This window comes from Maritalea sp. S77 (assembly GCF_049801075.1).
In the GTDB taxonomy this organism is placed as follows: Bacteria; Pseudomonadota; Alphaproteobacteria; order Rhizobiales; family Devosiaceae; genus Maritalea.
In genome coordinates this window covers 341,433-398,264 of record NZ_JBNAGG010000002.1, presented here as the reverse complement: position 1 = coordinate 398,264, position 56,832 = coordinate 341,433, and the positions used below count along the sequence as shown (strand labels likewise).

Annotated in this window: 56 protein-coding genes, 1 tRNA gene and 1 other RNA gene (2 of these 58 running past the window's edge); 17 read left to right on the top strand and 41 right to left on the bottom strand. The window is 52.3% G+C overall.

Translation table 11 applies throughout. The features are described from left to right. The 14 genes from murB to ACP15Y_RS09620 form a co-directional block, all read right to left on the bottom strand. Positions 1–48: the start of a UDP-N-acetylmuramate dehydrogenase gene (murB, locus tag ACP15Y_RS09685; protein WP_424982865.1), read on the bottom strand. The gene continues 930 nt to the left of window position 1, outside the view; the window shows 48 of its 978 coding nt (coding positions 1–48); the start codon lies at positions 46–48; the stop codon falls past the left edge of the window. 2 nt (positions 49–50) lie between these two features. After that, the gene (gene murC, locus ACP15Y_RS09680; protein WP_424982864.1) at positions 51–1,463 is read right to left on the bottom strand and encodes a UDP-N-acetylmuramate--L-alanine ligase; all 1,413 of its coding nucleotides are present in this window, start codon (positions 1,461–1,463) and stop codon (positions 51–53) included. A gap of 12 nt (positions 1,464–1,475) precedes the next feature. Then, entirely contained in the window at positions 1,476–2,567 is a 1,092-nt protein-coding gene (gene murG / locus ACP15Y_RS09675) for an undecaprenyldiphospho-muramoylpentapeptide beta-N-acetylglucosaminyltransferase (protein WP_424982863.1), read from the bottom strand. Then, on the bottom strand, positions 2,564–3,736 hold the full coding sequence (locus ACP15Y_RS09670; protein ID WP_424983089.1) for an FtsW/RodA/SpoVE family cell cycle protein: 1,173 nt from the start codon (positions 3,734–3,736) through the stop codon (positions 2,564–2,566). The genes murG and ACP15Y_RS09670 overlap by 4 nt, the downstream gene beginning before the upstream one ends. A 113-nt stretch (positions 3,737–3,849) precedes the next feature. Next, a complete protein-coding gene (gene mraY / locus ACP15Y_RS09665; RefSeq protein WP_424982862.1) occupies positions 3,850–4,935 on the bottom strand; it encodes a phospho-N-acetylmuramoyl-pentapeptide-transferase in 1,086 nt (361 codons plus the stop codon). Between the two features lie 29 nt (positions 4,936–4,964). Continuing rightward, the gene (locus tag ACP15Y_RS09660; protein WP_424982861.1) at positions 4,965–6,374 is read right to left on the bottom strand and encodes a UDP-N-acetylmuramoyl-tripeptide--D-alanyl-D-alanine ligase; all 1,410 of its coding nucleotides are present in this window, start codon (positions 6,372–6,374) and stop codon (positions 4,965–4,967) included. After that, entirely contained in the window at positions 6,371–7,816 is a 1,446-nt protein-coding gene (locus ACP15Y_RS09655) for a UDP-N-acetylmuramoyl-L-alanyl-D-glutamate--2,6-diaminopimelate ligase (RefSeq protein ID WP_424982860.1), read from the bottom strand. The genes ACP15Y_RS09660 and ACP15Y_RS09655 overlap by 4 nt, the downstream gene beginning before the upstream one ends. Next, positions 7,813–9,531: a peptidoglycan D,D-transpeptidase FtsI family protein gene (locus ACP15Y_RS09650; protein ID WP_424982859.1), complete on the bottom strand. Its 1,719-nt coding sequence runs from the start codon at positions 9,529–9,531 to the stop codon at positions 7,813–7,815. The genes ACP15Y_RS09655 and ACP15Y_RS09650 overlap by 4 nt, the downstream gene beginning before the upstream one ends. Next, positions 9,528–9,923: a cell division protein FtsL gene (ftsL, locus tag ACP15Y_RS09645; RefSeq protein ID WP_424982858.1), complete on the bottom strand. Its 396-nt coding sequence runs from the start codon at positions 9,921–9,923 to the stop codon at positions 9,528–9,530. The genes ACP15Y_RS09650 and ftsL overlap by 4 nt, the downstream gene beginning before the upstream one ends. Further along, entirely contained in the window at positions 9,923–10,942 is a 1,020-nt protein-coding gene (gene rsmH / locus ACP15Y_RS09640; protein ID WP_424982857.1) for a 16S rRNA (cytosine(1402)-N(4))-methyltransferase RsmH, read from the bottom strand. The genes ftsL and rsmH overlap by 1 nt, the downstream gene beginning before the upstream one ends. 136 nt (positions 10,943–11,078) lie before the next feature. Then, an RNA gene (gene rnpB, locus ACP15Y_RS09635) (RNase P RNA component class A) lies at positions 11,079–11,455 on the bottom strand. A 39-nt stretch (positions 11,456–11,494) separates the two neighbouring features. Beyond that, a complete protein-coding gene (locus tag ACP15Y_RS09630) occupies positions 11,495–12,211 on the bottom strand; it encodes a TerB family tellurite resistance protein (protein ID WP_424982856.1) in 717 nt (238 codons plus the stop codon). A gap of 72 nt (positions 12,212–12,283) precedes the next feature. Next, positions 12,284–13,207 (bottom strand): methylenetetrahydrofolate reductase [NAD(P)H], encoded by a 924-nt coding sequence (gene metF / locus ACP15Y_RS09625; RefSeq protein ID WP_424982855.1) that lies wholly within the window; start codon positions 13,205–13,207, stop codon positions 12,284–12,286. 7 nt (positions 13,208–13,214) lie between these two features. Further along, a complete protein-coding gene (locus ACP15Y_RS09620) occupies positions 13,215–14,171 on the bottom strand; it encodes an ArsR/SmtB family transcription factor (protein ID WP_424982854.1) in 957 nt (318 codons plus the stop codon). A gap of 147 nt (positions 14,172–14,318) precedes the next feature. Here ACP15Y_RS09620 and ACP15Y_RS09615 point away from each other — a divergent pair, with 147 nt between their 5' ends. After that, entirely contained in the window at positions 14,319–14,630 is a 312-nt protein-coding gene (locus ACP15Y_RS09615) for an ArsR/SmtB family transcription factor (RefSeq protein WP_424982853.1), read from the top strand. Positions 14,631–14,691: 61 nt separating this feature from the next. On the opposite strand, the gene ACP15Y_RS09610 is transcribed toward ACP15Y_RS09615, so the two are convergent. Together ACP15Y_RS09610 and ACP15Y_RS09605 are read right to left on the bottom strand one after the other, a co-directional pair. Continuing rightward, positions 14,692–15,810, bottom strand: coding sequence for a DUF2336 domain-containing protein (locus tag ACP15Y_RS09610; protein ID WP_424982852.1), 1,119 nt, complete (start codon positions 15,808–15,810; stop codon positions 14,692–14,694). A 183-nt stretch (positions 15,811–15,993) separates the two neighbouring features. Beyond that, positions 15,994–17,433 (bottom strand): catalase, encoded by a 1,440-nt coding sequence (locus ACP15Y_RS09605; protein WP_424982851.1) that lies wholly within the window; start codon positions 17,431–17,433, stop codon positions 15,994–15,996. Between the two features lie 99 nt (positions 17,434–17,532). Here ACP15Y_RS09605 and ACP15Y_RS09600 point away from each other — a divergent pair, with 99 nt between their 5' ends. After that, positions 17,533–18,474, top strand: coding sequence for a LysR substrate-binding domain-containing protein (locus tag ACP15Y_RS09600; protein ID WP_424982850.1), 942 nt, complete (start codon positions 17,533–17,535; stop codon positions 18,472–18,474). On the opposite strand, the gene ACP15Y_RS09595 is transcribed toward ACP15Y_RS09600, so the two are convergent. From ACP15Y_RS09595 to ACP15Y_RS09585, 3 genes are all read right to left on the bottom strand, one after another. Further along, the gene (locus ACP15Y_RS09595; protein ID WP_424982849.1) at positions 18,425–19,012 is read right to left on the bottom strand and encodes an MOSC domain-containing protein; all 588 of its coding nucleotides are present in this window, start codon (positions 19,010–19,012) and stop codon (positions 18,425–18,427) included. The genes ACP15Y_RS09600 and ACP15Y_RS09595 overlap by 50 nt on opposite strands. Then, complete coding sequence (gene rarD / locus ACP15Y_RS09590) at positions 19,009–19,932, bottom strand: EamA family transporter RarD (protein WP_424982848.1); 924 nt, start codon at positions 19,930–19,932, stop codon at positions 19,009–19,011. Before rarD ends, ACP15Y_RS09595 begins: the two co-directional genes overlap by 4 nt. A 102-nt stretch (positions 19,933–20,034) precedes the next feature. Next, positions 20,035–20,838, bottom strand: a complete 804-nt coding sequence (locus ACP15Y_RS09585) for an alpha/beta fold hydrolase (RefSeq protein WP_424982847.1) — start codon at positions 20,836–20,838, stop codon at positions 20,035–20,037. Between the two features lie 107 nt (positions 20,839–20,945). Here ACP15Y_RS09585 and ACP15Y_RS09580 point away from each other — a divergent pair, with 107 nt between their 5' ends. Continuing rightward, complete coding sequence (locus tag ACP15Y_RS09580) at positions 20,946–21,395, top strand: host attachment protein (RefSeq protein ID WP_424982846.1); 450 nt, start codon at positions 20,946–20,948, stop codon at positions 21,393–21,395. A gap of 63 nt (positions 21,396–21,458) precedes the next feature. Here the strand turns inward: ACP15Y_RS09580 and ettA are convergent, their stop codons facing one another. Both ettA and ACP15Y_RS09570 read right to left on the bottom strand, forming a co-directional pair. After that, positions 21,459–23,114: an energy-dependent translational throttle protein EttA gene (gene ettA, locus ACP15Y_RS09575; RefSeq protein WP_424982845.1), complete on the bottom strand. Its 1,656-nt coding sequence runs from the start codon at positions 23,112–23,114 to the stop codon at positions 21,459–21,461. Positions 23,115–23,219: 105 nt separating this feature from the next. Further along, positions 23,220–23,663 carry an Lrp/AsnC family transcriptional regulator gene (locus ACP15Y_RS09570; protein ID WP_424982844.1) on the bottom strand — a complete coding sequence of 148 codons (444 nt, stop codon included), beginning with the start codon at positions 23,661–23,663 and terminating at the stop codon, positions 23,220–23,222. 146 nt (positions 23,664–23,809) lie between these two features. Between ACP15Y_RS09570 and ald the strand changes: the two genes are divergently transcribed. Both ald and ACP15Y_RS09560 read left to right on the top strand, forming a co-directional pair. Next, entirely contained in the window at positions 23,810–24,925 is a 1,116-nt protein-coding gene (ald, locus tag ACP15Y_RS09565; protein WP_424982843.1) for an alanine dehydrogenase, read from the top strand. A 236-nt stretch (positions 24,926–25,161) separates the two neighbouring features. Continuing rightward, complete coding sequence (locus ACP15Y_RS09560) at positions 25,162–26,037, top strand: LysR family transcriptional regulator (RefSeq protein ID WP_424982842.1); 876 nt, start codon at positions 25,162–25,164, stop codon at positions 26,035–26,037. A gap of 63 nt (positions 26,038–26,100) precedes the next feature. Here the strand turns inward: ACP15Y_RS09560 and ACP15Y_RS09555 are convergent, their stop codons facing one another. Further along, positions 26,101–26,796 carry a nitroreductase family protein gene (locus ACP15Y_RS09555; protein ID WP_424982841.1) on the bottom strand — a complete coding sequence of 232 codons (696 nt, stop codon included), beginning with the start codon at positions 26,794–26,796 and terminating at the stop codon, positions 26,101–26,103. 105 nt (positions 26,797–26,901) lie between these two features. Beyond that, on the bottom strand, positions 26,902–27,570 hold the full coding sequence (locus tag ACP15Y_RS09550; RefSeq protein ID WP_424982840.1) for a GntR family transcriptional regulator: 669 nt from the start codon (positions 27,568–27,570) through the stop codon (positions 26,902–26,904). Between the two features lie 180 nt (positions 27,571–27,750). Here ACP15Y_RS09550 and ACP15Y_RS09545 point away from each other — a divergent pair, with 180 nt between their 5' ends. After that, positions 27,751–28,359 carry a carboxymuconolactone decarboxylase family protein gene (locus ACP15Y_RS09545; RefSeq protein WP_424982839.1) on the top strand — a complete coding sequence of 203 codons (609 nt, stop codon included), beginning with the start codon at positions 27,751–27,753 and terminating at the stop codon, positions 28,357–28,359. A 152-nt stretch (positions 28,360–28,511) separates the two neighbouring features. Here the strand turns inward: ACP15Y_RS09545 and fdhD are convergent, their stop codons facing one another. From fdhD to ACP15Y_RS09500, 9 genes are all read right to left on the bottom strand, one after another. Beyond that, positions 28,512–29,294 (bottom strand): formate dehydrogenase accessory sulfurtransferase FdhD, encoded by a 783-nt coding sequence (gene fdhD / locus ACP15Y_RS09540; protein WP_424982838.1) that lies wholly within the window; start codon positions 29,292–29,294, stop codon positions 28,512–28,514. Further along, positions 29,294–32,143 (bottom strand): formate dehydrogenase subunit alpha, encoded by a 2,850-nt coding sequence (gene fdhF / locus ACP15Y_RS09535; RefSeq protein WP_424982837.1) that lies wholly within the window; start codon positions 32,141–32,143, stop codon positions 29,294–29,296. The genes fdhD and fdhF overlap by 1 nt, the downstream gene beginning before the upstream one ends. 9 nt (positions 32,144–32,152) lie before the next feature. Continuing rightward, on the bottom strand, positions 32,153–33,706 hold the full coding sequence (locus tag ACP15Y_RS09530; protein WP_424982836.1) for a formate dehydrogenase beta subunit: 1,554 nt from the start codon (positions 33,704–33,706) through the stop codon (positions 32,153–32,155). A 1-nt stretch (position 33,707) separates the two neighbouring features. After that, positions 33,708–34,151, bottom strand: coding sequence for an NAD(P)H-dependent oxidoreductase subunit E (locus ACP15Y_RS09525; RefSeq protein ID WP_424982835.1), 444 nt, complete (start codon positions 34,149–34,151; stop codon positions 33,708–33,710). Between the two features lie 183 nt (positions 34,152–34,334). After that, on the bottom strand, positions 34,335–35,723 hold the full coding sequence (locus ACP15Y_RS09520; protein WP_424982834.1) for an MATE family efflux transporter: 1,389 nt from the start codon (positions 35,721–35,723) through the stop codon (positions 34,335–34,337). Positions 35,724–36,197: 474 nt separating this feature from the next. After that, on the bottom strand, positions 36,198–37,850 hold the full coding sequence (locus tag ACP15Y_RS09515) for an electron transfer flavoprotein-ubiquinone oxidoreductase (RefSeq protein ID WP_424982833.1): 1,653 nt from the start codon (positions 37,848–37,850) through the stop codon (positions 36,198–36,200). A 148-nt stretch (positions 37,851–37,998) separates the two neighbouring features. Next, the gene (locus ACP15Y_RS09510) at positions 37,999–38,346 is read right to left on the bottom strand and encodes a RidA family protein (protein ID WP_027834478.1); all 348 of its coding nucleotides are present in this window, start codon (positions 38,344–38,346) and stop codon (positions 37,999–38,001) included. A gap of 12 nt (positions 38,347–38,358) precedes the next feature. After that, positions 38,359–39,474, bottom strand: a complete 1,116-nt coding sequence (locus tag ACP15Y_RS09505; RefSeq protein ID WP_424982832.1) for an NAD(P)/FAD-dependent oxidoreductase — start codon at positions 39,472–39,474, stop codon at positions 38,359–38,361. 104 nt (positions 39,475–39,578) lie between these two features. Continuing rightward, positions 39,579–41,384 carry a gamma-glutamyltransferase family protein gene (locus tag ACP15Y_RS09500; protein WP_424982831.1) on the bottom strand — a complete coding sequence of 602 codons (1,806 nt, stop codon included), beginning with the start codon at positions 41,382–41,384 and terminating at the stop codon, positions 39,579–39,581. A gap of 216 nt (positions 41,385–41,600) precedes the next feature. Between ACP15Y_RS09500 and ACP15Y_RS09495 the strand changes: the two genes are divergently transcribed. Further along, entirely contained in the window at positions 41,601–42,311 is a 711-nt protein-coding gene (locus ACP15Y_RS09495; RefSeq protein WP_133571499.1) for a FadR/GntR family transcriptional regulator, read from the top strand. Between the two features lie 452 nt (positions 42,312–42,763). Here ACP15Y_RS09495 and ACP15Y_RS09490 read toward each other — a convergent pair whose 3' ends face one another. The 3 genes from ACP15Y_RS09490 to ACP15Y_RS09480 all read right to left on the bottom strand — a co-directional run bounded on the left by ACP15Y_RS09490 (position 42,764) and on the right by ACP15Y_RS09480 (position 47,157). Continuing rightward, positions 42,764–43,450, bottom strand: a complete 687-nt coding sequence (locus tag ACP15Y_RS09490) for a D-lyxose/D-mannose family sugar isomerase (RefSeq protein ID WP_424983088.1) — start codon at positions 43,448–43,450, stop codon at positions 42,764–42,766. An 87-nt stretch (positions 43,451–43,537) separates the two neighbouring features. Then, positions 43,538–45,925, bottom strand: coding sequence for a 1-deoxy-D-xylulose-5-phosphate synthase N-terminal domain-containing protein (locus ACP15Y_RS09485; RefSeq protein ID WP_424982830.1), 2,388 nt, complete (start codon positions 45,923–45,925; stop codon positions 43,538–43,540). 23 nt (positions 45,926–45,948) lie between these two features. Then, positions 45,949–47,157, bottom strand: a complete 1,209-nt coding sequence (locus tag ACP15Y_RS09480) for a methionine gamma-lyase (RefSeq protein ID WP_424982829.1) — start codon at positions 47,155–47,157, stop codon at positions 45,949–45,951. A gap of 141 nt (positions 47,158–47,298) precedes the next feature. On the opposite strand from ACP15Y_RS09480, the gene ACP15Y_RS09475 reads away from it, so the two are divergent. After that, the gene (locus ACP15Y_RS09475; protein WP_424982828.1) at positions 47,299–47,754 is read left to right on the top strand and encodes an Lrp/AsnC family transcriptional regulator; all 456 of its coding nucleotides are present in this window, start codon (positions 47,299–47,301) and stop codon (positions 47,752–47,754) included. A gap of 14 nt (positions 47,755–47,768) precedes the next feature. Here the strand turns inward: ACP15Y_RS09475 and ACP15Y_RS09470 are convergent, their stop codons facing one another. Continuing rightward, entirely contained in the window at positions 47,769–48,113 is a 345-nt protein-coding gene (locus ACP15Y_RS09470; RefSeq protein ID WP_424982827.1) for a hypothetical protein, read from the bottom strand. A gap of 148 nt (positions 48,114–48,261) precedes the next feature. Between ACP15Y_RS09470 and ACP15Y_RS09465 the strand changes: the two genes are divergently transcribed. The 6 genes from ACP15Y_RS09465 (at position 48,262) to ACP15Y_RS09440 (ending at position 52,121) form a co-directional block, all read left to right on the top strand. After that, positions 48,262–48,462, top strand: coding sequence for a heavy-metal-associated domain-containing protein (locus ACP15Y_RS09465; protein WP_424982825.1), 201 nt, complete (start codon positions 48,262–48,264; stop codon positions 48,460–48,462). Between the two features lie 14 nt (positions 48,463–48,476). Next, the gene (locus ACP15Y_RS09460; protein ID WP_424982824.1) at positions 48,477–49,256 is read left to right on the top strand and encodes a helix-turn-helix transcriptional regulator; all 780 of its coding nucleotides are present in this window, start codon (positions 48,477–48,479) and stop codon (positions 49,254–49,256) included. Positions 49,257–49,338: 82 nt separating this feature from the next. Then, positions 49,339–49,728 carry a VOC family protein gene (locus ACP15Y_RS09455; RefSeq protein ID WP_424982823.1) on the top strand — a complete coding sequence of 130 codons (390 nt, stop codon included), beginning with the start codon at positions 49,339–49,341 and terminating at the stop codon, positions 49,726–49,728. A 1-nt stretch (position 49,729) separates the two neighbouring features. Continuing rightward, complete coding sequence (locus ACP15Y_RS09450) at positions 49,730–50,044, top strand: DUF1801 domain-containing protein (protein WP_424982821.1); 315 nt, start codon at positions 49,730–49,732, stop codon at positions 50,042–50,044. Between the two features lie 68 nt (positions 50,045–50,112). Then, positions 50,113–51,291, top strand: coding sequence for an MFS transporter (locus ACP15Y_RS09445; protein WP_424982820.1), 1,179 nt, complete (start codon positions 50,113–50,115; stop codon positions 51,289–51,291). Next, positions 51,291–52,121, top strand: a complete 831-nt coding sequence (locus tag ACP15Y_RS09440) for a GNAT family N-acetyltransferase (protein WP_424982819.1) — start codon at positions 51,291–51,293, stop codon at positions 52,119–52,121. The genes ACP15Y_RS09445 and ACP15Y_RS09440 overlap by 1 nt, the downstream gene beginning before the upstream one ends. Here ACP15Y_RS09440 and ACP15Y_RS09435 read toward each other — a convergent pair. Together ACP15Y_RS09435 and ACP15Y_RS09430 are read right to left on the bottom strand one after the other, a co-directional pair. Beyond that, positions 52,118–52,741 (bottom strand): YdeI/OmpD-associated family protein, encoded by a 624-nt coding sequence (locus tag ACP15Y_RS09435; RefSeq protein WP_424982817.1) that lies wholly within the window; start codon positions 52,739–52,741, stop codon positions 52,118–52,120. The two genes, ACP15Y_RS09440 and ACP15Y_RS09435, sit on opposite strands and share 4 nt — an antisense overlap. A gap of 233 nt (positions 52,742–52,974) precedes the next feature. Next, positions 52,975–53,051: transfer RNA gene (locus ACP15Y_RS09430), tRNA-Ile, on the bottom strand. Positions 53,052–53,324: 273 nt separating this feature from the next. Between ACP15Y_RS09430 and ACP15Y_RS09425 the strand changes: the two genes are divergently transcribed. The 3 genes from ACP15Y_RS09425 to ACP15Y_RS09415 all read left to right on the top strand — a co-directional run bounded on the left by ACP15Y_RS09425 (position 53,325) and on the right by ACP15Y_RS09415 (position 54,989). Then, the gene (locus tag ACP15Y_RS09425; protein WP_424982816.1) at positions 53,325–53,657 is read left to right on the top strand and encodes an ArsR/SmtB family transcription factor; all 333 of its coding nucleotides are present in this window, start codon (positions 53,325–53,327) and stop codon (positions 53,655–53,657) included. Between the two features lie 88 nt (positions 53,658–53,745). Then, a complete protein-coding gene (locus ACP15Y_RS09420; RefSeq protein WP_424982814.1) occupies positions 53,746–54,162 on the top strand; it encodes a c-type cytochrome in 417 nt (138 codons plus the stop codon). Between the two features lie 74 nt (positions 54,163–54,236). Then, a complete protein-coding gene (locus ACP15Y_RS09415; RefSeq protein WP_424982812.1) occupies positions 54,237–54,989 on the top strand; it encodes an SIMPL domain-containing protein in 753 nt (250 codons plus the stop codon). A 55-nt stretch (positions 54,990–55,044) separates the two neighbouring features. Here ACP15Y_RS09415 and ACP15Y_RS09410 read toward each other — a convergent pair whose 3' ends face one another. The 3 genes in view from ACP15Y_RS09410 to ACP15Y_RS09400 are tightly spaced (at most 13 nt apart) and all read right to left on the bottom strand, a layout consistent with a single transcriptional unit that may run on beyond the window. After that, positions 55,045–55,869 carry a sulfite exporter TauE/SafE family protein gene (locus ACP15Y_RS09410; protein WP_424982810.1) on the bottom strand — a complete coding sequence of 275 codons (825 nt, stop codon included), beginning with the start codon at positions 55,867–55,869 and terminating at the stop codon, positions 55,045–55,047. 13 nt (positions 55,870–55,882) lie between these two features. Beyond that, positions 55,883–56,356: an ankyrin repeat domain-containing protein gene (locus ACP15Y_RS09405; RefSeq protein WP_424982809.1), complete on the bottom strand. Its 474-nt coding sequence runs from the start codon at positions 56,354–56,356 to the stop codon at positions 55,883–55,885. A 4-nt stretch (positions 56,357–56,360) separates the two neighbouring features. Beyond that, positions 56,361–56,832 carry the end of a RimK family alpha-L-glutamate ligase gene (locus ACP15Y_RS09400; protein WP_424982808.1) on the bottom strand. Its footprint extends 932 nt past the window's final position, so 472 of the gene's 1,404 nt are visible here — the last part of the coding sequence; the start codon falls outside the window, past its right edge — the gene reads right to left on this strand; the stop codon is at positions 56,361–56,363.

Here is a 56,832-nt window from a genome sequence, read left to right as displayed (position 1 = left end):
GTCATTTGTCCATTCGCCAAGTTGGGGCAATAAATCAGGAAAGCTCATAATTACTTCTCACCAATGTAAGTGTTGAGTTCATCGGGCAGGTTTGCTGCCCACTGAGTGATGTTGCCTGCCCCCAGACACACCACATAGTCATCCGGCTTCACGCGCTCAGAAAGCACTTTTGCCAAATGTTCCGGACCTTCCAAAATGCGGGCATCACGATGGCCTTTCGCCCGCATACGCTCAACAAGCGTTTCATTGGAAACCCCGTCTCGCGGCTCTTCCCCGGCTGCAAAAACTGGTGCCACAAGCACCGTATTTGCATCGTTGAAACAACCTGCGAATTCTTCAAACAAATCATCAAGCCGCGAATAGCGGTGCGGCTGCATCACGGCGATCACGTCGCCTTTGGCCGCACTACGAGCAGCGGTCAAAACTGACGATATCTCCACCGGATGGTGTGCATAATCATCAATGATCCGCACATCGTTCACCACGCCTGTGGTGGTGAAGCGGCGCTTCACGCCGGAAAAGCCCATTAGGCCCTTGCGAATTGCATCAGGCGACACGCCCAAACGGTTAGAAACAGCAATCGCCGCAGTTGCATTCAGCGCGTTGTAGATGCCGGGCATCGGCAATTCCAACCCATCAATTTGGGTTTCGCCCCCTTGAATACGATGCCGGATGGTCACATCAAAAACATTGTGACCATTTTCAACGCGCACATTTTTCAACAAAACGTCAGATTGTGGGTTCTGACCATAAGTAATCACGCGACGGTCTGTAATTTCACCCACCAGCTCCTGCACCACAGGATGGTCCATACACATCACAGCAAAGCCGTAAAATGGCACATTTTCCACGAAGGTGATGAAGGCTTTTTTGACTTCTTCAAACGAACCATAGTGGTCCAAATGTTCGGGGTCGACATTGGTCACCACCGCCACGTCGGCTGGTAGCTTCACAAACGTGCCATCGCTCTCATCAGCTTCAACAACCATCCATTCGCCATCACCCAATCGTGCATTGGTGCCATAAGCATTGATGATCCCGCCATTGATCACAGTCGGGTCCATATTGCCCGCCTCCAGCAGCGTGGAAACCAATGATGTAGTGGTCGTTTTGCCGTGCGTGCCGCCAATGGCAATGGCGTTCTTAAAGCGCATAATTTCGGCCAACATTTCGGCTCGCCGTACAATCGGCAAAGCGCGCGCCCGCGCTTCCATCAATTCTGGATTGTCGCGCTGAATGGCGGAGGAAATCACCACAACGGCGGCATCTTTTAGGTTTTCAGCCCGCTGGCCAATCTCCACCTCAATGCCTTTTTTCTGCAAACGCGTCACGTTTGGGTTCTGGTTCAAATCCGAACCGCGCACCTTATAACCTTGGTTGTGCAGCACTTCGGCAATGCCGCTCATCCCGATCCCACCAATGCCAACAAAGTGCACCGGACCAATATCTTGTGGCATCTTCATCAATGCTCTCCTTTATACCGCTTTGGCGGTCTGTTCTGTGAGATCGGCCAAACGCTGAACCGCATCTGGCATCCCGACCTGTTTGGCATTTTGCGCCATTTGCTGCAAATGCGCTGGGTCGGCCAATAATTCTGTAATCTTTGTGGCAAGCGAATGCGGTGAAAGTGCGGCTTGTTCCATGACCACGCCACCGCCCGCAGCTTCCATGCGCTTGGCGTTATTCAACTGGTCCTGATCAATCGAGCCGGGCAACGGCACATAGATGCCAGGGCGCCCAATCGCGCCCATCTCAGCCACAGTCAACGCACCTGCGCGCGAGATCACCAAATGGCTGTTGGAAATCAATCGCGGCAGATCCTTGAAAAACGGAGCAGCTTCTACACTCACACGTGCCTGCGCATAAACTTCGGCCATGCGCTGCAAATCTTCTTCGCGGCACTGCTGCACCAATTTCAGGCGCGAGCGCAGCTCCACCGGCAATGCGGCGATCGCGCCGGGCAAAACGTTGGAAAATACCTGCGCGCCCTGCGATCCACCAAAAACAACCATCCGCACATCATGCTCAGGACCAAGCGGCGGATAAGGCTTGTCGGCCACCTGATGCACCATATCGCGCACCGGATTACCCGTGAGCACAATTTTGCTGGCATAAGGTTCAGCATATTTTGTGTTCTCAAAACCAAGCGCCAATTTCTCGCAAAAACGGACCAATGCCCGATTGGCACGGCCAAGCACTGAATTTGCTTCGTGCAAGATGCCGGGTATCCCCAACATAGAGGCAGCCAAAAATGGCGGAAATGTTGGATAGCCACCAAAGCCAACAATTGCATCAGGCTTGATGCGCTTAAGGGCTTTTCGGGATTTGCGCACGCCATTCAAAATCTTAAAACCAGCTTTGATGGCTTTAACTGGGTGGCGCAAATTTGGTGTGGCCGCTGGTACAATGATGGTTTCTACAGCTGGAAAATCGCCGCCAAAATTTTTGGCGCGCGCATCGGTCATCAAATAGATTGTATGGCCGCGTCTTAAAAGCTCTTCGGCCAGGGCTTGAGCGGGAAACAAATGTCCGCCCGTGCCACCAGCCACCATCACAAATTTGCTCATAATGCTTCTTGCCGAACCGTCAGCCGAGAAATCGGCAATCCCGACGGAATGGTCTCCTGTGGTTTTCTGCGGGTTAGGCCTATCAAAAGCCCCATGCCAAAGGCAACGGCAATCATTGATGTGCCCCCATAAGATACGAAAGGCAAAGTCATGCCCTTTGGCGGGATAAGATTCAAGTTCACTGCCAAATTAATTGCTGACTGGACGCCAAACTGAATGGCCAATGCACTCACCGCAAGCCGCGCAAACAAGTTTGTTTGCTGCTGCGCCAGCAAAAGCGAGCGCACAACAATAAACGCAATCAAGCTCACCAAACCGAGGCAGAACAAAATACCAAATTCGCCAGCTGCAGCAGAAAATACAAAGTCAGCGTGCGCATCAGGCAAAGAGCGTTTCGCCACGCCCTCACCTGGCCCAAGGCCAAACCAGCCCCCCTCAAGCAAAGATTGCAGGGCCTTCTCTACTTGGTAATTATCGCCAGTTTCAGGGTTGAAAAACGCATCAAACCGCCGCGTCACGTGCGGGAAGAAGAAATATGCCCCAGTGATCGCCGCAAGTGCCAAGCCACCGAGCAAGAAAATCAGCCACCAGCTAATGCCAGAAATAAACAGCAAACCGGCCCAGGTAAAAATCACCAAAGCGGTTTGGCCAATATCGGGCTGCAACAGCAAGATGCCGACAATAATCACCAACAACATGATGGTAAGTGAATGTCCCGGCACATCTTGCAAACGCATTTTTTCTGAAATCAACCATGCAGCCATAACCGCAAAGGCGGGCTTTACAAACTCAATCGGCTGAAAGGAAAAACCGCCAATCGCAATCCAACGTTGCGACCCTTTGGCTTCGTAACCCACCAACAAGGTACCCGCCAGCGCAATCAAACCGAACCCCAATACCAAAAGCGCAGCCTGCCGCGCCATCTTAGGCGTCAAAAAGCTGCCCATGACCATCACAATCGTCGCAGGCAACAAAAAGAAAATGTGCCGCACAATAAAGTGCCATTCGCTCAGCCCAAGACGCGACGCCACAGCAGGACTTGCCGCAAAGGACATGATCACCCCGGCCCCCATAAGGGCAAAAAAGGCGGCCAACAGCGGACGATCAACCGTCCACCACCACTCTGCGAGTGGGGTTTTACGCTCTCGTGAAAACTCGCGGGAAAACATCAAATGCCATCACCAAATCAGTTCAAACTCTTTAGGTGAATAAAATTACACCTAAAGTGGTTACCAACTCGCAACCATTTGCCGTTTGGTAAAGAAAATGATGATGTTTTTGCTTAACGAAGCTTTAATGAGCTGAGGCCAACCATCGCCAAAACAAACGCGATAATCCAAAAACGGATCACGATTTGGCTTTCGGTCCATCCCAAATGCTCGAAATGATGGTGAATAGGTGCCATCTTAAAAATACGCTTACCGGTGGTTTTAAACGAAATCACCTGCACGATCACAGAAACCGTTTCCAAAACAAACAGGCCGCCAATGATTGCCAACACGATCTCATGCTTAGTGGCCACCGCAATCGCGCCCAACATGCCACCCAAGGCCAATGAACCCGTGTCGCCCATAAAGATGGAAGCTGGCGGCGCGTTAAACCATAAAAAGCCCAAACCAGCGCCAATCAATGCCCCGCACAATACAGCCAATTCACCCGTACCCGGCACAAAATTGATCAGCAAATAGCCGGAGAAAATTTCGTTACCGACCAGATAGGCGATCAAGCCAAATGATCCAGCGGCAATCATCACAGGTACAATCGCCAAACCGTCCAAGCCATCAGTAAGGTTTACTGAGTTGCCCGCTGCAACGATAACGAAGCCGCCAAAAATAACGAAAAACCAGCCCAGATCGAGCATGAAATCTTTGACAAAGGGAAAAGCCAAAGAGGTTGAAAATGGGGATTCGCCCAATTGCGCAACGAAGAAGCAGGCAATGCCAGAAATCGCTGCTTCAAGCGCCAAACGTTGCCGCCCACCGAAGCCCGAATTGGTGGCTTTGCTGACCTTTAGATAATCATCGTAAAACCCAATTGCCCCAAACCCGACGGTCACACCCAAGACGATCCAAACATATGGATTGGTCAAATTAGCCCAAAGCAATGTGGAAGCGGTCAGCGACAGAAGGATCATCAAGCCGCCCATGGTGGGCGTGCCCTTTTTGGTGATCAAATGGCTGGCTGGCCCATCTTCTCGGATCGGTTGTCCGTGTCCTTGGCGCGTACGCAGCAAAGTGATGAGCTGCGGACCAAACAAAAACACGAAAAACAATGCCGTAATCGTCGCGCCGCCCGTGCGAAAGGTCAGATAGCGAAACACATTGAACGGCGCAAACACGTCGCCAAATTGCTGTAAGAAGTAGAACATGTTTCGGCTTTATCCTTCTCTCGCGCTTTTTACTTTTTCGGCGGCCACTTTTCGCGGCACGCCTCAACAAGCGCCCCCAGTCCAATCCCGTTCGACCCTTTGACCATAACTAAGTCACCGGGTGCAAGCCAATTTGCCAGTTTAGGTAAAAGCCCATCGCGGTTTTCCAACCATTCCACAGACAGTTGGTTCCCAAGCTCGTCGCGAAGATGTTTCATCAGCGGCCCCACCAAAAAGACTTTTTTGGGTGCCAATTGCAGCAACGGGCCAGCCAAAGCACGGTGCAAGTCTGCCGCGTGCGAACCCAGCTCCAACATTTCGCCCAATATGACGCAAGTGCGCCCCTTATGGTCATTGCGCGATAGCGTGTCCAATGCAGCCTGCATTGATGTGGGATTGGCGTTATAGCTCTCATCAACCAGCGTTGCATTGCCCATCTTAAAGCCAAGAGAAACCAAGTGGCCGCGCCCAGAAGGCGCCACATAATGGGTGAGCGCGTCAATCAATGCACGGCTTTCGAGACCGACAGCTTCGCCAACCAAATAGGCTGCTGCCGCATTCGGCAATGCATGTGCGCCCATTTGAGGCACACGCAAACGCCGCGTTTCGTCCTGCCAACTGAACATGCACGAAATATTGCCGCTGCTGAGCACGGGTTGATCCAAATAACAATCAGCGCTTTCCGAAAACCCGTAAGACGTGACGTCAGTTTTCCCCATGCCTGCCGCGCGTCCAGTCAGATAGGCAACATAGTCATGATCCGCACCCAAAAACACCTTGCCGCCCGATATTTGGCCCTCAAATATCTCTGCCTTCGCCGCGGCGATGCCATATAGATCTTTGAAATTTTCCAAATGCGCTGGCGCTATCTTGGTGATCACAGATATATGCGGCCGAACCATCTTGGCCAAAGGCCGGATTTCGCCCGCATGACTCATCCCCAGCTCAAATACACCGAAATCGGTATCAGCAGGCATTCGCGCCAACATTAGCGGCACGCCCCAATGATTATTGAATGATTTAATAGAATAGTGGGTTTTGCCAAATTGCTGCAGCGTGATGCGGATCGCTTCTTTGGTGGAGGTTTTGCCCACACTCCCCGTAACTGCGATCACCGTGCCTTGCATCCGCTTGCGGGCAGCAACGCCAAGGCGCCCCAATCCCTTCAAAGCATCATCGACAACGATCAAGCCCTTTAGATTTGGATTTTTGCGCGCATATCGTTCGCTGACCAAGGCTGCGCCCGCGCCTTGTTTCAGGGCTTGGCCAACAAAATCATGCCCATCAAAGCGGTCGCCTTTAATTGCAACAAATAGATCACCTTTTGTGATCGCGCGACTATCTATGGACACCCCGGAAATTTCGCCATCGGGATCAAGATCACGTGCCCGGCCGTTAGCCGCGCGACAAATCTCTTCAATGGTCCATAACGTACTCACTGTGATCCAACGGCCTTCAACACGACTTCATGGTCAGAAAAATCGTGTTTTTCTGTGCCAATGATTTGATAATCCTCATGGCCTTTGCCAGCCACAAGCAACACATCGCCCTCACCCATCATATCAAGGCCCATTTCAATGGCCTTGCGACGGTCGGGCACATCTTTACAATCCGGTGCGGCCTTCAGAACTTCATCGCGAATGGCCTGCGGATCTTCTGTGCGGGGATTATCATCGGTTAGAATGGCCACGTCGGCAAACTCGGTTGCCGCTTTGCCCATTGGTCCACGTTTTCCTTTATCGCGATCCCCACCGCACCCAAATACCACAATCAGCTTGCCGCTTACAAATGGGCGCAAGCTTTCCAATGCAGTTTGAAGCGCATCCGGCGTGTGCGAATAATCAACATAAACTGCGCCGCCCTTATGCTCCGCCACTTTTTCCAAGCGCCCTTTTGCACCTTCCAGCTTTTCCAGGCTTTCCAATGCATCATGCTTGTCGACACCTGTGGCAACAGCCATTGCAAAAGCCACCAACGCATTGCTGACCTGGAACTTACCAGCCAAAGGCAACAGAAATTCGACATCCTCACCAACCAAACGGCCTTTAACCCGCTGGGCATAGCCCTCTGGTTCGATGGAGAATACTTCAAAATAGGCGCCATTTTCGCCAACGGTTAAAACCGTGCCATTGCGCTCTAAACCAGCCATCATAAACGGCATGGCCTCATCATCATCCATATTGATGACGCAGGTGCCGCCTTCCGTCAGCAACTCACGGAACAAGCGCAACTTGGCATCGTGATAAGCATCCATGGTTTCGTGATAGTCCAAATGATCGCGCGACAAATTGGTAAACCCAACCACGCGAAACTTCATACCATCCAAACGGCGCTGATCAAGACCGTGGCTGGAGGCTTCAAGTGCGATATGATCAACGCCCTCTTTTTTTAAATTGTTCAATTCCTGATGCAATTGCATCGGACCGGGCGTCGTAAGTTCACCAACAATATTCTTTTCTTTGGTCGCGATGCCAAGCGTACCAACAGAAGCCGCATTGATGTGATTATCAATCCAGATTTGGCGCAAGAATGAAACGACCGATGTTTTGCCGTTGGTGCCCGTCACCGCGACAGGATAAGCAGGCTGCGGCTCATTCACACGACGCGCTGCGCGCGCAAATGCTGCGCGTACGTCATTGACCAGATAAATCGGCACGCCAGGGTTAAAATCCAGCCCGCGGTCGGTCACGATGGCAATCGCGCCAAGGCGCACCACATCTTTGGCAAACTCGTTGCCATGAAACTTTTCGCCCGGCAGGGCAAAAAAGGCATGGCCTTTCTCTACATTGCGGGAATCTGAGGTAATCCCTTCAACATCAAGATCCATAAATTCTTGGGCGCTTTCGGCACCGACCAAAAGCTTCTTAATGGAAAAACTCATATGTCCCCCAACTGGCGAAGTTCGGCTGGCACCAACCGAGCATCTATTTCCGGATCTTGGTTTGGCATAACCCCTAACATGGGCGCAACCTTTTCTATGATCCGACCCGTGACCTCACCCGCATTCCATGCGGCAGTTCGGCCACTCTTTTCATTTTCACGCTTTGGTTCATCCACCAAAATCACCATCGCATATTTAGGCGCATCCATCGGGAATGCAGAGGCAAAAACTGCCAAGCTCTTCTCGCTCGAATAACGCCCATCAACCACTTTTTCCGCCGTGCCGGTTTTGCCACCCACACGATAACCGTCCGGTGAAGCCTTGCGACCTGAGCCTTCCAGCGAGTTCAAGCGCATCAAATACCTAATATAGTTACTGGTTCGTTCACTCACGACCTGTTTGGACGAAGAAAGTGCCGTAATCTCGTCGCGGGGGAACAATGTCGGCTCAATAAAGTTGCCTCCGTTCACCAATGCGCTGATCGCCGTAACCAATTGCAATGGCGTGACGGAAAAGCCGTGACCGAATGAAGCCGTTGCTGCACTCACTTCAGAAAAACTATCTGCAATTTGCGCCGATGTTCGCTCAGGCAATTCAATGACAGGTGCACCTTCAAAGCCCATTTTACCCAAAAAGCGACGGTAGGAATCCTTACCAATCATTTGCATCATTTTGATGGTGCCAATGTTGGAGGAATATTTGTAAATCTCCGGCACAGAAAGCACTCGCTTTTTGCCGTGAAAATCGCCGATCGAATAGCGCCCGAACCGAACAGGTTTTGTTGCATCAAAACGATCTGTGATTTGCACCAATCCACTATCCAAAGTCGCAGCCATCGTCATGGTTTTGAACACAGAACCCAATTCGAACTTACCCGCCGTAATGCGGTTCAACCGCCCCTCTTCCAGCGCGGTGGCGGGCTCATTCGGGTCAAAATCAGGCAAGCTTGCGAGCGCCACGATTTCACCAGTCTGCACATTCATCATCACACCGGCCGCCGCAATAGCCTGATATCGCACCAACGCATCAGCCAACTGGTTGTGCATGATGTGCTGCACACGCAAATCGATGGAGAGATTTACTGGCTGCAAAGACCGATTGCGGGCCAAGCCCAGCTCTTGCAGCAAAGCAACATCTTTGCCGTCCAAATGCCGCTCAATGCCCGCAATGCCAACATTATCAACGTTCACCGCTCCCAAAATATGCGATGCCACCGCACCACCCGGATAAAACCGACGGCTTTCGGTGACGAAATCAACACCAGGAATACCCAAGCGCAAAATACGATCTTTTTGCTGTGGAGTCAGTTCACGTTGAAGCCAAACAAAACCCTCATCGCCGTCCAGCCGCTCCCGCAGCAGTTTGCGGTCCATGTTTGGTAGCTCCGCCGCCAACGCATCAACCGCTTCATCCACATCAACAATGCGGCGCGGCTCCGCAAACAAACTAGGCACTTGAATGTCCACAGCCAATTGGCGGCCATTGCGATCCAAAATTTCAGGGCGTGTTGCCGTCAACGCGGGGCGTTCATGTCCTGAATTATTTTCCGCAACCTCTGTATTGGCGATATTAATCAGCCGCGCACCGACAACACCAAACAATAAAAGAGCCACAATCAGCGACAGCCGAATGCGGCTTTGCGTCATGTGTCCACGCGCTTTGCGGGCCCCTTCGAGGGTAATGGTAGAGCTATGTGTGGTGGCATAGTCGCTCATGGACGGCGCTCCGGTGGTGTTATGTTTGGCAATTCTGAGAGTTCATTGGGGTCAACGCCAGCTTCCAAAGAAAGCAACAATGACTCCAACCCATCAGAATCCGGCCCTGCTGGCCGCATGGGAATGTCTTCAATCTTTTGATATTGCTCAGTTTTGATCGGCGCCAGCTCCAAAACAGCGGCGTGACGCTCCACAATAGGCTGCAAGCGACCGGGCTGGTTCAAATAGGCCCAATCAGCTTTTAGCGTACTCAACTCCTGCGTCTTCACAGCGATCTCATCTTCCAACACCGCGACCTGCACGCTCAAATCTTCCGCATGATATTTTTGCGCGTATACAAGGATAAGCGCGCAAAAGCTTGTGACCAATAGAGCGAGATTTATCCAACGCATCACGTCTTTGCCCCCAATTCTTGCTTTTTCGCCATGCCCGGCACACCCAATCCATCGATATTGAACGCACGCGCTGGCACACTGTTGCGTGTTGCGTAACGCAACGTCGCTGACCGCGCGCGCGGATTGCGGTTCAACTCTTCCTTAGAAGGTCGGATGGGTTTAGAAATTTGGTCCCAACATTGCGGCGCTTCATCGGCCATCGGCAAATGTCGAGATTGCTGCACTTGCGGCTTAAAGAAGCGCTTTACAATGCGGTCTTCCATCGAATGGAACGTGACGACCGCAAGCTGTCCGCCTTCAGACAGCAAGGCCTCAGCATCATAAAGGCCGTGCACCAACTGATTATATTCAGCATTCACCGCAATACGCAGCGCCTGAAACGTCTTCGTCGCGGGATGCGCTTTGCCTGGTTTGCCTTTGCCCAATGTCTTTTCAATCAAATCGGCCAATTGCTTGGTCGTCGTCAGTGGCGCTTCTTCGCGCGCACTCACAACGGCATTTGCCACCGCCCGCGCCCGTTTTTCTTCGCCAAAGCCGAAAATCAAGTCAGAGAGCTCACGCGCTTCTAATCCATTTAGCAAATCAGCTGCGGTGACCCCATCTTGCTCCATGCGCATATCTAGCGGTCCATCGCGCATAAAAGAAAAGCCGCGTTCGCCTTGATCAAGCTGCATTGAGCTCACGCCAATATCCAGCACAATGGCATCGATTTCACTGATCTCAGTAGCTTCCAGCAGCGCGGCCATTTGACCAAACTGACCAGCGAGAAACTGAAATTTATCGCCATACTCTGATTTCAACGCCTCAACAAACGGTGCAACAGATGGATCGCGATCAATGCCAATCACACGCGCCCCAGCCTCAAGAAAATAGCGACTATACCCGCCCGCACCAAAAGTGCCGTCCACGACGACTTTCCCTTCCAGCGGGCCAATACCTTCGATAACTTCTTGAATTAGAACAGGAATATGCGGTTGATCTGACGACATATCTTGTGCGTCCTGATGTTGAACCATCAGTGATGATACTCCTGTTGAACCAAATACGCAGCGCAACGCCAAGTGGGGCGCTTTCGACTTATCCGCAAAATATAGCTAACCGAGCCTTAAGATTAGGTTTCAAATTCGCGCATATTTGGATTTTTGAAATGAAAATGTCAGTTGGTCTATAAGCCGGATTCTGTAAGGCAGAAAAATCTGCGTGGCAGCCATTCATCTGAGCCATCTGTTGCCAGAGGGCTTGTGCAACCAACCCGGATGACTGATCTGGAAACCGATCCGCACAGGCAAGCCCGCACTATGCCATCCCTATTTGGTTTTGCTCCCGGTGGGGTTTACCATGCCGAACCTGTTACCAGCTTCGCGGTGCGCTCTTACCGCACCCTTTCACCCTTACCGCGATAAACGCGGCGGTTTGCTTTCTGTGGCACTTTCCCTAAGGTCGCCCTCGCCGGACGTTATCCGGCACCGTGTCTCCATGGAGTCCGGACTTTCCTCTCCTCAAAAAGGAGCGACTGCCCGACCAACTGACCCGCTTTCAATAGGGTCGCATGTGCGCCGGGTCAAGCATTATGCAGATTCTGTTGAATTCGCCTGTCGGCTTTCTAAAATTTGATCATATGCATGGTTGATGGCAGCCATCTTTTTGGAGGTCAATTGCACGAGCTCTGCAGGCACACCTTTCGCCATCAGGCGATCTGGATGGTGCTCGGCTACCAACTTGCGATATGCGCTCCGCAAACCATCATCATCGATGTCGCGATCGACACCCAAAACAAAGTATGGATCACTATCGCCCGCCACCATATGGCGCGCGCTCAATCGATCAAACTCATCCTCGGTCAGCCCGAAGATAACACCCACCGTTTCCAAATAGGCCAGTTCATCTTCGTGGATAAGCCCATCTGCCTCAGCGATGTGAAACAGCCCGTCCATCACGTGCTCTAAAGTTTCGGGACTGTCTTGGAACAAACGCGCCACCCGCCGGGCATAGGTTTCAAATCCGGCAACATCCTGCTGCGCCAGATCAAAAACCCGCGCCACCTGCTCCTCGGCACCCGCGGGGATTTCCACATTCTCCCGAAAGGCACGAATTTCATCTGCGGTGACCACCCCATCCGCCGCCGCCATCTTGGCAGACAGCGCCACCAGTGACAGGGTAAATGCAGCCTCTTTGCCGCCCAACAACCATGTTTCAGGGTCAAGCAACGAGGCCAGCGAACCTGCCAGCCCCGTGCGTTCAGAAAACGAACCAATTTTTTGCGCTATTACCGTCCAAACAGACATTTTTCCCTCCGCAGCCAACTGGTTGCCAGATATAGGCGACATTATGTCCGATTCCAGACAATAAAACGAGAATTAGCCTCTTGAATTTTCAGGCCGTCGCCCCAATAGGCGGGCCAATGCATAGACCAAAGGCGACCGATTCATCGTATAAAAATGAAATTCAGTAACCCCACGGTCCACCAATTCAGTCACTTGCTCCGCCGCAACCGCTGCTGCCACAAGCGCATGCGTTTCCGGATCATCTTCCAATCCTTCAAATCGCTCTGCAACCCATTTTGGAATGGTGGCACCGCAACGTCCAGCAAAATTGGAGATTTGCGTGAAATTGTGGATCGGCTGTATCCCGGCCACAATCGGTGCTTCAATGCCCGCATTGCGCGCCCGATCAACAAAGCGCAAATAAAGCTCATTATCAAAGAACATCTGCGTGATCGCTCGGCTGGCGCCCGCATCAATCTTTCGCTTAAGATTTTCGAACTCCGCATACCAATCCGGACTTTGCGGGTGCTTTTCAGGATAGCACGCGACAGAAATGTCAAAATTGCCAATGGTCCGAATGCCAGCCACCAGGTCGGCGGCATTGCGATAGCCTTCCGGATGCGGCTGAAACGGTTGGCCAACGCCCTCTGGCGGATCGCCTCGCAAAGCAACAATGCGGGAAACCCCGGCATCCTTATAGCCGCGCACAACTTCATTCACTTCTTCTTTAGTGGCCCCAACGCAGGTCAAATGCGCGGCAGCCTTCACACCAGATTCCTTTTCAATCCGCGACACCATTTTGGTGGTGCGGCCACGTGTGGTGCCGCCTGCACCATAAGTCACCGACACAAAGCGCGGCGACAAAGGCGCAAGCCGTTCCAAAGTTTCCCAAAACCTCGCTTCCATCTTATCGGTTTTCGGGGGGAAAAACTCGAAAGACAAATCCAGCTTCGCCAATTCCTTTTCAGATTGGCGTGACAAGCGGTCTGGAGTCGAAAAAATAGGGGTATCACTCATAATAAATTCAATTCTTGCTATTGTCCGTTAAGTGCCAAATGCACACGGTTAGTCCATCGTCAGGTCCGGGATGTGGGATCTCCCGCGACTGCATCACATTAAGTCGCGCGCTACGCGCCCAGGCCTGCATTTGAACATGGGAAAGACCTAGGCGACGATGCGCCTGTTCTTCCCGCAGGAACTCCAATTTGTGGGGCATAAAATCCACCACCATGATGGCGCCGCCCGGCTTGAGCGAAAGTCGCGCATTTTGCAAGGCAATGCCCGGATCATCAAAATGGTGCAGCACTTGGTGCAACATCACGAAGTCGGCGCTGTCACGATATTCAGACAAATCACCAATATCGCCCAAACGCACCTGAACATTCTTCTGGTTTGAACGTTCAAACTTGGTGCGTGCCACCGAAATCATCTCGCGGCTCGCATCCAGCCCGATGCCCTTTTGAAACTGATCTGCCAGCAGCTCCAACATCCGGCCCGTGCCAGTGCCCAAATCGAGGAATGTGTCGAAATACTTGCCATTCAACATGCTTTGAATGCTTTGCTCCACCGCCTCGTCCGGCGCGTGCAAGGTACGCAAGCGATCCCAGTCTTTTGCCACTTTGGCAAAAAATGTCGCAGCGCGTGCTTGATGGTCGCGGCGCACTGCGGCAAGCCGTTGCCGGTCAGCCACCAACAATTCATCGTGGTCGTCCAAGCGTCCCAGAATATGCTGCACAAGCGCGGCAGACTCCAATTCATCAGACAGTCGGAAAAATGCCCAAGCACCTTCTGCATGTCGCGTAATGAGACCCGATTCGGTCAATAATCGGAGGTGTCGCGACACCCGAGGCTGGCTTTGGTCCAAAATCTCGGTTAAATCCTTCACCGAGAGTTCACCTTCGGCCAAAAGCGCGAGCAGCCGCAACCGCGTGAACTCACCCGCAGACCTCAAGATTTCCACCATTTCGCGCAAATTCGTCACGTCACCCTCATGTGATATAAAGGTTTCTTTATATCCTAAATACAGAATTTGGCAATGAAATAGGTTAAAGCGGTGTGGGTAATTTTATTACCTCACCTGAAGGAAATCTTCAATTAAAACAACAATTAAATAAGAGTCGTTAAAAAGATGACAAACGAACGTCACAGTACGGCAAATAACTCGTCAAACGATCGTGATAAAATGTGCACGATTTTGAGTGCACTTGCGGACCCTGTAAGACTATCAATTGTGGAACAATTGGCGGAAAAGGGCGAACTGCCAGTGGGTGCGATTTCATCACCCCACACCATTACGGCACCAGCCATCTCTCGTCACTTGCGCGTATTGGAATCTGCAGGCGTCATTGAACGCCGCATCGACCGCCAATGGCGGATTTGCTCATTACAAAAACCCACCATCCAAAATGTCGTAAATTGGGCACAAAGCTTGATTGACTGACGGCGCCCACCCGGCATCAGACTATAAATTACGTCGCAATCGCAGCTCTCACGCCGCAGCTTTAGGCAACTCGCCTATTTTGCTGTGGCCGACGGAAACTATGGGCCCGCCACATTTCAAAAATTTCGCGGGCATCGTGGAACGATAGCGATTCATATCGAGCTGACGCTAATTGCAGATCATCTGCATTGAGTTTGTCGCGCCAAGGCACAATTGCAATCGCCTTGGCAAAGCTTTCTGGTGACATATCCAACGCACGCGCCGCCACGATGAATGCGCCGACATCTTGCCCGGCAAACCATTTCACCATCACTTCTGGCTGAATGCGCAGCATTAATGCAATCGCTGCTGCTGAATGGTGCGCATATGAAAAGCGACAGAAACGCTCCAGCGCCTTCATATCGAGTTGGCGACGATCGCTAAGCGCTCGCACCTGGCCCCACGCAACAGTCCACTCAGTTGCGTTAAAGCCCACGCGCTCCTTAATCTTGTTCACAACAACCTTTTTGGCTGCATCAACATTTGCACGGTCAATTTTCATGTGTGTGCGTGCCAGTGTAGAAAACACACGCTTGCTCGCATCATCGAGTGTTGAATAGATCGAACGCCAGTCCACATCATGACGATGCCCCATTGAACCCGCAATGCTCTCGTCTTTGGCAGCACGTTGAATAAGCGACGGACCAGCTTCAGGGCCGATCTCTGCCTTCTCATTTTCAACAAGCTTTTTAACGGTTTCATTTTCAGCATGATGACAAATTGAACTGCTCACACGGTCAGCTACCGATGAGCGACCAGCGATTGCTGAACGGTGACCTTCAGATTGAGACTCGATAATTTCAATCAAATCATCATCTGACAGCACGCTGGAGAATTCCAACAGCGGCGTTGCCACTTCAACTTCATCGTGCGCCAATTTGATGACAACGGTGCCCGGCGCACGCGACAGCGGCGCCAAAATTTGCGCAACATCAGCACGGGCTTCCGATTCCACAAGTTCAGCAAGTTGACACAACACTTCGTCATATTGCGCAATCTGCTCATCATCGCAGCGGTCCACCACATGGCTAAACAATGTTGCCATGTTCCGGATCAATTGCTCGCACTCAGCTTTGTTCGGGTCACTTGTGAGTGCCCGAAAGTTAGAGAACGCAGTCCCCTTGGAATGATCGAGTTCCATTGCTACCTCCTTAAGCGCTTCTGCGCCATTCAGTGCAATCTACATGAGGCTGCATAAAGTAAATGCTGGCGTTTCAGCTAAAATTTGCTGCAAACTTTATCGATCAGATTTAGGTTTCATTAACCATAAAAGCGCCACCTCTAATTGAGGCGACGCTCCAATTTATTCAATTCTGGGTTGCATTTAGCCCTTCAGAGCCGCCCGCACACCGTTGCCATAATCGGGGTGAACTTGGTCAAATAAGGCCAATTGTCGATCGACAATATCTTGAGGCACCCCATCCATCGCGTCGGCAATGTTAGAAAATAGCCGATCTTTCTGCGCTTGATCGAACAACTCAAACAGTGCACGTGGCTGTGAAAAATCATCATTGCCATCACGGTGATTGTGCCGATCCGCATCGCCGCTCAGTGGCAAAGCTGGTTCTTTATATTCCGGTGCTTCTTTCGCAGACTCATCAATTGAGTTCGGCTCATAATAAGCATCCACATGCCCGGTTTTCTGACCCATAAAGTTCATCTGTCCATCTTTATGATAGTGATGAACACCATTCTTTGGCTGATTTACCGGCAATGCTTCATAATGAGTGCCCAAGCGATAGCGGTGCGCATCTGCATAAGAGAAGATACGTGCTTGCAGCATCTTGTCTGGTGAGAAGCCAATGCCCGGCACCACATTTGATGGCGAGAAAGCAGCTTGCTCAATTTCAGCGAAATAGTTTTCCGCATTGCGATTCAACTCCATCACGCCAATATCAATCGGCGGGAAGTCCGCATGCGGCCACACCTTGGTCAAATCAAACGGATTGTGCTCAAAGCTCGCCGCTTGATCTTCCGTCATGATCTGCACTTGAACTTTCCAGCGCGGATAATGACCAGCTTCAATGGTGCCAAACAATGCCTCTTGATATGTTTCGCGGCTTTCGCCCACAACCTGTTTCGCCTCTTCATTGGTGAAGTGCGCATGGCCTTGTTCGGTTTTGAAGTGGAACTTCACCCAAACGCGCTCGCCGTTCTCATTCCATAAAGAATAAGTGTGCGACCCATAGCCATTCATGTGCATAGGTGCGGTCGGCAACCCGCGATCAGACATCAAAATCGTCACCTGGTGCAAGCTTTCAGGCGAAAGTGACCAGAAATCCCACATCGCTTTTGGCGACCGCAAATTGGTTTTCGGGTGCCGCTTTTGCGTGTGAATAAAGTCTGGGAATTTATATGGGTCACGCACAAAAAACACAGGCGTGTTGTTGCCCACCAAATCCCAGTTGCCTTCTTCTGTATAGAATTTCAGCGCAAAGCCACGCACGTCACGCTCAGCATCCGCTGCGCCCAACTCGCCAGCCACCGTCGAAAAACGCGCCAGCATTTGTGTTTCAGCACCCGGCTGCAACACTTTGGCCGAGGTGTATTTTGAAATGTCGCCAGTGATCTTTAGCGTACCAAAAGCACCCCACCCTTTCGCGTGCACAACCCGCTCTGGGATACGCTCACGGTTCTGGTGAGCCAGCTTTTCAATCAGTTGATAATCTTGCAACAGCAGCGGACCGCGTGGGCCAGCGCTCAATGAGTTTTGGTTATCCGAAATCGGCGCACCCGCCGTAGTGGTCAATGTTTTCTTGCTCATATCGCTCCCTTTCGTTCACTAAATTAAAGCTAATTGCGCAATGGCTAGAATTCAAATTGATTAAATTTTCAATTATGATAAGTTTTTCTTATGAGCGGAATGCCCCTTAAACAAATGCGCTACGCACTGGCGGTGCAAAAATATGGCCATTTCGGCAGCGCAGCCGAAAAGTGTCATGTGACCCAGCCTGCATTGTCTCAGCAAATTCAGACATTGGAAACGCAATGCGGCAAAAAAATATTTGAGCGGCTGGGCAAACGGGTGATCCCGACGCGCTTTGGCGAAGTGTTTTTGCTGGAGGCGGGCCGCATTGTCGCGCAAGTGGATGCATTGGAAGAAGCCGCGCACGAAGCCCGCTTTGGTCTCAGCGCGCCGATCCGCGGTGCCCTCATCCCCACCATTGCGCCCTATTTCCTGCCGCACCTGCTAACAACATTGGCCGAAAACTTCCCGACCCAGCTCTTCAATCTGGGTGAAATGCAAACCGAAATGCTGTTGACACAACTGGCCGATGGTGAATTGGATTTCGGCATTATCGGCACCAAACCGCCGCTTGAACGGTTCGAAGCGCAACCGCTGTTCGACGACCCATTTGTTTTGGCCGCTGCGCGGCACAAAAACATTCAAGACCCGGTCGATCTCAATTTGATGCAAAACGAAGAATTGCTGCTGCTTTCAGAGGGGCACTGCTTCCGCGACCAAGCAATTGAAGCGTGCAGCCTTAATCCCAATCCTCGCAATAAAGACCAAAGCTTTGCCGCGACCTCGCTCGCAACCATCGTTGAGTTGGTGGCCAAAGGGTTTGGCGTCACCTTGCTGCCAGCCATGTACCTTGCTCGCGAAATCCGCAGCGATGCTATTGCCTTGCATGAACTCAAATCGCCCGGCGCCCAACGCACAATTTCCATGGTGTGGCGACGCACCTCGGCGCAAAAACAGCAATTGCGTCAAATCGCAACCCTCGCCGCGGCGCTGGCCGAACCGTGCCTGACTATGCCTTCACGGGTTGATAAAGTTGCTGCGGCCACACCCGCACCTTAATCTCGTCGCCCTTGCGCACAAGTCCCGGGCGCTCCACCCAAGCCACAAGCCCACGCAACTCTGCTGCGGCTTTCACAAAGCCAAGCTCAATATCGTCACGACCATCATAATCAGCCTGCAACGCGGCCCCGGCAATTTTGCACGGTGCGTTATATCCATCAATCCGCAGCACTGCGCCAGATGGGAAAAAGAACTGCGTCCGCGATGGAATTTGTGAGAATTGCGGCAAGCCGCTGATCAACATGTTCGCGCCGATCCGCCCCGCATCAAAATGGTCGACATTCAGCCGTTCAGCAATAATCGCAACTTCTTCGACAGACAAAAGCGACACTTGGCGCTCATTGCGCATTTCAGTGCCGCGCTTATACCAAGGCTCGCGTCCGCCCGATTTGCGCGTCAATCCCGCATGGTGATCGCCGACAATCCCCTCATAAGTCAGTTCCAACTCCGGCACTGACGTTGAGATGAAATCATCCCCTGCCGCCAAAAACAAATCTGCAAGTTCTGCGGTGAATTTTTGGGCGGGGATCTGTGTCATGCAGGGACCTTTTTGCGTGCCCGCGCAGCCTCGCGCTGTCGGGTGAATGAATCATAGGTGAAGACCGCCAAGGATATCCAAATCAGCACAAAACTAAAGAGGCGTGCTTCATTTAGCGGCTCGCCCAACAGCCAAACCGCAAACACAAAATGCATGGATGGCGCGATATATTGGAAAATGCCAATCGTGGTCATCCGCAAGCGCTTCGCGCCAAATGAGAACAAGATCAACGGCCCTGCAGTCAAAGGCCCGCTCATAAACAGCAAGAACCAGATGAAAAGACCAGCTTCTGCTGTCGCCATTGGATAGGCAGGGCCCATATAGGCCAACAAAATAATGGCGAAAGGCATGATCATCAGCGTTTCAATCAACAAGCCCGGCGCTGCGCCCACATCCACGGTTTTGCGGAAATAGCCATAAAAGGCAAAACTGGCAGCCAAAGCCAAAGAAATCCACGGCACACCACCAAGGCCAATGGCCTGCACACCCACGGCAACGGCCGCAATAGCAATCGCTATGGTTTGAAACTTATTCTGACGCTCACCCAATAGCACCATGCCAATGGCCACATTCACCAATGGGGTGATGAAATAGCCAAAGCTAACCGAAAGCACATTTTCTGTGCCGGTAGCCCCAACAAAAATGGCCCAATTGATGGAAATGGCGACGGTAGACGCAGCCAACCACACCATAGATTTCCGAGATTTGAAAACGGCTTTAATCTCATCAAGCCGCTTCACCACCAGCAGGAAAATGGCCACCATCAAGGCCGACCACAACACCCGATGCGCCACCACAATATAAGGACTTACATCTCCCAATAGCCGGAAGAACAACGGAAACACGCCCCATGACGTATAGGCGGATAAGGCAGCAAGTGCGCCGAGTTGGGTTTGGCGAACGGAATCATCTGTGCTCATTATCGGGCCTTTCATCTTGATAAAGGCACGGATTACATCTTTTTGACTGGTTTGACCAATCAAACTGATAAATGAGGCCGATCACCTAAAACGATGGACTCGTCAAAGCGTGGCGAGATACGCACTCAGCAAATCATTGAACTGTTCAGGCTCTTCCAAATTGGGCAGATGGCCCGTCTGCTCAATCAATTTCGCCTCTGCCAGCGGCACATCCTGTGCAATCATAGCATTGAGCTTCTCGTGATAGGCAGAATCGCATGTTCCAGCGATCAACAGAAAGGGCATTTTGATTTCATGCAACCGAGAATAAGTCTCTGGCCGCGCCGCTTTTTGATTCAAGGGTGGATGTTTCAGCCGCAAACTATTCATATCCAAAAATAAATCACGCAATGCACCCTGCACCCGCCCTTCTTCTGCGCGTGCGCCATCCAGCCAAACCCGCGCCTCAAACTGGTTGAGCGCATCCAGATCATCCCCCGCTTCCAGCTTTTGATAATGCGCGTCAATTTCATTTTCCCGCACATCTAGCTCAATCATCGGCATCCCTGTAAAGGCAGAAGCAACAAGCACCAAGCCCGCCACCCGGTCTGGATGCGTAAGCGCAAACGCAGAGGCTAATCCGCCGCCCATCGAGCATCCCACCAGCACCGCGCGTTCAATGCGAAAATCATCAAGCACCGCCAACAAATCATCTATGTCCGAGCAAGGCACATCCTCAGAAACACTCTGCCCATATCCGCGCTGATCATAGGCGATGGCATGAACGCCCACATCCATGGCATCCAATTGGGGCTTCCACATGCGGTGATCCCCTACCCCAGCATGTAAAAACACAACCGGCGCCCCGTGCCCTTGCTCAACGCCAAAGATTTGCGTGCCATTTAGTTTGATCTTGAATTCTGCCATCGGAGCCCCCAATCCGCATCCAGATTTGCGATTTTAAGATGAAACACAAAAGGTGTATCATGCGTTCTACCTTGCGCACCTTAACGCTAAAAGGAAAGGGCAAAAGGATGAAACCGACAATCACTTGGTTATTGGTTGCCAACGGCACCGAAGCGAAAATCTTCGAAAACACCGGCCCGAACAAAGGGTTGACGGCGCTCTCAGATCACGGCAAACAACGTCAAGCGCTGAAAACCAGCGATATTGTCGCCAATGATCGCGGACGCACATTTTCTTCCGCAGGCGATGGGCGCAGCGCCATGGAGCAGCAAACTGATCCAGACGACGTGGAACATCAGCGCTTTTCAAAAGAAGTGGCTGAGCATCTCAATAAGGCCGCTCAAGAAAAGAAGTTCGACCGCCTGATCATCGCAGCACCGCCGCAAAGCCTTGGTGAAATGCGACAGCACTTCAACAAGCATTTGCAGGAAAAGCTAGAAGATGATGTGCCGAAAGATTTGACCAACATCCCAACGGCCGACCTGCCCGACTATTTCAAAAACATGGTCGTGTTTTAAGGGCAGACCAAACAAAAACGCCCCGCACTTGCGGGGCGTTTTTATTGACTCCACTTATCCGGCTTATCGGGTAAGCGGCTTATAAGTCACGCGTTTTGGGTTCACAGCGTCTGGACCCAAACGGCGAATTTTGTCTGCTTCATAATCAGCAAAGTTACCCTCAAACCATTCCACATGGCTGTCGCCTTCAAATGCGAGCATGTGTGTGGCCAACCGGTCAAGGAACATCCGGTCGTGAGAGATGATCACGGCGCAACCTGCAAACTCCTCCAGCGCTTCTTCAAGCGCAGCCAAAGTTTCCGTATCCAAATCGTTGGTCGGTTCGTCGAGCAGCAACACGTTCGCGCCAGATTTCAGCATTTTAGCCAAGTGCACGCGGTTGCGTTGACCGCCTGACAAATTGCCAACCTTTTGCTGCTGATCGCCACCGCGGAAATTAAAGGCAGAGGTATAAGCCCGGCTGTTCATCTCACGCTTGCCGAGTGTGATGATGTCGTTGCCTTCTGAAATCTCTTCCCAAACAGTTTTGTTGGCGTCCAAAGCATCCCGGCTCTGATCCACATAGCCGAGTTTAACCGTGTCACCAATGGTCACGCTGCCTTCATCTGGCTGCTCTTGCCCGGTCAACATTTTGAAAAGGGTAGACTTACCCGCGCCGTTCGGCCCGATCACGCCCACAATACCACCAGCTGGCAGGTTGAAGTTCAAATCATCAATCAACAAGCGATCTTCAAAGCCTTTTTTCAAGCCTTCAACATTGATCACCAAGTCACCCAAGCGTGGGCCAGGTGGCACAATGATTTGCGCTTTGTTGGACTGGGTCCGCGCTTCGTTGGCCTTCACCAACTCATCATAAGCTTTAATACGCGCTTTCGACTTGGCCTGACGCGCCTTAGGAGACGCGGCAATCCACTCTTGCTCGCTTTGCAACACGCGTTGACGCGCAGCATCTTCCGCAGCCTCTTGCTTAAAGCGCTTCGCTTTCTGGCCAAGATAAGCAGAATAATTGCCCTCATAAGGAATGCCACGACCACGGTCGAGTTCCAAAATCCAGCCTGTTACATTGTCCAAGAAATAACGGTCGTGGGTGATGATCAACACCGCACCTGGGAACTCACGCAAATGCTTTTCAAGCCATGCAGTGGTTTCCGCATCCAAGTGGTTGGTCGGTTCGTCGAGCAACAACAAATCAGGGGCGGCAAGCAGCAATTGGCAAAGCGCAACACGACGCTTCTCACCACCTGACAAATTTTCAACAGATGCATCGCCTGGCGGGCAACGCAGCGCTTCCATCGCCATTTCAACTTTTGAATCAAGATCCCAAAGATTTTCAGCATCAATTTGATCTTGCAGGGCAGCGCCCTCTTCAGCTGTTTCGTCAGAATAGTTCATCATCAACTCGTTATAGCGGTCGATAATGTCCTGCTTTTCTTTCACGCCGAGCATCACATTGCCGCGCACATCCAAGTTTGGATCAAGCTGCGGCTCCTGTGGCAAATAGCCAACTTTGGCTCCCTCGGCCACCCAAGCTTCGCCCTGAAACTCAGTGTCGATACCCGCCATAATTTTGAGAAGGGTAGATTTACCCGCCCCGTTTGGCCCCAAAACACCAATTTTGGCGTCGGGATAAAAGCTCAGATGAATGTTGTCCAACACCTTCTTGCCACCGGCATAAGTTTTGGACATGCCATGCATGTGATAAATAAATTGACGCGCCATATTGCGAACCTCAAATAATAAATGTCTTGCCCATGCGTTTAAGAGATTGCCGCCAAAGACGCAACCACAGAAGCAGGATTTTCGCGTGTTCTGCCCGGAAAGCGGCTATACAGGCAACCCAGTCATCGGCTTCACCACGCGGATCGCAAGGTTAGATTGTATTCTCGCCACATGCGGCAGACGCGACAAGCGGGTGCGGTGCAACCGTTCAAAATGCTCTGCATCTTCACACACAAGCCGCAACAAATAGTCTGACGCCCCGGCCACCAGCGAAGCTTCCAAAATTTCCGGCGCCGATCGCACGGCCTCCTCAAACTCGCTCAATGTGGCTTCGCTTTGATCCGTCAGGCTTACCTCCACATAGAAAAGCATGCCAAATCCCAAAATATCGGGATCAAGATGGGCATGATAACCAGAGATCAGCCCCCGCTCCTCCAAAAGCTTCACTCGACGATGACACGCTGAGGTTGAAAGCCCCACAAGGTCACCCAATTCCTGCATTGATATCCGGCAATCCGCCTGCAACGACCGAATAATTCGCTTATCCAACTGATCAAGGGAAAAAATACGAATACCTCCCGACTAATTCGTAAAATTTTTAACTAAGCTAATGGTTCAGACACAAAATTGCAATTTTTTCCGGCAGAATCTGAATTATACTTTCAGCGAATTTTCGAATGCGGAGGGAGTCTTCAATGAAAATCGGTGTACCCAAAGAAATCAAAAACCATGAATATCGCGTTGGTTTGACACCAGAGAGCGTGGCAGAATTGATCGCAAATGGCCATGAACTCTATGTCGAGACCAACGCGGGCGCTGGCATTGGCGCAGCCAATGATGTTTACGAACAAGCAGGCGCGAAAATCCTGAACACGGCGAAAGAAGTGTTCGACATTGCCGACATGATCGTCAAAGTCAAAGAGCCCCAAGCCAATGAGCGCGCAATGCTCAAGCCGGGCCAAATTCTCTACACTTATTTGCACCTGGCACCCGATCCAGAGCAAACCAAAGATTTGGTTGAAAGCGGCGCAGTGTGCATCGCTTATGAAACCGTAACAGACAATGCTGGTGGCTTGCCTTTGCTTAAGCCGATGAGCCAAGTTGCTGGTCGTATGTCGATCCAAGCCGGCGCTGCCGCATTGGAAAAAGCCCATGGTGGCCGTGGCGTTTTGATGGGCGGCGTGCCCGGCGTTGCTCCTGCTAAAGTGGTTGTAGTTGGCGGCGGCGTTGTTGGTTTCAATGCAGCGCAAATGGCCGTTGGTATGCACGCTGATGTGACCATTTTGGACCGCAACCCAGCACAGCTTGAGCGCTTGTCCAACCATTTCGAAGCCAGCGCCAAAGTGGTCTACTCCACAAAGGCTGCGCTTGAAGAATTGGTCAAAGAAGCCGATTTGGTTGTTGGCGCTGTTTTGGTGCCTGGCGCTGCCGCACCTAAATTGGTCAACCGTGAAATGCTGAAAACCATGCAGCCAGGCGCTGTGTTGGTTGACGTGGCGATTGACCAAGGCGGCTGCTTCGAAACATCAAAAGCAACCACCCACGCAGATCCAACCTACATCATTGATGATGTGGTGCATTATTGCGTGGCAAACATGCCTGGTGCTGTGGCCCGCACTTCAACCTACGCGTTGAACAATGCGACCTTGCATCACGCCGTGCAAATCGCCAACAAAGGCTGGAAGCAAGCATTGAAAGATGATGCGCACCTGAAAAATGGCCTTAATGTCTGCGATGGCAAAGTGACGTGTGCCCCAGTGGCGCACGATCTTGGCTATGACTATGTGAGCGCCGACACATTCTTGAACTAAGAATTTACACGTCGCGAAATCTCAAGGCCGCACGGATTATTCTGTGCGGCTTTTTATTTGATTGATCCAGCAAAGGCATTGTTTCGTAATTCTGAACAAAGCCGCTAAATTTGGCGAATTGGACACAAGATCAATTTTACGACCCTGTAAGTTAGACCAAATGGTCAATTGACGCTGTTCAATTTTTTGAGCTTAATTTAGTTATACTGAGGCAATTTGTTTGAAAGGGTAATATAATGGATATGCTCAACGCTATGCAGACTTTTGTCGCCGTTGCTGAAAATCACGGGATTACCGCTGCCTCAGAAAAACTGGGCTGTTCCAAAGCCATCGTGTCGCGCACCCTAAGCCTTTTGGAAGAACGGCTGGACGTGCGCCTGCTTAACCGTACCACGCGCCGCGTATCGCTCACCGAAGCCGGCAACGAATATTTGGAACATTGTCGCAATATCCTTGAACAAAATGCAGAGATTGAAAGTCGCTTTGCTGAAAAGAGCCTCGAACCGCAAGGGCGTTTGCGCATCGCCGTGCCAGTAACCTTTGGCTCGCAATATGTAGCGCCATTGCTGCCAAAATTCTTAGAACGTCATAGTAAAGTCCAAGTCGATTTGCACATGTCAGATCGCTATGTGGACATCATCGAAGAAGGCATGGACCTTGCCATCCGCATTGGCGCCACTGGCTCAGACTCGCTCATTGTACGCAAGTTTGCCGAAACCAGCCATCATTTGGCAGCCTCACCCGAACTCATTGAAAAAATGGGTGGCAAACCAAAAGACGTGACCGAGCTGAAAAATTGGCCATCCATCACCTATTCTTTGCGGCAGAATGCACCATCGTGGCAAAATTTCCGCGTCGCGCCGGATACCATTCGCGCCAACACCAACAATGGCGACACCATCGTGACCTTGGCAGAAAAAAGCGTCGGCTATTGCTATTTGCCCACCTTCATTCTCAACAAATCAATTGAACAAGGTACGCTTGTGACCATGCTGGAGGATGAAGCGTCTGACACGACACCGCTTTATGTGCTTTATCCACACCGACGTCGCCTGCCACTCAAAACCCGGGTCTTTATCGACTTTATGGTCGAGAATTTTTCTGATCTCTAAATGAAAAAGGTCAGCCGTCCAGAGCTGACCTTTCTTCGCTTAATGGCTGATCAAGCCAAACCTTTATTCATAAAAGGTCGCGATCTCTTCGAGAGGCTTTTTCTCAGTTGCATGACGGGGAATTTTGGCGTTTTCATCTGGATACCCCACCACCAGCAAAATATAGGGCTTGTCCGATTTGGGACGGTCGCAAATCTCGTTGAGAAAACTCATGGGGTTTGGCGTATGGGTTAACGTCGCAAGTCCCGCCTTATGCAGCGCCACCAGCAAAAAGCCCGTGGCAATCGACACAGATTCAGGCACATAATAATTCTTATATTTATTGCCATCTGCCCCAATGCTGCGGCGTTCGCCAAAAATAGCGATCAACCAAGGTGCTTTTTCCAAGAAGGGTTTGGAGGCGTCGGTGCCAATAGGTTTCAGCGCCTTCAGCCATTCCTCCCCGGCCCGCCCTTCGTAAAAGGTCTTTTCTTCAATCTCTGCTTCTTCGCGAATGCGCCGCTTCATCCCCGCATCGCCAATCACAGCAAAATGCCATGGTTGATGGTTTGCCCCATTCGGCGCGGTACCCGCTGCCTTCAAACATGTTTCGATAATATCGCGCGGCACAGGCTTATCTGAAAATTCACGTACCGTATGGCGTTTTTTGATGTCCTCATAAAACGCTTCTGCCGCGGCGCGCATTTCGGCCTGCGGCACTTCCTTATAGTCAGGTAAATCAATCGGCTCAAAATCGCGCCCAAATTGTTGATCAACCATTTTCCCACCCCAGATTTTATTGTCTATCATTATTGTCCGACAATATCAGAAGTCGCACTGAAGTCAAGCGTGAACTACTGCTTACCACCCGCCTGCCGCGAGTGATTAGAGATTTTGTGCTGCCATATCTCGCTTAAAGTGACTGCTGGGCAGCGATTGCACCATTTCCTCAGCATTCAGAATATGTTGTCGCATCGCCGCTGCGGCCTTTGCACCGCGCCCCGCGACCATATGTTCAACAATCACACGATGGTCTTGATTGGTGCGGAACACGGATTGCTGATCCACCAACACGCGAAATTGCAGCCAATAAATTGAAGTCTCAAACTGCAAGATGACACTCTTGAGATATTCATTGTTCGCCATATCGGCGAGATAATGGTGGAACTCTGTATTGAGTTGCGAGAATTTGGTGAGATCACGCTCATTCTCAGCATCATCCATTAGCTGCTGCAAATCTTGAATAAAAGCAGGTGCTTCGGCAACTTTTGACGTGGCAAGTTCCACACCTAGACCTTCTAGGTTCGCCCGAAGCACATAGAGATCGTGCACTTGCTTGCGCGTAAATTGGCGCACACTTACGCCACGATGGCGTTCAGATGTCAAAAGACCCGCTGCGATGAGCCGTTGAAAACCTTCACGCACCGTCGAGCGGCTAACGCCAAGATTTTGCGTAAATTCGGCTTCAACCAAACGCATGCCAGGCGCCAGACGCCCGGTGCGTACAGCATCCGTAATCATCTGCACAACAGATTCTACGCTGGATTCTGACACCAATTCCCCCCAAATAAATTGCTCCCTATCGCGCACGCTAGAAAGATTGAGTTGGCTTTGCAACAAAATTGCATTGCAATTCGTCTATTTTCAAAAGAATTTTTCAGTGTAAATGCTGACAAATCTTCGTTATTGTCCGACAATATAGTCTAGCAAGGCGATTGCCAAGGGGGGAGAACTATGGCGTGGATCAAAACAATCCCATTTGAGGAAGCAACAGGGCGACTAAAGCAGCTCTATCAACGGGTCACAGGACCAAACAATAATGTCGACAACATCATGATGATGCACTCGCTGCGCCCCCATTCCATGGAAGGCCATATGGCGATCTACAAATATGTGCTGCACCATGCCAACAACACCATCCCCAAATGGTTTTTGGAAACGATCGGCACCTATGTCAGCTATCTGAACAATTGCAACTATTGCTTTGAACATCGCTTTGTTGGCCTAAAGCGCAACCTAAAAGACGATGAACGCGCTGACGCGATCAAAGCCGCCATCGAGCGTCACGACATCTCAAGCGCCCCACTTTCCCATCAGGAACTCGCCGCCCTCGCCTACGCGCAAAAGCTCAACAATCAGCCGGGAGAAGTGGTAGAAGCCGACGTCGCCGCCTTGCGCGACGCCGGATATGATGATGGCGAGATATTAGAAATCAACCAGGTCACCGCCTATTTCGGCTATGCCAACCGCACCGTGCTCGGCCTCGGCTGCTCCACCGATGGCGACATTATCGGCCTGTCGCCCAACAATTCCGCCGACCCGGATGATTGGAACCATAGTTAGAGCAAAGCCCAGCACACTCGCTTACGTCATCCTCGGGCTCGCCCCGAGGCTCCAAGCAGCAGCTACTCTAAGCGCACAACGCCGACGACTTGCGCGCAGATAGTCCCACCTAGCTTCCCGCCCACGCGGAAATGACGTGGAAGTGCGTGAGCCTAAAACCGCGCAATCCCACCCGGCGCCCGCGCAAAAAGGCGCAATCCGGCCTCTTCCGCCTTATCCAACGCCAACGCCGTCGGCGCAGAAATGGACAGCAGCGCCCCCACCCCATGCCGCGCCGTTTTCTCCACAATTTCAAAAGAACAGCGGCTGGACACCATTAAAAACCCGTCAGGAAAAGCCTCCCCTGCGAAAGCGGCCCGCGCCCTCGCACCCAAGAGCTTATCCACCGCATTATGACGTCCCACATCCTCGCGCATAGCAACGATGCCGCCCTCTAGCGACACCCACGCGGCCCCATGCACGGAATGGGTTTGCTGATTAAGCTTCTGATGCAACGAGAAAGCAGCCATGGCCTTCTCCATCGCCTCTTTGGTTGGCGTCACCTCCGCCACTTCCGGCAATTTCGCCAAAAACTGATCTACATTATCCAGCCCGCAAAGCCCGCAGCCGGACGCACCGACCAGATGCCGCCGTCGTTGGGTTAAATCCAGCCGCTCCAGCCGCGCCTGATCAATCTCCATATGCAGATCAATGCCCAGCACATTCGGCTCAGCCCGCACCGATTTGATCTCGGACGCATCGGACACAACCCGCTCGCTGATGGAAAAGCCATATGCAAAGTCGGTTAGATCCTGCGGGCTGGCCAGCATCACCGCATAATTACGCTGGTGATAGACCAGAGCCAACGGACATTCATTCGCCAATTGCCATTGATCACGCGCGCCACCAATGTCGATATCGACGGCCCGCGCCACCTCTTGCTCTTTGTCCGCCACTATTCAGCCGGCTCTTTCGGCGCATCCATCAATTGGCGCAGGCTCGGCGTTTCCAGCTCATATTGCTCTTGCCAGTCGGACTTGTGGTTGGCCGGCGCCACTTCCACCGCGGTCACCTTATACTCCGGGCAATTGGTGGCCCAATCGGAATTCTCCGTGGTAATCACATTCGCGCCCGTCTCCGGATGGTGGAAGGTGGTATAAACCACACCCGGTGCCATCCGCTCGGAAATCACAGCCCGGAGGCTGGTTTCGCCCTTGCGCGACCGTAACGACACCCAATGCCCATCACGAATACCGCGTGCTTCCGCATCACTCGGATGAATTTCCAACACATCCTCGCCCCACCAATCAATATTGGAGGTCCGGCGCGTCTGCGCCCCAACATTATATTGGCTCAAAATCCGACCGGTGGTCAGGATCAGCGGGAATTTGCGGTTGGTTTTCTCGGTGGTTGGCACATATTCGGTGACCACAAAGGCGCCTTTGCCGCGCACAAAACCATCCACATGCATGATCGGCGTACCGTCCGGCGCATCATCATTGCACGGCCATTGTACAGAGCCATCCCGATCCAGCCGCTCAAAGCTCACCCCGGCAAATGTCGGTGTCAGTGCCGCAATCTCATCCATGATCTCGCTGGCATCGGTGTAATTCATTTCAGCATAACCCATCTCATTAGCCAGCCGCTGGGTCACTTCCCATTCTTCAAGGCCAGTTGCAGATTTCATCACCGGACGCACCCGGTTGATCCGCCGCTCCGCATTGATAAACGTCCCGTCTTTTTCCAAAAAGCTGGTGCCCGGCAAGAAGACATGCGCAAACCGCGCAGTCTCATTGAGGAATAAATCCTGCACAATCAGCATATCCAGCGAGCGAAGTGCCTCCTCCACATGCTGAGTGTTCGGGTCAGATTGCGCGATATCCTCACCCTGCACATACATGCCCTTATAATGGCCTGCTATGGCTTCGTCGAACATGTTCGGAATGCGATAGCCCGGCACGCCATCCAACTCACGCTGCCAAGCCTGCTCAAAGCTGCCGCGCACCTCTTCATTGTCCACGCCGCGATAGCCGGAAAATTCATGCGGGAACGAGCCCATATCGCACGAACCCTGCACATTGTTCTGGCCACGCAGCGGGTTTACCCCCACACCGCGCACGCCGATATTCCCGGTGGCCATCGCCAGATTGGCCATGCCCATCACCATGGTCGAGCCTTGGCTGTGTTCAGTCACACCCAAGCCGTAATAAATCGCTGCCTTACCGCCTTTGGCATAAAGCCGAGCCGCAGCACGAATAGCATCCGCATCAACGCCGCACTCCACCGCTACGCTTTCTGGCGAATTGATCTCATCGGTGATGAAGTCAAACCACTCCTTGTAGCTCTGCAAATCGCACCGCTCATCCACAAAGCTTTGATCCATCAAGCCTTCGGTGGCCACCACATGCGTGATGGCATTCACTACGGCAACATTGGTGCCCGGCTTCAACGGCAAATGATAATCCGCCTCAATATGGGCAGACCGCACCAAATCAATCTTGCGCGGATCAACCACAATCAGTTTCGCGCCCTGGCGCAACCGCCGCTTCATTTGCGAGGCAAAAACCGGGTGCGCATCGGTGGGGTTGGCCCCGATCACCATGATCACATCGGCGTCTTCCACCGAGTCAAAATCCTGCGTCCCGGCGGACGTACCAAAAGTCTGCTTTAGGCCATAGCCAGTGGGCGAGTGGCAAACGCGCGCGCACGTATCCACATTATTGTTGCCAAAGGCGGTGCGGATCATTTTTTGCACCACCCACACTTCTTCCGCGGTGCAGCGTGAAGAGGTAATGCCGCCAATGGACTTACGCCCATATTTCTCCTGTGCCTTTTTCAGCCCGTCAGCCGCAAATTTGATTGCTTCGTCCCAGCTCACTTCGCGCCAGGGATCCGTGATCTTGTCGCGGATCATAGGTTGCGTGATCCGGTCCTTATGGGTGGCATAGCCCCAGGCAAAACGGCCCTTCACGCAGGAATGGCCATGATTGGCCTTGCCATCTTTATACGGCACCATGCGGATCACCTGATCGCCGCGCATCTCCGCCTTGAACGAACAGCCCACGCCGCAATAAGCGCAAGTCGTCAACACCGAGCGGTTCGGCACGCCATGATCGATCACAGCCTTTTCTTCCAAGGTCGCCGTCGGACACGCCTGCACGCAAGCGCCACATGATACACATTCAGACGAGAAGAAATCTTCCGTGCCCAACGCTACCTTGCTGTCGAACGCGCGACCAGAAATGGTTAGCGCCAAAGTGCCCTGCACTTCGTCACACGCCCGCACGCAGCGCGAACACACAATACATTTGCTCGGGTCAAAGGTGAAATAAGGATTGCTCTCATCCTTCGGCGCATCAAAATGGTTTGCGCCCTCATAGCCATAGCGCACATCGCGCAGGCCAACTTCGCCCGCCATATCCTGCAATTCGCAATCACCATTGGCGGCGCAGGTCAGGCAATCCAGCGGATGGTCAGAGATATAAAGCTCCATCACCCCACGGCGCAGCTTTTCCAAGCGCGGCGTTTGGGTGGAAATGCTCATGCCTTCAGCCACAGGTGTGGTGCAGCTCGCCGGGGTGCCTTTGCGTCCCTCAATTTCCACCAAACACAAGCGGCACGAGCCAAACGAATTCATACTGTCCGTAGCGCAGAGTTTGGGAATATCCAAGCCCACCGTCGCCGCCGCGCGCATCACGCTGGTGCCTTCGGGCACGCTCACCTCAAACCCGTCTATGGTCACCGACACGTGCTTATCGGATTTAGAAGCTGGGGTGCCGAAATCTTTCTCTTTCAGGATCGCCATTTGATCCTCCTATTCTGCTGCACGGACAGCATGGTCCGGCTCAAAATCATCAGGGAAATGCTTTTTCGCGCTCATCACGGGGATCGGGGTCATCCCGCCCATGGCGCACAAAGAGCCATCCACCATCAGTTCGCATAAATCATCGAGCAGCACCATATTTTGCGCCCAATCTTCGCCTTTGGCAATGCGCTCCATAACTTCGGTGCCGCGCACCGCGCCAACGCGGCACGGCGTGCACTTGCCGCAGCTTTCCTCAGCGCAAAATTCAAACGCATAATGCGCCTGCTCGCGCAGATTGACCTGATCATCAAAAACCACCAATCCGCCATGGCCAACGCCCGCGCCGTGCTCAGCCAGCGTTTCATAATCCATCGGCAGATCCAAAAGGCTTTCAGGCAAATAAGCCCCCAATGGCCCACCAATCTGCACCGCCCGAAACGGCTGACCGCTCCGCGTGCCACCACCAAAATCTTCAATTAGTGAGCGTAGGGAAATGCCAAAGGCTTTCTCCACCAAACCACCTTGGGCAATATTGCCCGCCAGTTGAAACGCCAAAGTGCCTTTAGATTTGCCCATGCCATAGTCAGCATAAAACTGGCCACCCTTGGCCAGAATAATCGGCACACTGCACAAGGAAATCACATTGTGCACAAGGGTCGGCTTGCCGAATAGGCCTTCCAGCGCAGGCAACGGCGGCTTGGCGCGAACTTGCCCGCGCTTGCCTTCCAAACTCTCAAGCAGCGAGGTCTCTTCCCCGCAAATATAAGCGCCCGCACCGACAAACACTTCAAGATCAAATGCCTGATTCGATCCCAGAACATTGTCACCCAACAGATTGTTTTCACGGGCAATTTCGATCGCTTGATTCAATACTTTAAGTGCCACCGGATATTCGGAACGCAAATAAATATAGCCCTTGGTCGCACCAACGCCGAGGCCCGCAATCGCCATGCCTTCGATCAGGCAAAACGGGTCGCCTTCCATAATCATCCGGTCAGCAAAAGTGCCGCTATCGCCTTCGTCGGCATTGCAAACAATATATTTCTGGTCGGCCTCGGCTTCGCTCACCGTTTTCCATTTGATGCCCGCCGGAAAGCCGGCACCGCCGCGCCCGCGCAAGCCCGACAGCATCACGTCGCCGACAATCTCCTCGCGGCTCAATTCAATCGCCCGCTTCAACCCGGCCAAGCCACCTTGCGCCGCATAGGCATCCAAATCCAACGGATCGATAAAGCCGCAGCGTGCAAAGGTCAGCCGCTCTTGTTTGGCCAAAAATGGATGCGCATCCACCTCACCAATGCAGCTTTGATGATCCGCCTTGGTCAAAAACTCCGCCTTAAAAAGAGAGGCCACATCGCCCTCATCGACGTTGGCAAAGCCAATCCGTTTGCCGCCCTGCTCAACCTCAACCAGCGGCTCCAACCAGTGCATCCCGCGCGAACCATTGCGCACCATTTGCACCGATGCATCGCGCTTTTGCGCTTCGGCCAAAATCGCCTCGGCCACCTCGTCGGCACCAAGGGCAACAGCCGTGCTATCTAGAGGCACATAAATTTTGATCATGCTATGCCTCCACCCGCTTGGCGATCTTGTCTGCGTCGGCTTTGGCCACCAATTTGCCGTTCACTTCCGCCGCTGGCGACACGGAGCAAAGCCCGAGGCAATAGACCGGTTCAATGGTCAGCTCCCGCGCCAAATCCGTCTCGCCCAGCTTCAAGGCAAAACGCTCCTCCAGCGCGGCCACCAAGTCGCGCGAGCCCACAGACTGGCAGCTCTCAGCCACGCAAACGCGCACATGGGTTGCGCCTGCCCGCTGGTCACGGAAATCAGCATAAAAGCTGATCACGCCTTTCACTTCGGCTTTGGTGATGTTGAATAGCTCTGCCGCCACGGGCAGCACATCCTCAGGCAAATAACCCAACTCTGCTTGCACCGCGTGCATCGCCGAAATCAGGCCGCCTGTTTCGCCCACATAGGGCGCAATAATGTTATGCAACTTGTCAGTCATGGCGCTAGCTTCCCCCTCCCGCGTGCAACCGTCAAGCGGTTCGCGCGTCAATAATTTTTTCAGGGCAGCCCATTTAATGTGCCGCATATGCCCCAAATCATTTTAAACTTAAAATAACACGAGGCATATGACAATTATACATCTGATTTAGATCTCATCCAAATAACGGATGATTGACTGCACCTATCCATAGCGGACAAGGCCGAGCCGATCCCGTTGCGAGAACCGAATGGTCAGCAAAACCGCCACCACGGCAAGACCCAAGGCCATGCCAGCCCAAACACCAATGCCCCGCCATTCGAACACGAATCCAAGCAGATAACCGACGGGAATGCCAACGACCCAATAGCCAAATAGAGCAATCGCCATTGGCACCTTTGTGTCGGACAATCCCCGCAAAGACGCGGCAGCCATCACTTGCCCGCCATCCACCAATTGGAACACGCCCGCAATCATGATGTAAGTCACCGCAAAGTTGAACGCAGCAACATTCTCCGGATCGGCCGGGTTCAGGAAGAACTGAACAAAAAAGCCGGGAAACAAAATATACAAAATGCAGGTGAACACCATAAAGCCAACACCCATGGCGATGTTGGTCCAGCCAGCCACCATCACGCCAATGGGCGACCGCCGCCCATGGCAAATGCCAACACGCACCGTTGTGGCCTGGCTGATGCCGAGCGGCACCATAAAGGAAATCGCCGTGATTTGCAGCGCAATCGCATGAGCGGCCAATTCAGGTTTGCTCAACCAGCCCATCATAAAGGCCGCCACGGAAAACATGCCAATCTCCGCCATCAACATAAAGCCGATAGGCACGCCCACGCGGATCACCTCGAAAAAGCGCTGCCAATCTGGTTTCCAGAACCGCTGCAACAAATTGTAATCTTTAAACCGTTTAAGCGCGAGCGCATAAAACAGCGCAAACAGGAAAGTGGCACTGTGCACAATCACAGTTGAAATGCCCGCCCCCAACAGTTCCAGCCGCGGCAAGCCAAAATTGCCAAACATCAAGCCATAATTGCCAATAATGTTGAGCACAATGCCCACCAATGTGGCGAGCAGAACAACCATGGTGATGTTGTGCGCTGCCAAAAATGAGCGCATCACCGCAAACAGCAGGAAGGGATAAAACTGGAACGCCCCGACGCGGGCATATGTCTCTGCCAGCACCGCAATATCGGGCTCCTGCCCCAGCAGCAAAAAGATATGATCAATTTGCAGCATAAAGGGAATGACGATTGTACTGAATGCAATACACACCCAAAAACCCTGCCGCACCGTGCGGCGCACAGAGACTTCATCTTCTTCGCCAATGGCTTTCGCCATCATGGGCGCAACAGCGGTCACCAGCCCCATGCCAAAAATCAAAAAGAAGAACATGAAAGAATGAGCCAGCGCCCCGGCGCCCAAAAATTCAGGCCCCAACCAGCCCATCATGATCACGTCAGACGTGCTTAACCCGATTTGCGCCAATTGCGCCAACACCAATGGCCACGCCAACTTAAAAGTTGCCCGCGCCTCATCCATCCACATATTGCCCACGCCCGGGGCATTTTGCACTTGTGCCACAGCTAAATCCTCTAAACTGAAGGTTCTGGATCGCCTGAGAGGCGCAAATCGCGCGTGAGGCCAGAAATATATGTTTGAAAATCTGTCAGCCGGATTTAGATTTGGCAAGATATATGATGAAAAATTTTGAAGATTTAAGCGCTTGAACAGCGCAGAAATAAAAATGGTGACCTTTTAGCCACCATTTTGGGGCCCTGCTTACCGCATCGACCGCGATCACCTCAATGCCCACACGCATCCCCACTCTCCCTCGTCACCACCGGGCTCGACCCGGTGGTCCATGCAGCATTCGCTGTTTGGTGAAGAAGAGTTGTGGTCTTGCCCAATATCCGAGCCAACTCGCCCAAATATTGCCACACGGCCAGCCGCAAATGGATTACCGGATCAAGTCCGGTAATGACGTGGGTGTGCAGTGAAAGGCAAGTCAATCGAGCAAAACCGCGCATCAAGTGCCCGTCTACCCCAAATCGCAACCTACATATTCGGATAATTCGGCCCCTCGCCGCCTTGCGGGGCGGTCCACACAATATTGCGGGCCGGGTCTTTGATGTCGCAGGTTTTGCAGTGCACGCAGTTCTGCGCGTTGATCACAAATTTCGGGCCAGACCCGTCATTTTGCTCAACCACTTCATAAACGCCAGCCGGGCAATAGCGTTGTGATGGCTCATCATATTCCGGCAGTGTTTTTTCAATCGGCACTGCTGGGTCTTTAAGCTTCAAATGGCAAGGCTGCTCTTCCGCGTGGTTGGTGAACGAAAAGCTCACATTGGTCAGCCGATCAAAGCTCAATTCACCATCCGGTTTCGGATAGGTCAATTTCGGATAATCAGCCGCTTTGCCGGTGGCTTCCGCATCGGAAACTCCATGGCTTTGCGTGCCCAAAAGCGGCTTACCGAACAAAGACGCCCACCACATATCCATGCCAGAAAGCATCACGCCCAAAGGCCCTTTTTTGGCCAGCGGCTTAACGTTGCGCACTTTGTCGATGTCTTTGAAAATCGGGCCGGTCCGCACTTCGGTTTCGTAGGCGGTCAACTCGTCGCCCGCACGCCCAGCGGCCAAAGCCTCAACCACCGCATCCGCGGCGGCAATGCCAGAAAGCATTGCATTGTGATTGCCTTTAAGCCGCGCGAAATTGAGCGTGCCCGCCGCACATCCCAACAGCGCCCCACCCGGGAACACCATTTTCGGCAATGATTGAGCGCCACCGCCAGAAATCACCCGCGCACCATAGGCAGTGCGGCGTCCACCTTTCAGCAGCTCAGCTACATGCGGATGATGCTTGAATTTTTGGAATTCGCCATAAGGGAACAGGTGCGGATTTTTGTAATCCAGATGCACCACGAACCCGACGTAAACCTGATTATCTTCCAAATGATAGATAAAGGAGCCGCCGCCTGCGTCCTTGTCCAGCGGCCAACCCATGGAGTGTTCCACATGCCCAAGCTTGTGCTTGGCGGGATCAATCTCCCAAATCTCTTTCATGCCCAGACCATATTTTTGATGGTCAGCATCTTTGGCCAAATCAAATTTCTCAATCAATTGCTGCGACAGTGACCCGCGCGCACCTTCTGAGAAAAAGACATATTTGCCGCGCAATTCCATGCCCGGCTCATAGTTTGGTCCCGGCGTGCCATCTGGGTTCAGGCCAAATTCGCCGGCCACAACGCCAGCCACTTCGCCATTCTCGCCATAAACAAGTTCAGACGCGGCAAAGCCGGGAAACACCTCAACGCCAATCGCTTCGGCCTGCTCTGCCAACCAGCGACACACATTGCCCATGGACACAATATAGCAGCCCTTGTTGCTCAAAAGCGGCGGCATGAACGCGTGGGGAATTGTGTTTTTGCCCGTTTCGGAAAACACATGAAACTCGTCTGTGCCGACAGGAGTTTTGATCGGCGCGTCTTTTTCCTGCCAGTCAGGGATTAGCTCATTCAGGCCGGACACATCCAAAATCGCGCCAGACAGAATGTGGGCGCCCACTTCAGAGCCCTTTTCCAGCACCACAACAGAAACATCGTCGCCCGCTTTTTGCTTGATGCGAATAGCTGCAGAAAGCCCTGCAGGCCCCGCGCCAATAATCACCACATCATATTCCATCGCTTCGCGTTCGATCTCTGCCATGCTGTTCCCCTAAAACCTTATGCCTGAAGGTTGTGCGCAACGCGCATTATTTAAAACTTAAAGCAAGTCATACCGCAAACAAACCGGGCTGCCAATTGACCCTTTTGCATAAACAAATGCGCAAAACGCATTGGCAGCCCTATTTTTGCTAAACTTTAGCAGCCGTGATCATGATCTCTACATCAAAATCAGGTGTCGCCAATTTGCTTTCGCCGCAAGCGCGCGCAGGTGGGTTTGCCGGATCAATCCACGCATCCCAAACCGCATTCATTTCATTGAAATGCTTCATGTCTGAAAGCCAGATTTCAGCTTTCAACACATTTGATTTAGATGTGCCAGATTCTGCCAACAAACGGTCAATCTTATCCAAAATGCTTTTGGTTTGCTCTTCAATGCTCGCAGCAGGCGTGCCTACTTGGCCAGCCAAATAGACCATATTTTCAAAGATAACAGCTTGGCTCATGCGTGAACCGGGTTCAATGCGTTTAATGCTCATTTTTTCTTCCTTTTAGTGTTCAAATCGTGCTGGCGACAAACTGTCCACCAGCCATTGCTCTGCAAATTCAGGCAAATCAATTTCCATCAATTGGCACGCCGCCAATTCCGACAGGGCAGCCGACGTTTGAATGCCATATCCACCTTGCCCTGCAAGCCAGAAAAAGCCGTTTTGGTCTGCTGAATAGCCAGAAATGGGCGTACCATCAGGCGGAAACACGCGCAGCCCCGCCCAGCTATGCTCCAGCCGCGTCACTTCAAAATTCATCATTTCTTCGAAACGGAAAAGCCCTTCGGCCAGCACCATATCGTCCACAAACGCATCGTGCGGGTCCACCGGGTCTTCATCCGCTGGCGACACCAAAAACTGCCCCGCATCAGGCTTCATATACCAGGTTTCCCCAGCATCAATCAGCATTGGCCAATGCATGGATTGCTCTGGCATCGGCGAGGCCAACACACCGATGGAACGGCGTTTAGGCTGCAACCCTACCGGGCGCACGCCGCAGCGTTCCGCCACCACATCGCCCCAAGCACCAGCAGCATTGACGATTTTATCGGCTTCCACAGAGCCGGATTTTGTTTCCAGCACCCAATGGCCAGATTGGTTTGAACCAGACAGCACTTCGCTATCCGTCCGCACCTCAGCGCCATGTTTCTTGATCTGTTTCAGCCAGCCTTGGTGCAACGCCGCCACGTCCAAATCTTTCGCATTTGGCTCATGTGCTGCGGCCACCAACTGACCTTTATCGAGCAGTGGCACCATTTCAATCGCCTGCTCCACGCTGATGGGCACCAGCCCTTCACCCGCATCCAGCAATTCATCCAAATGCGGCTTATGCGCCTCATTGGCCACAAACAAAATGCCGCGATCGCCCAAAACGGAATAATCGAAAATATCCTTGGGCGGATTTTGGAAATAGCGGAACGATGCGCGGCTCAACGCCCGGATGGCGTCATTGCCATAATTTTGCACGAAAATCGCAGCCGAACGGCCCGTGCTGTGCACCCCTGGCCGATCTTCTGATTCGAGCAGAACAATTTTTAATCCACGCTGCGCCAATTGCGCACCGATGCCTGCCGCCGCAATGCCTGCGCCAACAATGGCTACATCATACTTTTCTGCCAATTTTAAAACTGTCCCTTGATTGGAAATGTCATCCCACCGACGCCCAAACCATGGCATTAATCACAAAGGATTTCCACCATCAATTCTGCGTTTATGCGGCGCGGTTAGCGGCCTACTGCATAGCCCTGCATTTGGCGCGGGTTGGCGGCAGCGCGCAAAAATCCATCGCGAGTTTGCGCTGCTGTCATCCGGCCAATTGACCAGTCGCTTTCCGCCACCACATTGTGCCCCTTTGCCCGCAATGCCTCAATCGCCTGCTGGCCAAAACGCGTTTCCACTTCCAAATGCCCCAAATCTGCCTCACGCGGATAAAAGCTGGAGGTAAAATGGTTGGTGAAGAAACCCGGCGTATCAATGTTTTCCTGCAAATTCAGGCCGAAATGAACATGACGCAGGAAGAAATGTAGCGACCATTGGTCCTGCTGATCCCCGCCCGGCGTGCCGAAAATCAGCTCCGGCTGACCATTCTTGAGCGCCATATTAACCGAAAGTGTTGTCCGCGGCCGCCGCTTTGGCGCCAACGCGCTCGGCGACTTTTCGTCAAGCCAATACATTTGCGCACGGTTGGTCAGGCAAAAGCCCAATCCCTCCACCACAGGCGAGCTTTGCAGCCAGCCCCCGCTTGGCGTGGCGGTCACCATATTGCCCCAGCGGTCAATAATATCGAGGTGGCACGTATCGCCCTTCACACTGCCCTTGTCGCCCAATTCCTGATGGTCAAACTTGGCCACCGTCGGCTCGCCCATGCTAGTGTTGTTGCGGCCTTCTTGGGTTTGCCCTTTTGGTCGATCAATCGCGAAGGGCTCGGTATCGCCAATTTGCCCTGCCGCCGCGCGCATGGCGGCCATATCCCCAATCAGTTGCCGCCGCGCATCATTGTAGCTGTCGCTCAGCAACACATCCATCGGCACATCAACAAAGTCCGGATCACCATAATAGGCTTCGCGATCTGCAAAGGCCAATTTGCCGGCCTCAACCACCAAATGCACAAATCGCGGATCAGCCGCATCCAGCGCATCTAGATCAAAGCCTTTCAACAACGCCAATTGCTGCAACAAGGTTGGCCCTTGGGTCCACGGCCCGGCCTTCAGCACGTCGTAGCCGCCATATTCATAGCTGAGCGGCGCTTCGTAGCTGGCTTGCCAACTGGCCATATCATCGGCGGTCAAAACACCCCTGTGTGCATGGCCGGAAGTGTCCATCAGCTCATTATTGGCAAAGAAGTCGCCAATCGCCTCAGCCACAAAACCGCGATACCATGCATCTCGCGCCTTATCGATTTGCGCTTCGCGACCACTTACAGACTTGGCCTCATCAATAATCCGCCGATAAGTCGCTGCCAATTGCGGATTGGCAAATTTTCCGCTCAAAGCTGGCACCTTACCGTTCGGCAGAAAGACGGCGGCAGAGCTTTTCCAATGCTTAGCGAATAAATCCTTCACCTTACCAATCGTGCCCACAATGTTGGGCACCAGCGGAATGCCCTCCTCCGCATAATGAATCGCGTAGCTCAAAACATCCTCAACACTCATGGTGCCATAATCGCACAGCACCATCATCCAAGCGTCAAACGCCCCCGGTACCACCGCAGACAGCAAACCCGAGCCAGGCATAATATCAAAGCCTTCATTGCGGTAATGGGCAATGGTCGCCCCTTCCGGCGCCACGCCTTGCCCGCACACCACTTGCGGGTTTTCTCCCGCTTTGGCGATGATCATCGGCACTTCACCGCCCGGCCCATTTAGATGCGGCTCCACCACTTGTAAGGTAAATCCAGTGGCCACGGCAGCATCAAATGCATTGCCGCCACGTTCCAGCACGGCCATACCAACGGCACTGGCAATCCAGTGGGTGCTGGCCACAACGCCAAAATCACCCCGAATTTCCGGTCGAGTTGTAAATGCTTGCACGCCTAGCCTCCCTGCCGCCGCAATTATGCTTGATTCAATCAATTGGTTGCACCAATATTGACAGCAATACAGGCTGCGTCAACACAGCAAATATATGATTTTTGGGGCTAATTGCGGTTTTTGCTCTTTCCGATTGTGAATTAAGCACATGCAAACATTGCATTTCATCGCATTTGCGCTAAAAATCATAAAAACCAATTGAAAGCGGGGAATAATTTGGCAAGCTCACCAAAGCCCGACATGCAGGAAACCGCCCAAAAACCAGCGCCAGAACGCGCTTATGAAGCGGTGATCGCAAAAATTCGCGTCATGATTGAAGAGAAAAATCTCGGTCCGGGAGATACCCTACCGCCGGAACGGCAATTGGCCGAAATCTTCAATGTTTCCCGCCATTCTCTGCGTGAAGCGATCCGTGTTTTACAGGAAAAAGGCGTGCTTGCCGCCCGCCAAGGTAGCGGCAACTACATCCAATCCGCCACCCGTGGCGATTTGATGCGCACCCTCGCCGTTTCCACCAACACTGGCTCCCGACGCGCCTTGGAAATTTTCCAACTGCGCGAAATCATGGAGCCACAACTCGCCGCCCTCGCCGCTGAAATGGGTGAAGCCCGGCACATAGAAATGCTGGAATCGATTTTGGAAAAGCAAGGGCAAACCACGGACGGCATTGAGCTTCGAAAGCTCGACCACGAATTCCACGAAACCCTAGCCGCCGCCACCGGCAATGCCACCCTTTACGAACTGGCCCAAAACATCAACCGCTCGCTTCTCCCCCCAAAAACCAAAATCTACGACAACCGCGAACGCCAAGTAATTTCACTTGAAGGCCATCGCAAGATTTTGGACGCCATCAAAAACAAAGACGTCGAAGGCGCCAAAGCCGAAATGCGCGCCCATATCGCACGGGTAAAATCAACGGTATTTTAGTGTCCCACTATAGCCACCTCTTGGCCGTCCCGGACCTGATCCGGGACCACCATTGATCCTGGCTCAAGGCCGGGAATGCGCAGGAGAGCTTTTCAACCGCCGACCAAACCGACTGGTCATTTGGTACCACTTTCACCCATCGTACCCACGTCATTGCAAGACTTGATCTTGCAATCCATTTGAGGGTAGCGGCCCGGCACCTAAAGCATTTGTACTGAGAACTATTCGTCCAACCATATCGGCCCTGCACCTCGGCCAGCGTGAAATGGACCCCAAGATCAAGTCTTGGGGTGACGATGGAGTGTGTGATGGGCCGCAGAAAACTACTACGCCGTCATTCCCGCGCAGGCGAGAATCCAGGCCGGATTGTCCACTGGCAATTCATCCGAATCGTGCGTCTTGATTAGCTACAGCCCAGATCTCCGGATCAAGCCCAAGGAATAGAATAAAACCTATCCCAAATAACCCCGATAATCACTCACCAGCAAATGCGTAGGCGCTTCATCTTCTTCAATCTCGGCAAACCGCCCAATCGGCTCGCGGAAAATATTGTCGGTTTCATCATCATTGACGGTGGAAACCTCACCAATAAGCACATCGCCACCCTCACCCCAAAAGGCATGCCAGTCGCCCGGCATCAGGGTGACGCTTTCGCCCGGCGCAAATTTCAGTTTCTCGCCCGGCTCAAATGGTCGTTCAATGCCGTCGCACAGCACAACGCCACCGCGATCTTCGGCAAAATTGCCCTCATCGTCGGAGCCGAACAGCTCAATCACCATGGTCGCGCCGCCACGATTGATGATGTCTTCGGCTTTGATCAAATGGGTGTGCATGGGCGAAAGCTGATCCTGCCGAGAAATCAGTAGCTTTTCAGCATAACACATGCCGCCGCCGCGCTGCAGGTCCGCCAGGCGACCATTGCGCAAAGTGAAAAGAAACAGGCCCATTTCATCAAATCGGCCCGCGCCATAATCAGTAATATCCCAACCACACCGCGCATCAATTAATGCCCGCGCTTTGTCGGCATTGGCCTTAAATTCTTCCGGCGTCCAATAGGCGAACGGCGGCAACACAAAGCCAAAAGACCGGATCATCTCATCGGCTTCAGCCATAATTTCATTAATGCGAGAACGTTTCATCATGCACTCTTTGGGACAATTAGAGACAAAAAAGGTGAGGCTTTAGTCATAAAGCCCCACCTCAAATTTTCCAAGTCCCGAATGTGCTTAAACGACTTCTCGCAAATGCCGCACCGGACGTCCCCGCACAATATTTTGCGCCACGCTCACAATTGCATCGGCGTTGATGCCATAATGGGCATAAAGATCAGCAATGGTCCCCGTTTGCCCAAAATGCTCCACGCCGAGCGGCACGGTGCGATGGCCAGCCACAGCGCCCAGCCAGCCCAAAGTGGCCGGATGCCCGTCTGTCACCGTGATGATCGTGCAATGAGGTGGCAATTGCGCCAACAGCCGATCAATGTGGGATTGGGCATCTGCTTGCCCGCGCCGTCGCGCCCGTTGCGCTGCGGTCCATCCTGCGTTCAATCGGTCAGCTGAAGTACAGGCCAAAACCCCAATATCGCGGCGATCTTCCCCAATACGCCCAGCAGCCTCGATCACTTCCGGCGCAACCACGCCTTGATAGGCAATCACAATCTCAGCATTTGGTCCCGGCTCACGCATCCAATAAGCCCCGTCGATCACGCCCTGCTTGAACGCATCATCCTTGCGCCATTGCGGTTGCTCAATCGGGTTGGTGGACAGGCGCAGATAGACCGAGCCGCCCGTTTCATCGCGCAGCCATGTGCGCTCGTCCGGGTCACCCTCGCCATCGCGCTGCATATAATCAAAGGCCCAATGCATAATGGCCGACAATTCATCCACATAGGCAGGCTCAAACGCCGCCAGCCCATCCTGGCTCATGCCGATCAATTGCGTGCCGATAGATTGGTGCGCCCCGCCTTCCGGCGCCAGCGTCACGCCTGAAGGGGTGCCCACAATCATAAAGCGACTATCCTGATAGCAGGCATAATTCAGCGCATCCAAGCCCCGCGCCACAAACGGATCATAAACTGCACCAATGGGCAGCAACCGCTCGCCAAACACAGAATGAGACAGCCCCGCCGCCCCCAGCAGCAAAAACAAATTCATCTCGGCAATGCCCAGCTCAATATGCTGGCCGTCTGGCGAAAACGCCCATTTCTGCGCCGATGGAATGCGTTGATCCTTAAACTCATCATTGAGTTCATTGCGGGCAAACAGGCCCTTGCGGTTCACCCAACCGCTCAAATTGGTCGTCACCGTCACATCGGGGGATGTGGTCACAATCCGCTCCGACAAGGTTGGGTTATTTTTGGCGATCTCATCCAGTATCTTGCCAAACCCGGCTTGGCTGGCGATCTCCCGATCTGCCAGTTCAACGGGTGCGCCCACCTCAACGGATGGTGCGGAGAAGCGGCGCGTGCCTTTGGCGAAAAACGGCACCTGATCCAAAAATTTCTGTGTCGTAGCCGCGTCTTTCACAAGTGAGAATTTTTCCCATTCTTGACCATCAGCTACACCCATCTGGTTTTTGAACTCATCCATCTGGGTTGGCGTCATCAACCCACCATGATTGTCCTTATGCCCCGCCAGCGGCGTGCTCCAGCCCTTAATGGTGTAGGAGATGAATACGGTTGGCCGATCATGATCGATGCTTTCAAAGGCTTCCAATAAGCTTTCCACGCACTGGCCACCGAGATTGTTCATCAACTCGGCCAATTCGTCGTCGGAATAGCTTTCAATCAGCTTGGTCACATCGCCTTGGTCGCCAATTTCATCCAGCAAGCGGGCGCGCCACGCTTTACCGCCCTGATAGGTCAGCGCCGAATAAAGCTGGTTCGGGCAATTATCGATCCACTCTTTCAGCTTGTCACCACCGGGTTGTTCAAAGGCAGCGCGTTGCTTCACGCCATATTTCAGGCGCACAACCTCCCAGCCGAACGCCTCAAAAATCGGCTCGAGCCGTTTCCACAAGCCTTCACGGATCACCCCATCAAGGCTTTGGCGGTTATAATCGATGATCCACCACACATTGCGCAAATCATGCTTCCAGCCTTCTTGAAGACATTCAAAAATATTGCCTTCATCCATTTCAGCATCGCCCACCAACGCCACCATTTTGCCCATCGGCTTTTCGGCGGCCCAGCTTTTGTGCTGGATATAGTCCTGAATCATGGAAGCGAAGGCTGTGATGCCAACACCCAGTCCAACCGAGCCGGTGGAGAAATCCACATCATCAATATCTTTGGTGCGGCTGGGGTAAGATTGCACCCCGCCAAAGCCCCGGAAGTTCTTCATTCGGTCCAACTCTTGATTGCCCATCAAATATTGGATCGCATGGAATATGGGAGAGGCGTGCGGCTTCACCGCCACCCGATCTTCGGGCTTGAGCACACTAAAATAGAGCGCTGTCATGATCGACACGATTGAGGCAGACGACGCCTGGTGTCCGCCAATCTTGATCTGCTGGTCACCTTTTGGGCGGATATGGTTGGCATGATGCACCATCCAGCACGCCAGCCACAAAATCTGCCCTTCCAGCTCTTTCAGCTGCTCTATTTTTTTGCTCATCGCCCCACTCCCTGTGATCTTGATTACGCAACCTGCGCTTTTGCTGCTGGCAAAGCCTGCTCCAAATCGGCCCAAATGTCCTCAACCTCTTCAAGGCCAACGGACAACCGCACCAAGCCTTCGGAAATGCCATGCTCTGCACGCTCTTCCGGGGTATAGGTCGAATGGGTCATGGATGCAGGGTGCTGGATCAAGGTTTCCGCATCCCCAAGGCTCACCGCCCGCTGGATCATATCCAACCGGTTCATGGTGGAAATGCCCGCCTGGATGCCGCCGATCAGTTCAAACGCAATCATGCCCCCAAAATCAGCCATTTGCTTCTTCGCCAGCTCATGCTGCTCAAAGCTCGGCAAGCCGGGGAAATAAACTTTGGAAATCATCGGGTGCTGTTCCAAGCGTTGGGCAATTTCCATCGCGCTCGCACAATGGCGGTCCATGCGCAATTGCAGGGTTTTCAACCCGCGCATAATCAGCATCGCGTTGAACGGCGCCATCACTGCACCCGTCATGTCCTTCATGCCCACCAGACGAATCTGATCAATATCTTCTTTGCGGCCCGCAATCAGCCCGGCGATCACATCGCCATGGCCGCCCAAATATTTGGTGGCCGAGTGCAGCACCAGATCCGCACCATGCTCGATTGGCCGGGTCAGATAAGGCGTTGAATAAGTGTTGTCCACGATCACCTTGGCATCAAACTCATGGGCAATGGCACTCACCGCTTCAATATCCACCAAGCGCATATTCGGGTTGGCCGGGGTTTCAAAATAAACCACTTTGGTTTTACCGCTGATCGCCTTGGCCACATTTTGCGGGTCGGTCATATCCACATGGGTGATCTCCACGCCAAACTTCTGCAGCCCGTGGCGCATATAGGCAAAGGTGCAGCCATAAAGCGTTGTATCGACAATGATCTCATCGCCCGGCGCCACAAAAGTCCAAAGCGCTGAGGTCACTGAGCCCATGCCTGATGCATTGGCCAGCGCGGCTTCCGCCCCTTCCAGCACCGCCATGCGCTGTTCCAGCAAATCATTGGTGGGGTTGGAGATGCGCGAATAAACATGGCCCTCACGATCACCAGCAAAAATTTCCCCGCCATGCTCCGCGGTTGGGAATGCGAAGGTCGAGGTCAAGTGCAGAGGAGGTGTAAGCGCACCGCCCTCATCTTGCGGGTCATAGGCATGGTGAATGGCTTTGGTAGCAAAACCTTGGTTTTTATTATTGTGGGTCATGTCGCGCACCTCCAATTGCTGTGGCGGACCGAACGGTCCTCTCTTACCCGAAAGAATAAAAGAAATGCCGCGCAATGTTCTGGCGAACTTGACCTCGAAATGATATATTTCAGCAATATTATGCCAATAAATAGCGATCTAATGGACAAAATTGATCAAAAAATCATTCGCGAATTGCAACGCGACGGTCGACTGACCAATCAGGAACTGGCCGAACGAGTCAACCTTTCGCCCTCGCCCTGCCTGCGCCGCCTGCGCAATTTAGAGCAGCAAGGCATCATCCGCGGCTATAGCGCCATTGTCGATCAAAAACGCTATGGCCTCCCTGTCACCGTGTTCGTCCGCATCAAATTGCAGCACCACACCGAACAAGACGTCAGCGCGTTCGAAACCGCTATCAAAAACATCGATGAAATTTTGGAAGCCCATTTGATGACCGGAGATTGGGACTACCTCTTGCGTGTGATCGTCGCCAGCCTAGAAGACTACGAACGCTTCACCCGCCAATCCATCCACCGCATTCCCGGTGTTGCTGGCATTGAAACCAGCTTTGCCTACGGCGAAGTAAAACGCACCAATCTGTTCCCGGCGATTTAGCCGGAGCAATGCACTTATCTCCCATGCTGCAATCGCAGCAAACGGAGATGGATTTTGGACAAGGCCTTAAACATCGCCGAATAAATCGGCTCGCGGGTTGGCGTGCAGCAAGTCGCATAAAGCGTCCCCAATTTTGCACCCACCGCTTCAAGCTGAACAATAAAAGCCGCGGCATCATCGGGCGTCATGGTTTCCAGCGCCAATTGATCACGCCCCAGTCGCTCCACTTCTTCGATCAAGCCCGTCATCTTTTCACTGCGCTTGTTCAAGCAACATGTTTTTTGCAGTTCCACCAATTCAGTTTTGCAAACCTGAATTTGCTCTTCAATCAGTTGTTTCTGCTTGTCCGCGTCACTCATAAATCCGCCTCGCCATTCCGCGCAAAATCATATTGATGCAGCTTACAGCTGCTGTAAGGTCAACATGGAAGATTAAAAAACTACTGCTTGACCTTCCAGTAAATGGAAGGGTTATTGAGTAAGAATAAAAACGAAAGGACGATCCTTAATGACAAAGTTTAACGTACCAGACATGACTTGCGGACATTGCGAAGCCACCGTGCGGAAAGCAATTGGAGAAATTGACGGCACCGCAGACGTGAAGGTTGATCTAAGCGCCAACAAAATTGACGTAACATCAACAGCGGCTAATGATGACATTCTGGCGGCCTTGGACGCGGCGGGCTATCCGTCTAGCATCGCGTCTTAAGTCCAAATCCGTACATGCATCTACCCATCGGCTACAATGAACAATTGGTCACGCCAAAATCGCGTCGGCAAACGGCGGCGCATTGGTCTTTTATTGCAGATCAAAAAGGCGAATCCATCATTTTACCCGATGGGTGCTGCGACATTATTTTGCGCTTCACTTTAGATCAGCAAAATCAACCGACAAACCTCACGCCCATCATCACCGGGCCAGCCACATCGCCATATCATGTAGAATATAAGCCGGGCGATGGTTGGGCAGGGTTACGTATCTATCCCGCGAACGCCCGCACCCTATGGGGCGCACAATTGGGCACTGCGCAGGATCATATTTTGCAAGGCGAAGCGGCTATCGCCCATTTGCCTAACCTTGCAAAGTTGCTGCAAAACTTACAGCCCAACAGCGATATCCATACCGCCCTTTTGGCGCTGCCACCGCTGCAAAATACCGATAATGATCGGCATCTGGTCCACAATCTGATCGATTTAATCCATGTTAGCGGCGGCCAAATCAGCATCAATCAATTGGCACAAAATACGGAACATTCACCCCGCCATATCTTGCGCACCTTCCGCAATATGGTGGGCCTCTCCGCAAAACTTTATGCCCGCATTGTCCAATTTCATCGCGCACTCAATCTCGTGCAAAAAACAGATCTTTCAAACGCCGAAATCGCCGCAGAATGCGGTTATGCAGATCAAGCCCATATGATCCGCGCGTTCCAAAAGTTCGGCGGCTTTTCGCCAAGCCGCATCCCAATCAACCTATCTTTGCCGGGCCTACCCGTTATCTAAATTATTCACTTCAGCAGGTCCGATTTATTCAATCCGAACACCAAGCAGCACGCTAATGTCTGCCGGCAAATCGGAGAACAAAATGAAATTTGGCTACACCATCATCTATGTGAAAAACGTGCTAGAAACGGTCGCATTTTACGAACAAGCATTTGGCCTGTCCCGGCGCTTCATTCACGAGAGCGATCTCTATGCTGAAATGGAAACCGGCGACACCGCCCTCACCTTTGCGGGCGAGGAAGCGGCAGAACTCTCCGGCCTCGCCATCGCGCCAAACCGGAAAGACAATCTAAGCGCAGGCTGGGAAATTTGCTTGGTGTGCGAGAATGTGGCAACCGCCTACAGCCACGCCATAAACAATGGCGCAACGTCACTTTTGCCACCGGAAGAAAAGCCGTGGAACCAAACGGTGTCCTACGTGAAAGACTTGAACGGTTGCCTTGTTGAAATAGCTTCACCAGTGAGAAAATAAAATGACCCCAGACATCAAAACTGCCATCACCGAAAAAGTGAATGAGCTGATTTTAGACATTTGCCCTGATGCTGGCTTCACCAGCAAATATGGCGGCACGCTGATCGAGGCCGTGGCGGGCGATCCAAAAACCGCGGTGGGCGGTCTATTTTTTTATGAAGACCACGCCTCCTTTGAGTTTTCAAAAGGCGCAGACCTTGATGACCCGAACGGACATTTGGAAGGCAAAGGCAAATTTCGACGCCATCTGAAGTTGAAAACTGCAGAAGATATTGAGGAAAAACAACTGCGCAACTTTTTACAGCAAGCTTTTTAATACCATTTGCAGACCATTTTAAATACTGATATTAGAAGAACACCTGTTCCTCTAGCACCAGTATTTCTATGTCCTTTATATCGCTGTCCCCGGCGCGGAGATCTGCTGCGCCGCTTTTTCTCTATCTGTTTCTCACTGCCGCAATCGGGGTGCTTTCCTTCCCCATTCGCGCGCTATTTGTCACCCAAACCTTGGGCGGATCCACCTTTGAAAACGGGCTATCCTTCGCCGTTCCGGCCGTCATCTCGCTGTTCGTATTGCCTATAATTGGCGACTTTTCCGACCGTATGGGCGAACGGCGCATCATCATCACGGTTGGCTTCATGGTATTGGCGATCAGCTACGTGCTCACCGCAGTGGCCACCACCGCCTGGTTCGTGCTCATTCTGGTCTGCATCGCAATTCCCTTTATGTCAGCCGCCAATGCCCAATTTTTCGCTTGGGCACAGGAGCGTGAAACCCAGCGATTTGGCGACAAAGCAACGGAAAGCGGCGAGCTGCGCATCGGCTTTATCGCAGGCTGGGTGGTCGGCCCGGCCATCGCTGGCCTGTTGCTCACCTATGGCCTAACCTATCGCGATATCTTTCTCATTCAGGCTGTGGGCTATGTGATCATGGGGATTGCCATCTGGCTTTTTGCCCGCGTTGTGATCACCAAATCTAAGGAAAAAGGCGACCGTTTTAGCTGGTTGCGTTGGCGCGATGTGCCGCGCAATTTGCTCTATATCGCTCTGTTTGTCGCGCTGGTCTTGTCTGGCGATATTGTGCGCCTTGCAAATCTGGCCCTGTTCATTGACGCGAACATCTCAAAAGACCCGGTGGACCTCACCATTGCCTTCGCCGCAACGCCCATTGTTGAAGTGCCTGCAACCGCGCTTTGCATCTATTTGGCAAAACGCTGGAACCGCAAATCCGTGTTGGGCATTGGCTTTGCCGCCGCTATGTTGCATTTCGGCTTGTTCCCGTTCGTGCAAACATTGGAGCAAGTGGTCGCCCTGCAAGCGCTTTATGCGTTCATTCCGGCTTCAGCACTTGGCGTAGGCATTGCCTATGCCCAAAAATGCGCGCCCGAGCGCATGGGCTTCGCCACCTCAGTCATTTTCTCCGGCCAGTCCCTTGCCATCCTGTTGGGCGGTTCTATCGCCACAATTGGAGGGCTGTTTTTGTCGATTGAAATGACCTATTTTGTCCCTCTTTTCTTCATCCTTGTTTCAGGATTAGTCTGGTGGAAAATGGAGGAACTTTAATGTCGATTGAAATCAGAAATGCGCAAGATATTGCCCCACAGGCGCTACACGCTGCCATGCTGGACGCTTTTTCTGATTATGACATTCCGTTGCAGCCAACGCTGGATCAATTCTTGGGCATGTTGACCCAACGGCAGTTTAATCCAGCACTCTCCTCCATCGCTTTTGATGGCGAACAGGTGCTCGCTTTCTGGTTTATCGGCACCCATGATCATCGCACCCATTTGATCGCCAGCGGCACCCGCGTCGCAGATCGCGGCAAAGGTTTGGCCAAACAAATCGCCGCCCGCTCTGAGGCAGAAATCATCAAGGCTGGTTTTAAACTCATCCAGTTTGAATGCTTCACCAGCAACCAACGCGCCTTGGGACTGTATCAAAAACAGGGCCATGAGATTCATCGTGAATTTGACTGTTTTGTCATGGAGATAGGCGATTGGGCGGAATCAGATTGTGAAATCAAAAAAGTGGAGTGGGCGACCATCGCCCCGCGCATTGAAGCGCTGCGTGACGTGATGCCTTCTTGGCAAAATGAGGATTTTGCGGTCGCCGCAGCCCCAGATGCAACCTGCCTCGCCGCATTTCAAGCAGAGCAATTGATTGGCTACATTGCCATTGCCCCAAGCGGCGCGATCTATCAATTGGCTGTTGCCAAAAACCATAGGCGCAAACATGTTGGCCGGGCACTTCTGCACAATGCAGCCACCGCCATCAACAAACCCAAACTCGCCTTCATCAACATCGACAAATTAGATGCAGAAACCATCGGCTTTCTCACCCATTTGGGCGCGCAAAAAACCGTCAGCCAATATGAGTTGATCAAACGCTTTTAGCGCTCCATCGCACCTTTGCCTGCGATAATGTGATCGCGAAACTTCGCGATCCGATTGATCCGCGTTTCTGGCTTTTTAGCGCCGTTCAAATTGATCGCATAACTCTTCTGCCGCCCCGGCGTCAGATTATGAAAAGCCTCCGCCAATTCCGGATCGCTATCCAGCGCATCAATCATTTCTTCCGGCAACTCAATTTCAAGCTCAACTTTTGGCGGCTTCAACCCTTTTTCAGCCGCATCCATCAGCTCTGCAATATAGGCACGGATGGTCGGCTCCAGCTCAGCCACCTGCTCATTTGCAGTGAATTTAATCACACTCGGCGTTTGCGAATTGGGCCCGTTGGGCACCAAAACGCCCTCAGGATCTTTCAACAGCCCGGCATTGAAAAAAGACAGGCGGAAATCGTTCCGCAGCGCCCCGAACAGCACAATATTGCGATCATTGTGCATGTAACAAGGGTGCGCCCATTTCACATGCTCTTCCAGCCCCATATCTTGGCAAATCCGGCGCAGATGGTTTAACCCATCAATCCATGTGCGCGTCACACAATTTGGGGTATCAAACTTGTCGCAACGACCACACCCTTTGGTGAAAAAGTCTTCAACATCTGTGATCATCATTGGCAATTTCTCCCCCGCAATCCAAACAAAACTGTCGCGCTCTCCCATTATTGCAGCCTCAGTCGGCACATGCCAACATCTCGTTGGAAATTAGCCTCTTTCGCCAATTAGAACGAGATACAGCCAGCCGCAATGTTGCTCGGAACGAGACACCGTTATCTTAGCCTGAATCAGGCCCAGAAGGCGTCTCGAAAATAGCGCATTTTTCCAAAAAATTCATGTCAGGAAAAGAATGGTGGGCCCGGTAGGACTCGAACCTACGACCAGACCGTTATGAGCGGTCGGCTCTAACCAACTGAGCTACAGGCCCAACCCAAAAATGCTCATAGCAAGGGCCACAAGCAATTGAAAGAATTTTCTTTCCCCCGACAGTAATTAAAAGAACAACTTTTAGGGAATACCCTAAAATTAGCCACTTACCAGTTGATCACATAGGTAAGTACGCATATCGTTAACCTCAAATTGTTGGGCGATTCCAAGTTTTATTGGAAAGAGAAAAGAGCTGTCGCTCTCTTAACTCATCCTGCACAACAATCAAGTCTGTACTTAAAAAATAAGAGCAAAATGCTCAATTGAGGGAACAATGACGTTACAAGCGGTCGATTTGGAGGGGAAATCCCCCAAAAAACATCAAACCACTTTGGACACTGATCAAACTTCCATCTTTCTCAAAGCTATTGCCCATGAGGGACGCTTATCGATTTTGTGTCGGTTGGCTGAAGGTGAAGCCTCTGTTTCAGATCTGGAGGATCTGCTCAATGCCCGTCAGGCCGCTGTTTCGCAGCAATTGGCGCGGTTGCGGCAGGAAGGTTTGGTCAACACACGACGCCAAGGTAAAGCCATTTATTATTCCTTAGAAAAATCACATGTGCGCTCAAATATTGAGGGCCTATACCGCACTTTTTGCATCGATTAAGCGACGCCCCTGCGACAATTCAAGCATTTGTCATCAAGCAATGCGATCAGTTAGGCTTGTTTAGTTGAAATTCGCAGAGGAATTTACGATGAAAATACTATCCTTAGCACTAGCAGGCCTGCTGGCGCTTAGCGCTCCCGCTTTCGCCGATGGCGACGCGGACAAAGGCGAAAATGTTTTCAAAAAATGTAAGGCCTGTCACATGGTGGGTGACGGTGCTAAAAACCGTGTCGGCCCTGCCTTGAACAACATTTTTGGCGCGGTCGCTGGCACACAGGATTTCAAATATTCTAAAGCCATGATTGCAAAGGGTGAAGAAGGTTTGGTCTGGACTGTCGAAACTCTTGATCCATATCTCGAGAAGCCACGTGCATATATCAAAGGCACAAAAATGTCTTTTGCTGGCCTTAAGAAAGAAAAAGACCGGGAAGATGTGATCGCCTACTTGATGCAATTCTCACCGGATTACGATCTAGAGGCAGCGGAAGAAGCTGAATCACAATAGCACCCAATTGATGCCGCAAAAGCGTCGCAAATCATTGGCAGGGTCATGTCCATCATACCACTTGGAGATGGAAAATGTATAAAGCGATCCTGCCAATTACAGCTGCACTTTCTCTAGCAGCTCTTGCCACCCCCGCCGCATATGCGGACGAACAAAAATACACTTCAACAATCAATATTTCTGGCGTTGGTGAAATCGCTGCTGCGCCGGATATGGCCGTTGTCACGTCTGGCGTCGTCACTGATGGTGAAACCGCCCGCGAAGCCCTCACGGCCAACAATGAAGCTATGACTGCTCTTGTAGAGGTGCTCAAGCAGGCAGGCGTTGAAGACAAAGACATTCAAACATCTGGCTTTTCTGTGCAGCCAAATTATGTGCACACAGACAAGCGCGACGAAAATGGCTATCGCTTGCCACCTAAAATCTCCGGCTATCGCGTATCCAACAATGTCACCGTGCGCATCCATGATCTGGACAATATCGGCGCCGTGATTGATTCAGCCGTCACCGTTGGTGCCAATACCATTAGCGGCATCAATTTCGCTGTTTCAGACACCGAAGAATTGATGCGCGATGCGCGCAAACGCGCCATGGAAGATGCGATGGACACCGCCAAGATTTACACCGAAACTGCCGGGGTAACTTTGGGCAATGTGATAAGCATTTCAGAAAATCAAAACTATGCCCCTGCGCCGATGAAAATGGGTGCGCGCATGGCAATGGCAGAAGCTGATATGGCTGTGCCGGTACAAGCTGGCGAAATGACCTACTCCATCACCGTGAATGTGCAATGGGAAATTAAACAAGGCGACGACAAGTCAGAATAATTCTGCTTTCTCCGCGCCTTTTGCGCATGTCGCTCCTTGCTGTGGCATGCGCAAACTATCCAGAAATGGCCTTCATAATCATACGAACGCCAACAACCAGCAAATAGATCGTCAGAACGCGTTTCAGCCATTCACCGGAAAGCCGGTGGGCCAAAGCCGCCCCAAGGGGCGCACATAAGATTGCGCCGAGTGCCAACGCCAGAAATGCAGGCAAATAGACATAGCCGAGCGCAAAATCTGGCACACCGCTAACACCCCACCCTGAAAGCACAAAACCCAATGCCCCAGGTACGGCGATAAACACACCGAGCGCAGAGCTGGTGCCGACAGCTTGGTGCACTTTGCGGCCCAAAGCCGCCATTGTTGGCACGCTCAATGAGCCACCGCCAATGCCCATCAAAGATGAGATATAGCCGATCACAGCCGCACTAATGCGATGGGTCGTTGCTGAATCGGACAAATTTTGCATCATGCGTTTTTGTATCGGCACAACCGAATTTACAGCGATCAAAATCGCCATCACGCCAAAGATCAGCCGCATCACCAAAGACGAATAAAGCCCTGCGCTAATCCCGCCTAAAAAGGAGGCCGCCACCATAAAGGGGGCCCAAAGTTTCAACAGTTCAAATGACACGGCACCTTTGCGATGATGCGCCAATGCGCTTGACGCGCCTGTGGGGATGATCACCGCAAGCGATGTCGCCACTGCTACGTGCAAAATCACGGCTTCATCCATGCCACTGGCCGCAAAAATCGTGGTCATCACTGGCACCATCACAATGCCGCCGCCCACGCCCAGCAAGCCAGCAATAATGCCCGCAGCAACGCCAGCCAGCGCCAGTGCACCATAATCAGAAATCAAAGATGTCAGAAACTCCATAAAGGTCTCGGCCCTATCTGCTCATCGCCGTGCGCAGCAATTCAACGATCAACTCACGCTCTCTTTGTGGCCGCTTGCATGTATCGTCAAGCGCAGTCTTTTCGCCTTTGCCCTTCAAATGCGGATTTGCACCAGCTTCCAGCAGCAATGATACGGTGTTCACGCTGCACCAACTCGCTGCATTTTGCAGCGGCAACCGACCATCGCTGTTTGCAGCGTTCGGGTCGGCACCAGCCTTTAACAAAACCAATGTAACTTCGGCACCACCCTTTGGCCCTGCCGCAATATAAATCAACGGCCCCGCGCTTTCAGAAACGAAATTCGGGTCCGCACCATCTTCCAGCATTTGCTTGAGTTTGAGTGCCTGATTGTCGCGCACCGCCTGCACCAACTCGGTGGGCTTTCCGGGGCGTTCCGCACAGCTGGACAATACTGCCAGAATGGGCAGCAACAAGAACAGCGTTAAAAGGCCCGGTCGGTTTTGCATTTCACTACTCGGCTTGCGGCGCAACCTGAAGCGCCGGCGGCGATGGGCGCGCATATTCCACAACATAGTCGATAACTCTGCCACTAAGGTCAAGGCCCGTTGCGCTTTCAATGCCTTCAAGTCCCGGCGACGCATTTACTTCGATCACCACGGGCCCCGCCTCTGTGCGCATCAAATCCACACCAGCAAATCGCAGCCCAAGCGCTTTTGCCGCTCGCAATGCCATTTGTCGTTCCAACTTGCTGATTTTGACCTTCTTCGCTTTGCCACCCTGGTGGTAATTGGCACGGAAATCCCCTGCCTTTGCAGTGCGTTGTGCCGCAGCAATCACCTTTTTGCCCAACACCATTATACGCAAGTCCGAGTTATTCTCAGCTTGCAAGAACGGCTGAATCAAAAGCTTTTCGTCCAAATCGTCAAACGCGTCTAAAAGGCTTTTCGCCGTGTTGCGGTCTTGCGCAAGCAGCACACCGCGC

Excerpts from the sequence above, each read along its gene's own strand:
- ACP15Y_RS09610 (WP_424982852.1), bottom strand. The coding sequence starts at position 15,810 with ATGGAACTCGATCATTCCAAGGGGACTGCGTTCTCTAACTTTCGGGCA.
- ACP15Y_RS09515 (WP_424982833.1), bottom strand. The coding sequence starts at position 37,850 with ATGGCAGAGATCGAACGCGAAGCGATGGAATATGATGTGGTGATTATT.
- murC (WP_424982864.1), bottom strand. The coding sequence starts at position 1,463 with ATGAAGATGCCACAAGATATTGGTCCGGTGCACTTTGTTGGCATTGGT.
- ACP15Y_RS09595 (WP_424982849.1), bottom strand. The coding sequence starts at position 19,012 with ATGACACAGATCCCCGCCCAAAAATTCACCGCAGAACTTGCAGATTTG.
- ACP15Y_RS09415 (WP_424982812.1), top strand. The coding sequence starts at position 54,237 with ATGTATAAAGCGATCCTGCCAATTACAGCTGCACTTTCTCTAGCAGCT.
- ACP15Y_RS09605 (WP_424982851.1), bottom strand. The coding sequence starts at position 17,433 with ATGAGCAAGAAAACATTGACCACTACGGCGGGTGCGCCGATTTCGGAT.
- ACP15Y_RS09470 (WP_424982827.1), bottom strand. The coding sequence starts at position 48,113 with ATGAGTGACGCGGACAAGCAGAAACAACTGATTGAAGAGCAAATTCAG.
- ACP15Y_RS09555 (WP_424982841.1), bottom strand. The coding sequence starts at position 26,796 with ATGGTTGATCAACAATTTGGGCGCGATTTTGAGCCGATTGATTTACCT.
- ACP15Y_RS09650 (WP_424982859.1), bottom strand. The coding sequence starts at position 9,531 with ATGAGCGACTATGCCACCACACATAGCTCTACCATTACCCTCGAAGGG.
- ftsL (WP_424982858.1), bottom strand. The coding sequence starts at position 9,923 with ATGCGTTGGATAAATCTCGCTCTATTGGTCACAAGCTTTTGCGCGCTT.
- ACP15Y_RS09460 (WP_424982824.1), top strand. The coding sequence starts at position 48,477 with ATGCATCTACCCATCGGCTACAATGAACAATTGGTCACGCCAAAATCG.
- ACP15Y_RS09490 (WP_424983088.1), bottom strand. The coding sequence starts at position 43,450 with ATGAAACGTTCTCGCATTAATGAAATTATGGCTGAAGCCGATGAGATG.
- ACP15Y_RS09410 (WP_424982810.1), bottom strand. The coding sequence starts at position 55,869 with ATGGAGTTTCTGACATCTTTGATTTCTGATTATGGTGCACTGGCGCTG.
- ACP15Y_RS09545 (WP_424982839.1), top strand. The coding sequence starts at position 27,751 with ATGGCGTGGATCAAAACAATCCCATTTGAGGAAGCAACAGGGCGACTA.
- metF (WP_424982855.1), bottom strand. The coding sequence starts at position 13,207 with ATGAGTGATACCCCTATTTTTTCGACTCCAGACCGCTTGTCACGCCAA.
- ACP15Y_RS09600 (WP_424982850.1), top strand. The coding sequence starts at position 17,533 with ATGCCCCTTAAACAAATGCGCTACGCACTGGCGGTGCAAAAATATGGC.
- ACP15Y_RS09485 (WP_424982830.1), bottom strand. The coding sequence starts at position 45,925 with ATGAGCAAAAAAATAGAGCAGCTGAAAGAGCTGGAAGGGCAGATTTTG.
- ACP15Y_RS09580 (WP_424982846.1), top strand. The coding sequence starts at position 20,946 with ATGAAACCGACAATCACTTGGTTATTGGTTGCCAACGGCACCGAAGCG.
- ald (WP_424982843.1), top strand. The coding sequence starts at position 23,810 with ATGAAAATCGGTGTACCCAAAGAAATCAAAAACCATGAATATCGCGTT.
- ACP15Y_RS09435 (WP_424982817.1), bottom strand. The coding sequence starts at position 52,741 with ATGATGATCACAGATGTTGAAGACTTTTTCACCAAAGGGTGTGGTCGT.
- ACP15Y_RS09445 (WP_424982820.1), top strand. The coding sequence starts at position 50,113 with ATGTCCTTTATATCGCTGTCCCCGGCGCGGAGATCTGCTGCGCCGCTT.
- rsmH (WP_424982857.1), bottom strand. The coding sequence starts at position 10,942 with ATGGTTCAACATCAGGACGCACAAGATATGTCGTCAGATCAACCGCAT.
- ACP15Y_RS09560 (WP_424982842.1), top strand. The coding sequence starts at position 25,162 with ATGGATATGCTCAACGCTATGCAGACTTTTGTCGCCGTTGCTGAAAAT.
- ACP15Y_RS09455 (WP_424982823.1), top strand. The coding sequence starts at position 49,339 with ATGAAATTTGGCTACACCATCATCTATGTGAAAAACGTGCTAGAAACG.
- ACP15Y_RS09655 (WP_424982860.1), bottom strand. The coding sequence starts at position 7,816 with ATGAGTTTTTCCATTAAGAAGCTTTTGGTCGGTGCCGAAAGCGCCCAA.
- fdhF (WP_424982837.1), bottom strand. The coding sequence starts at position 32,143 with ATGGCGATCCTGAAAGAGAAAGATTTCGGCACCCCAGCTTCTAAATCC.
- ACP15Y_RS09480 (WP_424982829.1), bottom strand. The coding sequence starts at position 47,157 with ATGACCCACAATAATAAAAACCAAGGTTTTGCTACCAAAGCCATTCAC.
- ACP15Y_RS09420 (WP_424982814.1), top strand. The coding sequence starts at position 53,746 with ATGAAAATACTATCCTTAGCACTAGCAGGCCTGCTGGCGCTTAGCGCT.
- ACP15Y_RS09530 (WP_424982836.1), bottom strand. The coding sequence starts at position 33,706 with ATGATCAAAATTTATGTGCCTCTAGATAGCACGGCTGTTGCCCTTGGT.
- rarD (WP_424982848.1), bottom strand. The coding sequence starts at position 19,932 with ATGAGCACAGATGATTCCGTTCGCCAAACCCAACTCGGCGCACTTGCT.
- ACP15Y_RS09585 (WP_424982847.1), bottom strand. The coding sequence starts at position 20,838 with ATGGCAGAATTCAAGATCAAACTAAATGGCACGCAAATCTTTGGCGTT.
- ACP15Y_RS09405 (WP_424982809.1), bottom strand. The coding sequence starts at position 56,356 with ATGCAAAACCGACCGGGCCTTTTAACGCTGTTCTTGTTGCTGCCCATT.
- ACP15Y_RS09630 (WP_424982856.1), bottom strand. The coding sequence starts at position 12,211 with ATGTCTGTTTGGACGGTAATAGCGCAAAAAATTGGTTCGTTTTCTGAA.
- ACP15Y_RS09425 (WP_424982816.1), top strand. The coding sequence starts at position 53,325 with ATGACGTTACAAGCGGTCGATTTGGAGGGGAAATCCCCCAAAAAACAT.
- ACP15Y_RS09525 (WP_424982835.1), bottom strand. The coding sequence starts at position 34,151 with ATGACTGACAAGTTGCATAACATTATTGCGCCCTATGTGGGCGAAACA.
- ACP15Y_RS09615 (WP_424982853.1), top strand. The coding sequence starts at position 14,319 with ATGACAAACGAACGTCACAGTACGGCAAATAACTCGTCAAACGATCGT.
- ACP15Y_RS09465 (WP_424982825.1), top strand. The coding sequence starts at position 48,262 with ATGACAAAGTTTAACGTACCAGACATGACTTGCGGACATTGCGAAGCC.
- ACP15Y_RS09450 (WP_424982821.1), top strand. The coding sequence starts at position 49,730 with ATGACCCCAGACATCAAAACTGCCATCACCGAAAAAGTGAATGAGCTG.
- ACP15Y_RS09440 (WP_424982819.1), top strand. The coding sequence starts at position 51,291 with ATGTCGATTGAAATCAGAAATGCGCAAGATATTGCCCCACAGGCGCTA.
- mraY (WP_424982862.1), bottom strand. The coding sequence starts at position 4,935 with ATGTTCTACTTCTTACAGCAATTTGGCGACGTGTTTGCGCCGTTCAAT.
- murG (WP_424982863.1), bottom strand. The coding sequence starts at position 2,567 with ATGAGCAAATTTGTGATGGTGGCTGGTGGCACGGGCGGACATTTGTTT.
- ACP15Y_RS09475 (WP_424982828.1), top strand. The coding sequence starts at position 47,299 with ATGGACAAAATTGATCAAAAAATCATTCGCGAATTGCAACGCGACGGT.
- ACP15Y_RS09670 (WP_424983089.1), bottom strand. The coding sequence starts at position 3,736 with ATGTTTTCCCGCGAGTTTTCACGAGAGCGTAAAACCCCACTCGCAGAG.
- ACP15Y_RS09510 (WP_027834478.1), bottom strand. The coding sequence starts at position 38,346 with ATGAGCATTAAACGCATTGAACCCGGTTCACGCATGAGCCAAGCTGTT.
- ettA (WP_424982845.1), bottom strand. The coding sequence starts at position 23,114 with ATGGCGCGTCAATTTATTTATCACATGCATGGCATGTCCAAAACTTAT.